Annotated in this window: 42 protein-coding genes (1 of these 42 only partly in view); 20 read left to right on the plus strand and 22 right to left on the minus strand. The window is 70.8% G+C overall.

Features of this window, described 5'->3' with window-relative positions:
- The 3 genes in view from ABZ664_RS15710 to ABZ664_RS15720 are tightly spaced (each overlapping or abutting the next) and all read right to left on the minus strand, a layout consistent with a single transcriptional unit that may run on beyond the window.
- A protein-coding gene (locus ABZ664_RS15710; protein ID WP_362509102.1) for a bifunctional RNase H/acid phosphatase crosses the window boundary here: on the minus strand, positions 1-1,283 show its 5' portion. The gene continues 52 nt to the left of window position 1, outside the view; only the first 1,283 of its 1,335 coding nucleotides appear in the window; the start codon lies at positions 1,281-1,283; the stop codon falls past the left edge of the window.
- Positions 1,280-2,020 (minus strand): C4-type zinc ribbon domain-containing protein, encoded by a 741-nt coding sequence (locus ABZ664_RS15715; protein WP_362509105.1) that lies wholly within the window; start codon positions 2,018-2,020, stop codon positions 1,280-1,282. The genes ABZ664_RS15710 and ABZ664_RS15715 overlap by 4 nt, the downstream gene beginning before the upstream one ends.
- Entirely contained in the window at positions 2,017-2,853 is an 837-nt protein-coding gene (locus ABZ664_RS15720) for a Nif3-like dinuclear metal center hexameric protein (protein ID WP_362509109.1), read from the minus strand. The genes ABZ664_RS15715 and ABZ664_RS15720 overlap by 4 nt, the downstream gene beginning before the upstream one ends.
- A gap of 172 nt (positions 2,854-3,025) precedes the next feature.
- On the opposite strand from ABZ664_RS15720, the gene ABZ664_RS15725 reads away from it, so the two are divergent.
- From ABZ664_RS15725 to ABZ664_RS15735, 3 genes are all read left to right on the plus strand, one after another.
- The gene (locus ABZ664_RS15725) at positions 3,026-4,465 is read left to right on the plus strand and encodes an NAD(P)/FAD-dependent oxidoreductase (protein WP_362509112.1); all 1,440 of its coding nucleotides are present in this window, start codon (positions 3,026-3,028) and stop codon (positions 4,463-4,465) included.
- A gap of 145 nt (positions 4,466-4,610) precedes the next feature.
- Entirely contained in the window at positions 4,611-5,642 is a 1,032-nt protein-coding gene (locus ABZ664_RS15730) for a dipeptidase (RefSeq protein WP_362509115.1), read from the plus strand.
- 198 nt (positions 5,643-5,840) lie between these two features.
- Entirely contained in the window at positions 5,841-6,443 is a 603-nt protein-coding gene (locus tag ABZ664_RS15735; protein ID WP_362509118.1) for a TetR family transcriptional regulator C-terminal domain-containing protein, read from the plus strand.
- Here the strand turns inward: ABZ664_RS15735 and ABZ664_RS15740 are convergent.
- The 6 genes from ABZ664_RS15740 to ABZ664_RS15765 form a co-directional block, all read right to left on the minus strand.
- Complete coding sequence (locus tag ABZ664_RS15740) at positions 6,388-7,317, minus strand: DMT family transporter (protein WP_362509121.1); 930 nt, start codon at positions 7,315-7,317, stop codon at positions 6,388-6,390. The genes ABZ664_RS15735 and ABZ664_RS15740 overlap by 56 nt on opposite strands.
- Before the next feature lie 194 nt (positions 7,318-7,511).
- Positions 7,512-8,783, minus strand: coding sequence for an MFS transporter (locus ABZ664_RS15745; protein ID WP_362509124.1), 1,272 nt, complete (start codon positions 8,781-8,783; stop codon positions 7,512-7,514).
- A gap of 282 nt (positions 8,784-9,065) precedes the next feature.
- Positions 9,066-12,242: an amino acid adenylation domain-containing protein gene (locus tag ABZ664_RS15750; RefSeq protein WP_362509127.1), complete on the minus strand. Its 3,177-nt coding sequence runs from the start codon at positions 12,240-12,242 to the stop codon at positions 9,066-9,068.
- On the minus strand, positions 12,239-14,341 hold the full coding sequence (locus ABZ664_RS15755) for a non-ribosomal peptide synthetase (RefSeq protein WP_362509130.1): 2,103 nt from the start codon (positions 14,339-14,341) through the stop codon (positions 12,239-12,241). The genes ABZ664_RS15750 and ABZ664_RS15755 overlap by 4 nt, the downstream gene beginning before the upstream one ends.
- Positions 14,335-15,783: a condensation domain-containing protein gene (locus tag ABZ664_RS15760; RefSeq protein WP_362509133.1), complete on the minus strand. Its 1,449-nt coding sequence runs from the start codon at positions 15,781-15,783 to the stop codon at positions 14,335-14,337. The genes ABZ664_RS15755 and ABZ664_RS15760 overlap by 7 nt, the downstream gene beginning before the upstream one ends.
- Entirely contained in the window at positions 15,770-17,290 is a 1,521-nt protein-coding gene (locus ABZ664_RS15765; RefSeq protein WP_362509136.1) for a condensation domain-containing protein, read from the minus strand. The genes ABZ664_RS15760 and ABZ664_RS15765 overlap by 14 nt, the downstream gene beginning before the upstream one ends.
- Before the next feature lie 1,022 nt (positions 17,291-18,312).
- Here ABZ664_RS15765 and ABZ664_RS15770 point away from each other — a divergent pair.
- Positions 18,313-18,897: a copper resistance CopC family protein gene (locus tag ABZ664_RS15770; RefSeq protein ID WP_362509139.1), complete on the plus strand. Its 585-nt coding sequence runs from the start codon at positions 18,313-18,315 to the stop codon at positions 18,895-18,897.
- The gene (locus ABZ664_RS15775; protein ID WP_362509142.1) at positions 18,894-19,925 is read left to right on the plus strand and encodes a CopD family protein; all 1,032 of its coding nucleotides are present in this window, start codon (positions 18,894-18,896) and stop codon (positions 19,923-19,925) included. Before ABZ664_RS15770 ends, ABZ664_RS15775 begins: the two co-directional genes overlap by 4 nt.
- Here the strand turns inward: ABZ664_RS15775 and ABZ664_RS15780 are convergent.
- On the minus strand, positions 19,883-21,004 hold the full coding sequence (locus tag ABZ664_RS15780; protein WP_362509145.1) for a hypothetical protein: 1,122 nt from the start codon (positions 21,002-21,004) through the stop codon (positions 19,883-19,885). The two genes, ABZ664_RS15775 and ABZ664_RS15780, sit on opposite strands and share 43 nt — an antisense overlap.
- 247 nt (positions 21,005-21,251) lie before the next feature.
- Between ABZ664_RS15780 and ABZ664_RS15785 the strand changes: the two genes are divergently transcribed.
- Positions 21,252-23,951 carry an alpha/beta fold hydrolase gene (locus ABZ664_RS15785; RefSeq protein ID WP_362509148.1) on the plus strand — a complete coding sequence of 900 codons (2,700 nt, stop codon included), beginning with the start codon at positions 21,252-21,254 and terminating at the stop codon, positions 23,949-23,951.
- Positions 23,948-24,886 carry an ABC transporter permease subunit gene (locus ABZ664_RS15790; protein WP_362509151.1) on the plus strand — a complete coding sequence of 313 codons (939 nt, stop codon included), beginning with the start codon at positions 23,948-23,950 and terminating at the stop codon, positions 24,884-24,886. Before ABZ664_RS15785 ends, ABZ664_RS15790 begins: the two co-directional genes overlap by 4 nt.
- Positions 24,887-25,007: 121 nt before the next feature.
- On the opposite strand, the gene ABZ664_RS15795 is transcribed toward ABZ664_RS15790, so the two are convergent.
- Entirely contained in the window at positions 25,008-25,172 is a 165-nt protein-coding gene (locus tag ABZ664_RS15795) for a hypothetical protein (protein WP_362509264.1), read from the minus strand.
- Between the two features lie 137 nt (positions 25,173-25,309).
- Between ABZ664_RS15795 and ABZ664_RS15800 the strand changes: the two genes are divergently transcribed.
- Positions 25,310-27,424 (plus strand): ATPase, encoded by a 2,115-nt coding sequence (locus ABZ664_RS15800; protein WP_362509154.1) that lies wholly within the window; start codon positions 25,310-25,312, stop codon positions 27,422-27,424.
- A gap of 1 nt (position 27,425) precedes the next feature.
- Here ABZ664_RS15800 and ABZ664_RS15805 read toward each other — a convergent pair whose 3' ends face one another.
- The gene (locus ABZ664_RS15805) at positions 27,426-28,421 is read right to left on the minus strand and encodes a 4-epi-cubebol synthase (protein ID WP_362509157.1); all 996 of its coding nucleotides are present in this window, start codon (positions 28,419-28,421) and stop codon (positions 27,426-27,428) included.
- 331 nt (positions 28,422-28,752) lie between these two features.
- Between ABZ664_RS15805 and ABZ664_RS15810 the strand changes: the two genes are divergently transcribed.
- Positions 28,753-29,661, plus strand: a complete 909-nt coding sequence (locus tag ABZ664_RS15810) for a PAC2 family protein (RefSeq protein WP_362509160.1) — start codon at positions 28,753-28,755, stop codon at positions 29,659-29,661.
- A gap of 69 nt (positions 29,662-29,730) precedes the next feature.
- Positions 29,731-30,807 (plus strand): Gfo/Idh/MocA family oxidoreductase, encoded by a 1,077-nt coding sequence (locus ABZ664_RS15815; protein ID WP_362509163.1) that lies wholly within the window; start codon positions 29,731-29,733, stop codon positions 30,805-30,807.
- A 3-nt stretch (positions 30,808-30,810) separates the two neighbouring features.
- Here ABZ664_RS15815 and ABZ664_RS15820 read toward each other — a convergent pair whose 3' ends face one another.
- Together ABZ664_RS15820 and ABZ664_RS15825 are read right to left on the minus strand one after the other, a co-directional pair.
- Entirely contained in the window at positions 30,811-31,611 is an 801-nt protein-coding gene (locus ABZ664_RS15820; protein WP_362509166.1) for a tyrosine-protein phosphatase, read from the minus strand.
- A 273-nt stretch (positions 31,612-31,884) separates the two neighbouring features.
- Positions 31,885-33,984, minus strand: coding sequence for a M6 family metalloprotease domain-containing protein (locus ABZ664_RS15825; RefSeq protein ID WP_362509169.1), 2,100 nt, complete (start codon positions 33,982-33,984; stop codon positions 31,885-31,887).
- A gap of 141 nt (positions 33,985-34,125) precedes the next feature.
- On the opposite strand from ABZ664_RS15825, the gene ABZ664_RS15830 reads away from it, so the two are divergent.
- Together ABZ664_RS15830 and ABZ664_RS15835 are read left to right on the plus strand one after the other, a co-directional pair.
- The gene (locus ABZ664_RS15830) at positions 34,126-35,199 is read left to right on the plus strand and encodes a hypothetical protein (protein ID WP_362509172.1); all 1,074 of its coding nucleotides are present in this window, start codon (positions 34,126-34,128) and stop codon (positions 35,197-35,199) included.
- A 197-nt stretch (positions 35,200-35,396) separates the two neighbouring features.
- Positions 35,397-35,804: a nitroreductase/quinone reductase family protein gene (locus ABZ664_RS15835; RefSeq protein WP_362509258.1), complete on the plus strand. Its 408-nt coding sequence runs from the start codon at positions 35,397-35,399 to the stop codon at positions 35,802-35,804.
- Between the two features lie 43 nt (positions 35,805-35,847).
- Here ABZ664_RS15835 and ABZ664_RS15840 read toward each other — a convergent pair whose 3' ends face one another.
- The 5 genes from ABZ664_RS15840 to ABZ664_RS15860 all read right to left on the minus strand — a co-directional run bounded on the left by ABZ664_RS15840 (position 35,848) and on the right by ABZ664_RS15860 (position 42,110).
- A complete protein-coding gene (locus tag ABZ664_RS15840; protein WP_362509175.1) occupies positions 35,848-37,569 on the minus strand; it encodes an FAD-binding oxidoreductase in 1,722 nt (573 codons plus the stop codon).
- A 198-nt stretch (positions 37,570-37,767) separates the two neighbouring features.
- Complete coding sequence (locus tag ABZ664_RS15845; RefSeq protein ID WP_362509178.1) at positions 37,768-39,276, minus strand: aromatic amino acid ammonia-lyase; 1,509 nt, start codon at positions 39,274-39,276, stop codon at positions 37,768-37,770.
- Positions 39,273-40,445: a long-chain fatty acid--CoA ligase gene (locus ABZ664_RS15850; RefSeq protein WP_362509181.1), complete on the minus strand. Its 1,173-nt coding sequence runs from the start codon at positions 40,443-40,445 to the stop codon at positions 39,273-39,275. Before ABZ664_RS15850 ends, ABZ664_RS15845 begins: the two co-directional genes overlap by 4 nt.
- A 71-nt stretch (positions 40,446-40,516) precedes the next feature.
- Complete coding sequence (locus tag ABZ664_RS15855; RefSeq protein ID WP_350949577.1) at positions 40,517-40,771, minus strand: acyl carrier protein; 255 nt, start codon at positions 40,769-40,771, stop codon at positions 40,517-40,519.
- Between the two features lie 64 nt (positions 40,772-40,835).
- A complete protein-coding gene (locus ABZ664_RS15860) occupies positions 40,836-42,110 on the minus strand; it encodes a beta-ketoacyl-[acyl-carrier-protein] synthase family protein (RefSeq protein WP_362509184.1) in 1,275 nt (424 codons plus the stop codon).
- Positions 42,111-42,802: 692 nt separating this feature from the next.
- Here ABZ664_RS15860 and ABZ664_RS15865 point away from each other — a divergent pair.
- Complete coding sequence (locus ABZ664_RS15865; RefSeq protein ID WP_362509261.1) at positions 42,803-44,971, plus strand: BTAD domain-containing putative transcriptional regulator; 2,169 nt, start codon at positions 42,803-42,805, stop codon at positions 44,969-44,971.
- Here the strand turns inward: ABZ664_RS15865 and ABZ664_RS15870 are convergent.
- Complete coding sequence (locus ABZ664_RS15870; protein WP_362509187.1) at positions 44,917-45,630, minus strand: class I SAM-dependent methyltransferase; 714 nt, start codon at positions 45,628-45,630, stop codon at positions 44,917-44,919. The two genes, ABZ664_RS15865 and ABZ664_RS15870, sit on opposite strands and share 55 nt — an antisense overlap.
- Before the next feature lie 13 nt (positions 45,631-45,643).
- Positions 45,644-46,954, minus strand: coding sequence for an activator-dependent family glycosyltransferase (locus ABZ664_RS15875; protein WP_362509190.1), 1,311 nt, complete (start codon positions 46,952-46,954; stop codon positions 45,644-45,646).
- Positions 46,955-47,155: 201 nt separating this feature from the next.
- Here ABZ664_RS15875 and rfbA point away from each other — a divergent pair, with 201 nt between their 5' ends.
- The 7 genes from rfbA (at position 47,156) to ABZ664_RS15910 (ending at position 54,237) form a co-directional block, all read left to right on the plus strand.
- On the plus strand, positions 47,156-48,028 hold the full coding sequence (gene rfbA / locus ABZ664_RS15880; RefSeq protein WP_362509193.1) for a glucose-1-phosphate thymidylyltransferase RfbA: 873 nt from the start codon (positions 47,156-47,158) through the stop codon (positions 48,026-48,028).
- A gap of 22 nt (positions 48,029-48,050) precedes the next feature.
- A complete protein-coding gene (gene rfbB, locus ABZ664_RS15885; RefSeq protein WP_362509196.1) occupies positions 48,051-49,082 on the plus strand; it encodes a dTDP-glucose 4,6-dehydratase in 1,032 nt (343 codons plus the stop codon).
- 331 nt (positions 49,083-49,413) lie between these two features.
- On the plus strand, positions 49,414-50,208 hold the full coding sequence (locus ABZ664_RS15890) for an NAD-dependent epimerase/dehydratase family protein (protein ID WP_362509199.1): 795 nt from the start codon (positions 49,414-49,416) through the stop codon (positions 50,206-50,208).
- Positions 50,209-50,236: 28 nt separating this feature from the next.
- Complete coding sequence (locus ABZ664_RS15895) at positions 50,237-51,277, plus strand: ketoacyl-ACP synthase III family protein (RefSeq protein WP_362509202.1); 1,041 nt, start codon at positions 50,237-50,239, stop codon at positions 51,275-51,277.
- 31 nt (positions 51,278-51,308) lie between these two features.
- Positions 51,309-52,475, plus strand: coding sequence for an acyl-CoA dehydrogenase family protein (locus ABZ664_RS15900; protein WP_362509205.1), 1,167 nt, complete (start codon positions 51,309-51,311; stop codon positions 52,473-52,475).
- Positions 52,472-53,959 carry an amino acid adenylation domain-containing protein gene (locus ABZ664_RS15905; RefSeq protein ID WP_362509208.1) on the plus strand — a complete coding sequence of 496 codons (1,488 nt, stop codon included), beginning with the start codon at positions 52,472-52,474 and terminating at the stop codon, positions 53,957-53,959. Before ABZ664_RS15900 ends, ABZ664_RS15905 begins: the two co-directional genes overlap by 4 nt.
- A gap of 14 nt (positions 53,960-53,973) precedes the next feature.
- Positions 53,974-54,237, plus strand: coding sequence for a phosphopantetheine-binding protein (locus tag ABZ664_RS15910; protein ID WP_362509211.1), 264 nt, complete (start codon positions 53,974-53,976; stop codon positions 54,235-54,237).
- Between the two features lie 117 nt (positions 54,238-54,354).
- Here ABZ664_RS15910 and ABZ664_RS15915 read toward each other — a convergent pair.
- The coding region (locus tag ABZ664_RS15915) for a nucleotide disphospho-sugar-binding domain-containing protein (protein ID WP_362509214.1) at positions 54,355-54,797 on the minus strand (443 nt) is incomplete at its 5' end.

Raw genomic sequence — 54,797 nt, forward strand, 5'->3', positions numbered from 1 at the left:
GCGTAATACTCGATCAGGGACAAAGCTGACAGGTCGAGATGCATGCGGTACAGCGCGCCGAGGGGAGCGAGCAGCGCGGACTGCAGCAGCATCTTGATCGGCGTGACGTGGGAGACGGCGAGGACCGTCCTTCCCTCGTAGCGCTCTATCAGCAGGTCCCCGATCGCCTGGACCCGCCGCGCCGCCACCCCGAAACTCTCCCCACCCGGCGGCGCGGCGGACGGGTCCGCCAGCCACGCGGCGAGTTCGTCGGGCCAGCGGCGCTGGATCTCGGTGAACGTGTAGCCTTCCCAGGCGCCGAAGTCGGCCTCCCGCAGCCCTTCCTCGACGACGACCTCAAGTCCCGTCCTCGCCGCGACGATCTCCGCGGTGGCGCGGGCGCGCTTGAGCGGCGAGCTGACGATCACCTGGATGTCGTACGGCTTCCCGGCCAGTTTGACCGCGGCGGCCTCGGCCTGGGCGATGCCGTTGGGTGTGAGCTCGGGGTCTCCGAGCCCGGAGAACCTCCGTTCGATGGAGAGCGGCGTCTCACCGTGCCGGAGCAGGTACAGCGAGGTCGCGGTGGAGGTGGGCGGGCGCCAGCCGGTGCTCGAACCGGGGGGAGCGATCGTCAGAGTCGCCTGCGCCGTACGGTCCGCCTCGGCCGGCTCTCCCGTCCGGGCCGCCCGCGCCGACGCCTCCGACGCCTCCGCCGACCGGTCCCGCGTTCCGGGGAGTCGGCCGCCGGATGCTTCCGTCTCGGAGGCCCGGCCACCGGGAACTCCCGTGCTGGAGACTCCCCTGCCGCCAGGCGCTTCACCGACAGGGGGCCGACCTCCGGGTGCTCCCGCGCCAGAAGAGGCCGAGAGGCGCCAGGGGCGGCCCTTGGCCGCGGCGTCCATCGCCTCGTTGGCGAGGCGGTCGGCGTCCTTGTTCTTCTCGCGGGGGATCCAGCGCCAGGTCACCCTGAGACGTCTGGCGAGGGCCGCGGCCTCCAGGGCGAGGGGACGCAGGCCCTCGTTCTTGATCTTCCACCGGCCGGCCATCTGCTCGATGACCAGCTTGGAGTCCATCCGGACCTCGACCTTCGCGCCGTCGCCGGCGAGGGCGAGGAGGGAGGTCAGGCCCGCGATGAGCCCGCGGTACTCGGCGACGTTGTTGGTCTGGGTGCCGATCGACTCGGCGGTCTCGACCAGCGCCTGGCCGTCGGCGGCGTCCTTGACGACGGCACCGTAGCCGGCCGGGCCCGGGTTGCCCCGCGAGCCGCCGTCCGCCTCGATGACGTACGAGGTCACAGGACTCACAGGCCGGACTCGGCGGTACGGACGAGGATCCGGCGGCACTCCTCGCAGCGGATGACCTCTTCGTGGGAGGCGGCCTTGATGCGGTTGATCTCGGCGATGGACAGGCTCGTACGGCAGCCGAGGCAGCGGGCTCCCTGGAGCATCGCGGCGCCCACCCCGAACTGCTCCCTGAGCTTCTCGTAGAGGGCGAGCAGGTCGGCCGGGATGTCGCCGGCGACCTCGGTGCGCTTGCCCTGGAGCTCGCCCTTCTCCTTGTCGATCTCGGCGAAGGCGGCGTCCCTGCGGTCCTCGGCGGAGCCGCGGGTGCCGGCGAGCTCGTCGCGCTCGGCCACGAGCTTGGTGACCCGCTCGTCGGCCGACTCGCGGCGCTCCATGATCTCCAGCACGACCTCCTCCAGATCGTCCTGCCTGCGCTTCAGGGAGACGATCTCGGACTGGAGGCTGGCCAGGTCCTTGGGCGAGGAGACCTGGCCGGAGTCGAGGCGCTTCTGGTCGCGCTCGGCGCGGGTGCGGACCGAGTCGACGTCGGCCTCGGCCTTGCTCTGCTCGCGGGCGAGGTCGCCGGACTCGGTCTCGGCGGCGATCACCTGGGTCGCGATGCGGGCGATGCGCCCGGAGAGCTCGTCGATCTGGGCCAGCTCGGGAAGGGTGCGGCGGCGATGGGCCAGCCGGTCGAGGGCGGAGTCGAGTTCGGCCAGGTCAAGCAGACGTTTCTGGGCCGCAGGAGCTGCTTTCACGTGAAATCCTCGCACTTTGCTGTTGTGTTCCAGGCGTCCGTGACCGTCTCGGATACGCGCGTCTCAACAGTAATCCCCCTGGCGGCCGACGCGGACGCGAGATGGTGTGCCGCGTCGGCGAGCCAGGGCCATTCGGTGGCCCAGTGGGCCGCGTCGATCAGCGCGGGGCCACCGGAGTTCTCCATGAACTCGCTGGCCGGGTGGTGGCGCAGATCGGCGGTGAGGAAGACGTCCACCCCGGCGGCGCGGGCCGTCCCGAGCAGGGAGTCTCCGGCTCCGCCGCTGACCGCGATCCGCTGGACGGCGCGGTCGGGATCTCCGGCGACCCGCAGGCCGCCCGCCGTGGCGGGGAGCCCGCGGGCGGCCTGCCTGGCGAATTCGGCGAGGGGGACGGGCTCTGGCAGCGAGCCGACGCGGCCCAGTCCGCGCCGGGGGTCGTCGGCGGCGGGGCTGAGGGGGACGAGCGGGCCGGTCAGGCCAACGGCGCGGGCGAGTGCGTCGGAGACTCCGGGGTCGGCGACGTCGGCGTTGGTGTGGGCGGTGAAGAGCCCGATGTCGTTCTTGATCAGCGTGTGGATCAGGCGGCCCTTGGAGGTGGTCGCCGCGACACTCGTGGTGCCGCGCAGGTAGAGCGGATGGTGGGTGACGACGAGGTCGGCGCCCCAGTCGAGGGCCTCCTCGGCGACGGCGGCGACCGGGTCGACCGCGAACAGGATCTTGCGCACCTCGGCGGCGGGATCCCCGCAGACGAGCCCGACCGCATCCCACGACTCGGCCCATCTCGGGTCGTAGCGGGACTCCAGCTCTGTGACGATGTCGGCAAGCGTAGGCACGTGCGCAGAATATCGGCCCTCTCCAACGGTCAGGTCTCCCCCTGGAGCTCCAGGCCCCCGGTGGCCTGCCAACGGCCACCTCGGGATTTCCCCAGTGATTGCCCCGGCGGCTTCCACGGCTTCGGGGGCATCGCCTAGCGTCAGTGAACACTCACACCCGGAGGGCGTGCGCATGGGGCCTAATGTCGCGATCATCGGTGCCGGATTCGGCGGCCTGTGTATGGCCATCCAGTTGGAGAAGGCCGGCATCCGCTCGTACACGATCTTCGAGAAGGGGTCCGACGTCGGGGGGACCTGGCGCGACAACACCTATCCGGGGGCGGGCTGCGACACCCACTCGCATCTCTACTCCTTCTCCTTCGAGAGATACTCCAGCCGGACGCGCCGCTATGCCGGGCAGCCGGAGATCCTGGGTTACCTGCGGGGGTGTGCCGACAAGTACGGCCTGCGTTCCCGTATCCGGCTGAACACCGCGGTCGTCTCCGCCGCCTTCGACGAGTCGCTGGGCAAATGGCGGGTCCGTACGCCGGCCGGGGAGGAGGTGTTCGACGTGGTGGTGTCGGCGATAGGGCAGCTGAACCGGCCCCAGTTGCCCGATATTCCGGGAATATCGACATTCAATGGAGCGGCCTTCCACTCCGCGCGCTGGGACCACTCCGTCGACCTGGCGGGCAGACGAGTCGCCGTGATCGGGAACGGGTCGTCGGCGGCGCAGTTCGTCCCGAAGGTGGCCGAGGTGGCCGGGCACCTGGACCTCTTCCAGCGAACCCCCAACTGGGTGCTTCCCAAGCAGGGCACCGACTTCAGCCCGCGCGTGCGGACGGCCTTCCGCCTCGCGCCGTTCCTGCAGCGTGCCTACCGCGAGTGGGTCTACCGGTACGCGGAGCACATCCTCTACCCGGCCCTGGCCGGGGGCTGGAGCACGGACCTGGTGCGCAAGTATGCCCTCGGGCACCTGCACGAGCAGGTCTCCGACCCGGTGCTACGGGCCAAGCTGACCCCTTCCTACCCGCTCGGCTGCAAGCGGGTCGTCATCGACAGCGACTTCTATCCCGCGCTGACCCGCCCCAACGTGGACGTCGTCACCGACCGGATCACCCGGATCGTCCCCGGCGGCGTGGAGACCGTCGCCGGAGTCCGCGAGGCCGACGCGATCGTCTACGCGACCGGCTTCGAGACCTCGGAGTTTCTGAGCACGATCGAGGTCACCGGACGCGACGGGCGGCGGCTGGCCGAGGAGTGGAAGGAAGGCGCCGAGGCGTACCTGGGCATCGCCGTGCCGCACTTCCCCAACCTGTTCCTGCTGTACGGCCCCAACACCAACCTCGGTCACACCTCGATCGTCTTCATGCTCGAATGCCAGGTCCGGTACATCATGGGCTGCCTGCCGCAGCTGGCCTCACGCGGGCCGATGGAGGTGAGGCCGGAGGCGATGGACACCTGGCGGCAGAACCTCGACCGGGACATGGAGGGCATGGTCTGGCAGGCGGGCTGCACGAGCTGGTACAAGAACGCCTCGGGCAGGGTCACCGGCAACTGGCCGGGCAGTGCGACCGCCTACCGCCGTCTCACCAAAACCCCGCGCCCCGAGGCCTTCCACTTCGCGCGCTGACCCACTCCGCGCACGCGAGTACGCGAAGCCCCCAGATCGTCGTCGCTCTCTCGGTCAACACCCACTCCGCGCGCGAGTACGCGAAGGCCCGGCGGGCCGATAGCGTCGTGTCGAACCAGAGCCGTCCGCGCAGAAGGGCCCGCCCGTGTCCGCCGACCTCCACCGCGACTCCGTGGTCGCCGATACCCACAACGATCTGCTGATGGCGGTCACCGCGCGTCCGCCGCACCGCTGGGCGTCGTTCTTCCGGGAGCGCTGGCTGCCGCAGTTGCGTGAGGGAGGGGTGAACCTCCAGGTGCTGCCGGTCTTCGTCGACGAGCAGCACCGTCCCGAGGGGGCGCTGCGCCAGACCCTGCGCATGATCGAGTGCGCCCACACGCTGGCCGAGGGCAACGCGGAGACCGTCCGCCTGTGCCTGGACGGCGCGCAGATAGACCAGGCCCTCGCCGAGGGCAAGATCGCCCTGGTCCTGGCGATGGAGAGCATGCCGGGCCTGGACGCCTCCGTCGAACTGCTGCCGACCCTGCACCGCCTGGGCGTGCGGATCGCCTCGATCGCGCACTGGGGCCGCACCGCGCTGGCCGACGGCAGCGGCGAGGACGCCACCGGCGGCAGGCTCACCGGCGCCGGAGTCCAGACGCTGCGGGAGATGGAACGCCTCGGCATGATCTTCGACATCTCCCACCTGAGCGTCTCGGGGGTCGAGCACGTGCTGGAGCTGACGAGCAGGCCGGTGATGGCCACCCACTCCTCGGCCCGCGCGCTGCGCGAGCACCACCGCAACCTCACCGACGACCAGATCCGCGCCGTCGCCGCGACCGGCGGCGTCGTCTGCGTCAACTTCCTGGCCGCCTTCCTGGCCGAGGATCCGGCCGAGTACACCGTGGACCGGCTGGTGGACCACATCGAGCACGTCGCGGGCGTCGGCGGTATCGACCACGTCGGCCTGGGCCCCGACTTCGTGCGCGAGGTGCTGCACGACGTGACTCCCCCGTGCTGCGAGACGGACTACGACGTCGATCCCTTCGCGGCCCTGCCGGGACTGTCGGGCCCCGGCGGGCTGCCCCTGGTCACCGACGCCCTGCTCAAGCACGGCTTCGCCGACGAGGAGATCACGAAGATCATCGGCGGCAACGTACACCGGCTGTTCCGCGCCGAGCTGGGCAGGCCCGCTTGAGCGAGCCCGGCCGGTGCCCGGGCGACGGGGCGCGGCGCGGCGGGATCCCCCTCTGAGTCTCGGCTCCTCACCGTCCGTGGCGTTCCTACTCCCAAGTAGGTGACAGCGCGTGGGGTGCCCGATTCGTCCTGTGCATACCTCTGTACCCCGGCTGCACCCCGGCCCGGACGGCGATCCCTGACGCGCTAGTGTTCCCTTGTGGCAAGGGGATTTGGGCGATTACGTCGTGAAGATCTGCTCCGGACCGCCTGTGATGTCATCGCGGCCCGGGGCTTCGGTCACACGCGGACAACCGACATCGCCCAGGCGGCCGGCGTCAGCCAGGCGCTGCTCTTCTACCATTTCGAGACCAAGGAGAAGCTCTTCGCCCAGGCCTTCTCCTACGCCGCCCAGCTCGACCTGGACGCGCTCACCAAGGTGGAGGAGTCCGGTGGCTCCCCCCTCGACCGGCTGCGGGCTCTGCTCAGGTTCTATCCGCCCAGCGGGAAATCCAAGTCGTGGGCCCTGTGGATCGACGCCTGGGCCGAGTCGATACGCAACGCCGAGCTTGAGGAGACGTCCCGCAGGATCGACATGCGCTGGAAGGAGGCGCTCCGCGCGATCATCGACGACGGCGTCACGGCGGAGGTCTTCACCTGTGCGGACCCCGAGGGCACGACCTGGCGGGTCATGTCTCTCATCGACGGCCTTTCCACGCAGGTGACGGTGCACCGGCGGGTGCTCTCGCGGGCGCGGATGACCGAGTTCATCCGGACGGCCGCGGCGGCGGAACTGGGCCTCTCCCCCGCCGAGCTGAGCTGAACAGTCCCCCGGGCGACACGACCAGGAGCATGGCGAGGGCGATCAGCCCGCCGCCGAGGTAGACGCCCGTGGTGAGCGGCTCCCCGTGCAGTGCCACGGCGAGAACGGTCACCCAGAGCGGCTGGGTCGACAGGATCACCGCGGCGGACACCGGCGAGACATGGACCTGGCCCCAGGAGCGGGCCAGGAAACCCAGGGCGCAGGCCACGATCGACAGGTGGCCGAGGATCGCCCAGTCGCCCGGCGTCGAGGGCAGGGTGAGACCGTCCGGCGTGGCGAGGGCACCCGTCATGGCGGCGATGGTGCCGAGCTGGATCACCGTGACCGCGTAGGCGTTCTGCCGCGCCTCGGCGGAGTTGCCGAGCAGCAGCGTGTGGACCGCGTACAGGACCGCCGACAACAAAGTGGCGACCAGCGCGGGCAGGACGATGTCCCCCTCCGCCTCCCTCATCAGGGCGAACGCGGTCATCGCGGCCGTGGCCAGCGCCACCGAGGCCCAGATGCGGGCCGACGTCCTGGCTCCGAGCAGGAACAGCCCGAGAACAGGGGTGATCACCACGTACGAGCCGACCGTGAACCCCGAGACCGACGAGGGCAGATCGTGCAGTGAGACCGCCTGGGCCGTCTGGCCCACGCCGAACAGCAGGCCGAGCAGGATGCCGGTGCGCCAGGCGTTCTCCGAGAGCCCTCGCAGGCTTCTCGGGCGCAGCGCGAGCAGTACGAGGGCGGCGATGCCGTACCGCTCGGCGAGAAGGTCCGCCACCGGCACGCGGACGATGAGATCCTTCATCAGCGGGAAAGCCGACCCCCATGCGGCGCTGACGAAGATCAGAAGCACGATTCCCAGAACGGGCCGGGGGGTTACCACTGCCATACCCGAAGGGTCGCATCACCCTCGGCGACCGAATGGTCACCGAAAGGATCGGGGGTGACATGGATACAACGCTGAGTGAAAGACGCAACACCGGCACGAGAGGCCTCATACCTCCACTTGTCTTTCCGCCAGGGGCCGACGGGGGCCCGGCGCTCAGCGGCCCTTCCGACAGGGAGCCGACGGGGGCCCGGCGCTCAGCGGACCGAGCGGATCTTCCAGACGAGGACGGCCCCGAGGAGGACGAGGGCCGCCGAGGTCATGTAGAGGACGGGATAACCGCCGAGACCTGCCACGATGGGACCGGCGATGGCGGGGCCGAGCACCTGGGGGCCGGAGTTGGCGATGTTGATGACGCCGAGGTCCTTGGCACGCCCCTCGGCGGCGGGCAGGACCTGGGTGACGAGGGCGTTGTCGACCGAGAGGTAGATGCCGAAGCCGACCCCCATGATCGCGGCGCCGACCGTCGCGACCTGCCAGTGCGGCCAGAAGGCGAGCATCACCGCGGGGATGACGCTGATCAGGCCGGAGATCGTGACGAGCGCCCTGCGGCGGCCGAGCCTGTCGGAGACGACTCCCGCGACGACGGTGGTGAGCACGACGGCCACGGTGTAGATCAGGATCAGCACGAGCAGGCCGTCCTCGGCCTTCTCACCGGGGAAGAGCCTCTCGTAGCCGACCGCGTCGGCGAGGAAGTACAGCAGGTAGAGCGTGGCGACCGCGTTGCCCAGCTGCATCAGGAAGCGGGTCAGCCAGGCCCAGAAGAAGTCGGGGTGGGTGCGGGGGCTGATCCAGAACCCCTTCAGGAAGGCTCCGAGGTCGAAGGGCGGCCTGTCCGTCAGGCGGGGGTCGGGGGTGGTGAGGACGAAGGGGAGCACGCAGAGCGGGATCAGCGCCGCTATCAAGAAATATCCGGATTCGGTGGTGGTGGCCACCATGGTGACCAGGACCACGGCGAACACCACCCCGAGCGACTGGGGAATCCCGATCCAGCCGGAGACCTCACCTCGCTGACCGACCGGTACGTGGTCGGGCACCCCCGCGCCGAGCGCGGCCTGCATCGCGTTGAGCCCGGCCTGCGCGAGACACCATCCGGCCATCACACCGAGGATCGAGTCCTGGCCCGCCAACAGGACCAGCGCCCCGGCCCCGGCCAGCGCCCCGCCCAGCGACCACGGATGCCTGCGCCCGAAACGCCCTGCCGTACGGTCCGACAACGCTCCGGCGACGGGGTTGAACAGCATCGCGACGGCGGCCCCCGCCCCGGTCACCAGTGCCAGCGCCCCTTCCTTGCCCGCCGGGTCGATCGACGCCACCTGCGAGGGCAGCAGCACCTGGAGCGGCCCGAAGTAGGCCATCCAGAGCGCGAGGTTGGCGAGCGAGATGCCGGCCACCCACCAGGGCCCCACCCTGCGGGTCGGCTCGGCGAGCGCCGCCCGCGGGTCGGGGACAGGCTGGGCGACGCTCATGAAACCTCGCATCTTCGCGGCTCGGCATCTTCGTGGTTCGACATCCTCACGGCTCGGCGCCTACGCGGTCCAGCGTTTCCCGTCTCGGCATCCTCACAGATCGATATCTCCGCCGAGCGGATCGCCGACCTGAGGGCTCGACGCCTCCCGGCGGCGTCTCCCGGGGGCGTCTCCCGATCACCCCCCGGCGGTCTCCCTGCGGCGGAGAGCCGGAGGGGCCGGGAGGCGCCTTCAGGAGGGGCGGGGAACCGGGGCGAAGAAGCGGAGCACCCGGAAAAGAGTTCAGGAACGGTCGGTGCCCGCGAGCAACTCCAGCGCCTCCTCCTCGGTCAGGGAGTCCAGTTCCTCGATCAGCAGCTCCTCCAGCGCCTCGGCGAGGGAGGCGACGGTACTTTTGGCGAAGATCGTCCGGATCGGGACCTCGACCCCGGTGTCCCGCCTGATCCGCGCCCCCACCCGGGTCGCCAGCAGGGAGTGCCCGCCCAGCGCGAAGAAGTCGTCGAGGACGCCGACCGGCCCCGTGCCGAGCAGTTCCTCCCAGATCTCGGCGACCAGCCTCTCCGCGTCCGTACGCGGCGCGACGCGGCCCGTGGCGGGGACGGCGGCGGCCGGTTCGGGAAGCGCGGCGGCGTCGACCTTGCCGCCCGAGGTGAGGGGCAGCGCGTCCAGCGTCACCCACGCCGTGGGGACGAGTTGGCGCGGGAGCGACCGCTCCAGATGCTCCCTGAGGACGGCCGGGTCCGCGGTGCCCGTGACGTACGCGACGAGTTCCTCTCCCCTGCCGGTCACGAAGGCCTGCCGCACCCCGGGGTGGGTGAGCAGACGGCTCTCCACCTCGCCCGGCTCGATCCGGAACCCCCTGATCTTCAGTTGCGCGTCCAGCCGCCCGAGGAACTCCAGCCGCCCGTCGGAACGCCAGCGCGCCCGGTCGCCGCTCCGGTAGCGGCGCGCTCCCGGGGCGCCGTACGGGTCGGGGACGAAGGCGGCCGCGGTGAGCGCCGGCCTGCCGAGGTAGCCCCGGGCCACTCCGGCTCCACCGATGACCAGTTCCCCGGTCGCGCCGGGCGGAAGGGGGTCTCCCCTGCCGTCGAGCACGTGGACGACGGTCGCGCCGATCGGGCCGCCGATCGGGGGGCGTCCCGCGACGTCCCTCGCCCCGAGGTCGGCGGCGGTGGCGATCACCGTCGCCTCGGTCGGGCCGTAGGTGTTGACCAGCCGGGCACGGTCGCCGAGCAACCCTCGCCAGCGCTCCACCGCCGCCGCCGAGACCTGCTCGCCACCGAGGATCACCAGGCGGAGCGAGGACGGCCACGCGGTCTCCCTCGGGTCCTCGGTCAGCGAGTGCCAGTAGGCGGTCGGCAGGTCGAGTACGGTGACCGTCGCTCCCTCGGGGGAGGCGAGCAGGGCGGGCAGGGACACCGCGCCCTCCGGCAGGAGCACCAGCGTGGCTCCCGCCGCCAGCGTGGGGAAGACCTCCTCGACGTGGGCGTCGAAGCTGAGCGAGGCGAACTGGACGACCCGGTCGGCCGGGGTGAGGCCGTAGTCCTCGCGCATCCAGCGCACCCGCGCGGCCACCGCGCCGTGCTCCACCAGCACCCCCTTGGGCACGCCGGTGGATCCAGAGGTGGTGATGACGTACGCGGCGTCCTGCGGCGCGGGGAGGTCGCCGGGGTCTCCGAAACCTCCATGGCTCCGGGAGGTCGCGGGGGCGACGGCGACGCGGCCCGGTGGCGGTTCACGCAGGGTGATCAGGTGGGTGGCCGAGCTGTCCGCCATCGAGAAGGCCAGCCGCTCGTCGGGGACCTCCGGGTCGAACGGCAGGTAGGCGGCCCCGGCCCACCAGACGGCGAGCAGCGCGGTGATCGCGTCGACCGAACGGGGCAGGCAGACCCCGACGACGTCCCCCCGTCGCACGCCGCCCTCGCGCAGGACCTCGGCGAGCGCGCCCGCACGGGCGAGCAGCTCGCCGTAGGTGACGCTCTGTTTCCCGCAGACCACGGCGACGGCGTCCGGCGCCCGCCGCGCGGCCTCCAGGATCATCCCGGGAACCAGACCGGCCTCCGAGACGGGATCTGAGACGGGATCTGAGACGGGATCTGAGACGGTGTCCGAAGCGGTGTCCGAGGCGGGACCGGCGTTCGCCGCACGGTCGATGTCCGGGACCGGCCCGCCGGACAGGGCGCGGATCTCGGCGTGGTCGGCGTCGGTCCAGATCGGCAGGGCGGAGAGCGGGGTGCCGGGGGCGTCCGCGACGGATTCGAGGAGGAGGGCGAACCTCGCGGCCAGCCGGCCGACCTCCCCGGTCTCGAACAGGCCCGTGTCGTGGCAGAAGGACAGGGCGAGCCCGTCCTCACCGGACCAGGCCTCGACGAGGAGGTCCACCTTGGCCTGGTGGAATCCGGCGTCGAGGTCGGCCACCTTCAGGTCGCCGAACGTTCTGCGCGGGTTGGAGTCCTGGGTGTGCAGGATGAGCATGGAGGGCAGCAGCGACTCCGCGGGATGGCTGAGCTGCTCGAAGGGGACCGCGGGGTTGCCCAGCGCACCGAAGACCTCGCCGCGGGTACGGCCGATCAGTCCGGTGAACGGCGGGTCGCCCGACAGGTCACCGCGGAGGATCACCGTCTGGGAGACGTATCCGACCATCGGCTCCAGCTCGACGCGGTCCCGGCCGGCGACGACGGTGCCGACCAGGAGGTCGGTCTGCCCGGTGTGCCGCAGCAGCAGCGTCTGGTAGGCGGCGACGAGCACCGTGAACAGGGTGGTGCGGTGCTCGGCGGCGAGCCGCTCCAGCCGCCGCGCGGTGGCGGGGGGCAGCAGGACGCGCTGGACCTCCCCCTGCCCGCTCGCCTCCCCCGGGCGGCGGAACGGCAGCTCGGCCGGTGGCGGTTCCGCGAGTTTCTCCCGCCAGTACGGCACGGCCCGCTCGGCCCTGCGCCGATGCCATCGCGCGTAGTCGCCCGCCTGGACGGGCAGCGGGCGCAGCCGGGGCTCCTCCCCCGACAGGCGAGCGGCGTAGCAGTCGGCCAGGTCGTCGAGGATGACGTTGAGCGACCAGCCGTCCGCGATGATGTGGTGCATCGTGAGGCAGAGCACGTGCTCGTCCTCGGCGACCCGGATCACCGCGACGCGCAGCGGCGGCCCCGCCTCCAGGTCGAACGGCGTGTTGGCCCGCTCGGTCACCAGGCGTTCCGCCTCCTCGTGGCCGCCGGAGTCCAGCCATTCGATCCGGGGCGCCGACGCCTCCTCCACCACGGCCCAGGGCACGCCCTCCTCCTCGGCGAACCTGGTGCGCAGGCTCTCGTGGCGGGCCAGAAGGTCGGTGAGCGCCCGGGTCAGCGCGGCCGGGACGAGGGGGCCGCCGAGCAGGCGTACGAGATACACGTTGTAGGAGGCGTTGCCCGGGTCGAGGCGCTGCAGGAGCCAGAGCCGCTCCTGCGCCGGGGACAGGGGTGCCCTCATGCGCCCGGCGCCAGTTCGTCGAAGATCGCCGCGAGTTCCTCGGAGTCGAGGCCGTCGAGCCGCTCGCGCAGCGCGGCGACCTCGGCGAGGTCCAGGTCGTCGTCCAGGCGGTCCAGCTGCCTGGCGAGCCCCGCGACGGTCGGGTCCTCGAAGAGGGCCGGGAGTGGCACGGCGGCACCGAAGCGCGCCTGGACCCTCGCGATGATCTGGGCGGCCATCAGCGAGTGGCCGCCCAGCTCGAAGAAGTCGTCGTCGGCCCCGATCGGCTCGTCGATCCCCAGCACCTCCGCCCAGATGGCGGCGAGCTCGTCCTCCGCCGCCGTCGACGGCGCCCGGTAGGGGACCGTCCTCACCGGCGCGCCGCCGGGTACCGGCAGCGCCGCGCGGTCGAGTTTGCCGTTGGGGGTGAGCGGCAGGGCGTCGAGCGTGACGAGCTGCGCAGGAACCATGTAGTCGGGCAGGCTCGACCTGAGCCTGTCGCGCAGCGCCTCCCACAGCCCCGCCGTCGCCGATCCCGCCGCGGGGACCACGTACGCCACCAGAGCGGGCAGGCCGTCGGGTCCCTCGCAGGCGCCGACGGCGGCCTGACGGACCTGGTCGGCCGAGCGCAGGACGGTCTCGATCTCGTCCAGCTCGATGCGGAACCCCCGGATCTTGACCTGCCTGTCGGCGCGGCCCAGGTATTCGAGGCGACCGTCCGGGGCGCGCCTGACGAGGTCGCCGGTCGCGTACATGCGCGCTCCGGGACGGCTCGTGAAGGGGTCGGGCAGGAAGCGGGCGGCGGTCAGCGCGGGCATGCCCCGGTAGCCGCGGGCCACCCCGTCCCCGCCGATGTGCAGTTCCCCCGCCTCGCCGTCCGCGACCGGCAGGCCACCGTCGTCGAGGACGTACAGGGACGTCTCGGAGATCGGCTCTCCCAGGCCGATCCCCGCGGGGGAGGGTGCGACGGTCCCGGCGGTGGACCACACGGTCGTCTCGGTCGGCCCGTACACGTTCCACAGGCTCGTCCCCGGGGCGAGGAGCGCGTCGGCGAGGTCGCGCGGCAGCGCCTCTCCCCCGCAGAGCCGGGTGCGGATCGTCTCCGGTACGCCGCCCGCCTCCAGCAGAATGCGCCAGGTCGCCGGGGTGGCCTGCAGGACCGTGATCCCCTCCGCGACCGCCAGCGCCCGCAGCGCCGCGCCGTCGGCGGCCTCCCGTGCCGAGGCCACGACGATCCGCGCCCCGCACGCGAGGGGCAGCAGCAGTTCCAGCACGGAGATGTCGAACGACAGGGTGGTGACGGCGAGCCAGCGGTCTTCCGGTGTGAGTCCCAGCCTGCCGGAGAACGCCCCGAGGAGGTTCTCCACCGCGCGGCGCGGCACCTCCACGCCCTTGGGCCGCCCGGTGGAGCCCGAGGTGTAGATCACGTACGCCAGGCCGCCCCCCGGCCCTCCTGGAATGTCGCGGCGGTGGGCCGGGGCGGTGCCGTCTCCGGGGACGAGCGGGAGCGGCTGCGAGTCGCTCCCGTCCGGCCCAGGGAGTGTGGCACCGTCGGGGACGAGCGCGGGGAGCGGTGGGACCGTGCCACCGGGGACGAGCCGGGGCACCGCGGCGACGACGCCGTCGGGAGCGAGCCGGGACGCCGAAGAAACAGCGTCGTCGTGGGTGAACCGGGACGGCGGGGAGACAGCGCCGTCGGAAGTGCCGTCCGGGGTGAACCGGGACGGCGCGGAAACGGCACCGTCGGGGGTGAGGAGAAGCGTCCTGGGGACGTCCGCGAGCAGGCGCCGGTCCACCCCGGCCTGGGTCAGCACCAGCTCGATCCCGGCGTCCTCGCGCATGAGCCGCAGCCTCTCCTCGGGAAAGGCGGGATCGAGCGGGACGTACGCGCCCTGGGCGGCCCAGACCGCCAGGACCGCGACGACCATCCCCGTGGTGCGTTCCATGCACAGGCCGACCGGGACCTCGGGGCCCACCCCCTGCCCGCGCAGTACCGCGGCGAGGTCGTCGACCCGCCGGTACAGCTCCCGGTAGGTCAGCGTGCCTCCGGGTCCGCTCACCGCCACCGCGTCGGACGTCGTCTCCAGCGGTTCACGCGTCGGTTCCAGGGTCGTCACCACGGTTGTACACCTCTCAGGTCGGACAGCCGGAGGTCCGGGTCGGCTCCGGCGCGCTCCACCACGTCGGTGAAGGTCCGGATGAGGCGCCGAGCGGTTCCGGCGGAGAACAGGTCGCTGCTGTAGTCGAGGACGCCGCCGAGTCCGCCGAGGCCGTCGGGGCCCCGCCAGGCGTCCACGGACACCTCGGCCTTGGTGCGTCCCGTCGCGGGGGCGGGATAGACCTCGACCGACAAATCACCCATCGTGGTCCGCAGCAGGTCCCCTTTGGGCAGGTTGTGCAGGTTGAACATGGCCTGGAAGAGCGGCGGCCGACTCAGGTCGCGGGGCAGGCGCAGCGCGCCGAGGATCCGTTCGAACGGTGTGCCGGCGTGCCGCAGTCCCCCGAAGAGCGCGGCGCGGGTGCGTTTGAGCAGTTCGCGGAAGGTGGGGTCGCCGGACAGGTCGGCGCGGAGCACGAGCGTGGTGGCGAAGTAGCCGATCAGCGGCTCGATCTCCGGCCGGTCCCTTCCCGCGACCGGTACCCCGACGCACAGGTCCTCTCGCCCGGAGGCCAGTCCGAGGGTCGCCTGGTAGGCGGCGAGCAGTGCCATGAAGAGCGTGCAGCGCGTCCCCCTGGCGACGTTCTCCAGCCGGGCGATCGCCTCTTCGGGAACGAACAGGCTCTCCTGACCTCCGCGTCCGCTCCAGCGGGCCGGGCGGGGGTGGTCGGCGGGAAGGTCGAGGGCGGGCGCCCCGGCGAGCGTCCTCGTCCAGTGGTCGAGGCTTGAGGCGTCCTCGTCCGACTCGGCGCGGCGCCTCTCCTCCTCGGCGACCTGCGGGTACTGCGCCGGAAGCTCCTGTAGCCCGGGCGGCCTGCCCTCGCGGTGCGCGGCGTAGCACTCGGCCACCTCCCGCATCAGGACGTCGAGCGACCAGCCGTCGACGACGATGTGGTGCAGGACGATGCAGAGCAGGAAGTCCTGCTCGCCCAGCCGCAGCAGCGCCACGCGCAGCGGCGGGCCGTGTTCGAGGTCGAAGGGCCTGTTGATGAGATCCACGACGATCGGAGCCGGATCGCCGGTGACGTCCACCCGCTCCACCGGTACCGGCCGGGCCGGTACGACGACCTGGACGGGACGGTCACCGGCCAGCCGGAACCGGGTGCGCAGCACGTGGTGCCGCTCGGCCACCCGGGTGAAGGCGACGGCGATCGCCTCCGCGTCGACGGGACCGCGCAGGCGCACGCACCAGGGGGTGTGGTAGGTGGTGTCGTCGGGGTCGAACCTGCCGAGGAACCACAGACGCTCCTGCCCGAACGACAGCGGCCACTCCCTGCCGCCTTCCCCGTCCCGCTCCCGCATCCTCCTCAGCAGCGCGGCGCGCTGTGCCTCGGGGAGGCGCGCCAGTCGTTCGAGCAGCGCTGCGCGGCCGTCGGGCCCCGCCCGGTGGTCAGACGTGACCACCGGCCACCTCCCGCACACCCTGCGCGCCGAGCTCCTGGGCGCCCCGCGTCCGGCCGGTGCCCGGTGAACCGGCGGAGGAACCGTTCTGGCCGTGGACGGCGGGTCGCTCGACCGGGACGATGCCGCACAGTCCGGCGACCTCGTCGAGCGGGACGTCCCCGGCCACGGAGGCGACCAGCAGACTCTCCACCCCGCGCAGCAGCGCGTAGGCCGTGGGGCGCGGCAGGTAGGCGGTGTCGGCCGTCAGGTACAGCTCGCAGGTGGTGGTGGCGGTACCGGTGGCGAACAGGGCCGTGGCGTCCACCTCGGGCCAGGATCCGACGTGGAAGGTCCTGGTCCGCTCGGTGAGTGCGGCGATCGCCGCGGGGTCGCCCGGTGGCTCCACCGCGGGCAGGTGAGGCCAGTGGCCGACGGCCCGCGCGTCGTTGAAGTAGGCCGACAGGTCGACGGGTCTGCCGCGCTCGCGGCCGACCTCCTCGCGCAGCGCCATCATCCGGTACGGGTGGTAGTGCGCGTTCCTGTAGGCGGTCAGCGCCTGCCGGTGCCCGGCACGGGCGGCGTCGGCGAACGTCCCCTCCGGCAGGTCGAGGACGAAGATCCCGTCCTGAACGGCGCTGCCCGCCATCGCCGCGACCCGGGGATCGTGCCGGTTGGCCACGATGAGCTGCATGACCACCTCGTCGTGGCCGGTGAGCGTGCCCAGCAGCACGGCGCTCGCCGTGGTCAGCACGCTGGCCGTGCTGATCGACCAGCGCTCCGCCAGCACCTCGGCCGCCGCCGCGGTGGCGTCCGACTCCATGCCGACCTTGACGAACCTCGGTTCCTCCGGCGTCGTGCGGGGGAAGTCGAACATGCTCAGGGGCGCCCTCTCCAGGACCGCGCGCCAGTGGCGCAGCGTCCGCTCGCCTCGGGCGGCTCCAGGACCTTCGCGCTCGAAGGCGGCCTGGTCCATCGGCTGCCAGGCGGGGGCCGGCGGCTCGCCACCGGCGAGCAGGTCCCGCCAGTCGCGCGCCAGCACGTCCAGCGCCCCGCCGTCCACTGCCAGGTGGGACAGGGTGAGAGCCATCGCCCTCGGACGGCCGTCGGCGGTCACGACGGCGCATCGGAACGGCAGCTCGCTCGCGTAGTCGAACGCGGTGGCCGCCAGCCTGGCGGAGAGTTCCCTCGCCGCGGCGGTCGGTTTGGCCTGTCCCGCGTCGTACACCTCGACGGTGAAGCGGCCCTCGCGCGCCACGCGCTGGACCAGCCCGCCGGGAGTCTCCTCATACGTCGTCCTCAGCGTCTCGTGCCGCTCGACGAGCACGCGCAACGCCCGCAGGACGGTGTCGAGGTCACGTCTGCCGTAGACGGGCAGCACCCAGGGCATGTTGAAGTACGGGTCGTCGTCGTCCAGCCACCGGGTGAGCCGCCAGATGGCGAGCTGGCCCCAGCTGAGCGGCGCCTCCCCGCCCCGTACGCCGGTGAACTCCACGGACGTCGCGCTCAGCCGCGCGAGACCGGCCGTCATCGGGTCCGGCCGTTCTCTTCGTCGACGCCCTCGCGGGACGCCCTGTTCCATCCGTTTATCAGCGACATCGACATTTCAGGCGCCTTCCGTCCGGCCTGTCGCGGCGGCCTCGAACAGCCCCCGCGGCTCCCTGTGATGACTTCTCCCCGCCGCTTCGCCGGCGGGGCGCCGACGACGGGCATGCGCTCGGGTGTCTCGCGCCCGGCCGGGGCGTTCCATCGGAAAGGCCCTCGATTCGACACCGGCGCGGGCGGATACCGCCTCCTCGTCCAGTGAGAGGCCGGTGCGCGTCACGACGCCTCCGTACTGTCGGGAGGGGAACCCGGGCGCGTTCCCTTACGGCGGAAAATGGAATCTCCCGATTGGGGGATCCCACGACCGACCGGATCGGCCCGGCCCCGGGGGGACGCGCGGATCCGATGGTGTTGAGGACTTGCGCGGCGCGGAGTACGGCTCCGACACCGAGACGCGCGAACGCCCGGCGTGACGTGTCCCGACCACATGTCACGCCTTCACACCGTGCGAGGGCACGGCGACTTCTTCGCCGTGCACGAGCGCGGCGAATCGACGACGTTGCTTGAAGCGAGGCTAAGGATCACGCGCCGAATTCGTCAAGGTTTCGCGGTTGTTTTACAGTCCAATAAAACCAGCAAAATATCTCTCAAGGGCTTTTACCAGATAAATCGACCTATTCTCCATTTTTTGAATGTTTGTCATCCTCTTAGTCATTGACTCTGTCCCGGCAGGCTCCCACCCGCCGCCGGGAGGTTCCCCGGCCTTCCCCGTCTCCCTCGGCCCCCATCGGCCTCCATCGGTCCTCGTCGGTCCCCATCGGCCCCTGCCGATCCCCTTCGGTGGCCGGAGCACCGGAATCGGCCCGTCCACCGGCGCACACGCCCCCTCACCGGGGCGCGGGCACCGATGGACGGATGAGACGAGACGCGCGAGCGCGATTCCCGGGCGGGAGGCCGGGGTGGGAGCATGTCATTCGTCATGACGACCCCAAAGGAAGGCCACGACCGGTGAGGCGGCTACTCACGGTCCTGCTGCTCGCGTCCGCCGCGCTGCTCGGCGCGGGCGTCCCGGCACAGGCCCACAACGTGCTGATCAGCAGCGACCCCAAGGACGGTACCGAGCTGGCCACCGGTCCCGAGAAGATCACACTCACCTTCGACCAGCCCGTCCGGCAGGGCTTCGCGCAGATCAGCGTGATCGGCCCGGACGGCACACACTGGGAGGAGGGAAAGACGACCGTCGACAGGACGAAGGTGAGCGTCGGCGTGAAACCCCTCGGCTCCGCCGGGGAGTACGCGGTGGGCTACCGGATCCTCTCCTCCGACGGCCACCCGGTCTCCAGCAAGATCACCTTCACCCTCACCGCCCCCGGTCCCGACGCGTCCGCCCAGGCGCCCGCCAGCCCCGCCCCCGCCCCCGTGGCCTCCGCCGCCGCGCCGCAGGAACCCGATCTGGGCGCCCAGGCCGCCGAGGCCGCGCAGAACGGCGGTGCCGGGATGGCCGTGCTGTGGATCGCGGGCTCCATCGTCCTGCTGGGCGGGGCCACCGTCGTGGCGATGCGCCGTACGAAGGAGCAGGGAGGCGTGGGATGACCCTGACCGCCGAGCCTGCCGCCGAGGCCGGCACCGCCAGGAGGCTGGTCGTCGGCGGGCTCGTCTCCGGGGCCCTGGTGGCCGTGCTGACCGCGACGGCGCTCTCCCGCCAGGAGGCGGTGCCGGGGATCGCCATCCCCGGACCGCTGGTGGAGTACGGGCTGCCGGTGCTGCGGGTGCTGCTGGACCTCGCCGCGGTGGCGGTGGTCGGGCTCAGCCTGCTGCCGAAGCTGCTCGGGTTCGACGACCCCGAGCGCACGGAGCCGGTGATGCGCCGGGCCCGGCCGGCGGCCGTGACCTTCGCCTGGGCCTGGGCACTGCTGGCGCTGGTCGTGATCGTGTTCCAGACGGCCGAGCTGAACCCCGGCCTGCTCCCCACCCCCGGCATGATCGCCGACTACGTCGACAGCGTCGGCGCCGGGCAGGGCATGCTCTTCAGCGCCGCCTGCGCGCTGTCCTACGCCGGGATCGGGCTGCTGGCCGTGCGGTACGGCGAGAAGGTCCCCGCCGAGCTGCGGATCGTGATCGCCCTCTTCGGGCTGCTGCCGATCCCGGTCACCGGCCACGCGGTCGACTCGCTCTGGCACGACCCGATCATGATCTCGATGGAGCTGCACGTGATGGGCTCGGCGGCGTGGACCGGCGGCCTGCTCACGATCATCCTGCTGGTCACCGGGGACCGGGAGCTGCTGGCGCGGGTGCTGCCCGCGTTCTCCAGGCTCGCGACCCTCGCGCTCGTCGTGGTCAGCGTCTCCGGCCTGGTGAACGGCCTGGCCACGATGGCCCTCACCCCTGGGGTGGAGCTCCCCGGGGCTCTCCTGACCAGCGAGTACGGCCTGCTGGTGCTGGCCAAGGTCGCGTGCGTGGCACTGCTGATCCCGTTCGCCGCCCACATCCGCTTCCGCCTGCTGCCGCACATCGCCGAAGGGCGGGCGACGGCGGTCGTCGCGTGGGCGGCCGCCGAGATCGCCGTGATGGGGCTCGCCTACGGGGTCGCGGTCGCGCTGACCACTGCCTCCCTGTCCTGAGCCCGCAGCGTGTGGCGGCCGAAGGACCATTCCGCGGCCAGCCACAGGACCGCGAGTCCCGCCCCCCCGATCAACATGGTCGTGGGGGGCACCAGCGGCGGCGCCATGAACGTCGCGTGCTGGAAGCGCAGTGCCTGGTCGATCAGGAGGGTGGCACCGAGGGATCCGACCAGTGCCCTGACCACGGGGATCCTGATCAGGAACGCCAGGTCGACGGCGAGCGCCCCGGCGATGAGGAAGACCGGGATCGCCGAGCGCGGGAAGTCGGCCACGGCGAGGAGCGGCCAGATCAGCGTGCGGAAGACGACGTAGGCACCGATCACGGCGGTGGCCGAGAACATCCGGCCGATCATCGCGCGGGCGTAGACGGCCACCAGGATCGCGGCGATCGCCGCGTAGAGCGGGTAGAGCTGGTCGGGCACGGGCAGCGCGAAGTGGAGCGCCACGGCCCTGTCGGTCACCGGCAGGCCGATCTGGTCTGCGGCGAACTTGATCAGGATCGGCTCGGCCTCGGGCGCCCCCCGGTCCCAGGCCGAGATGGCGTACACGCCGTACTCCTGGTGCTGGGCCGGGAACCAGACGTTCTCGAAGAGGAACACGAAGAGCCCGCCGAGGACCAGTGTGCGCGTCCGCCCTGGGATCGCCCGCACGAACCAGCCCCGAATGACGCCGCAGATCATGAAAAGCGTGCCGACGTAGAGCATGAGGTGGGACGGACTCCACGAGGTGATGTCGAGCCCGTTGACCCGGTGGTTGATCAGGTCCAGCGGGACGGCGACCAGGAAGATGCCCGTGCCCCAGGTGATGAGACGCTGCGCGAGTTTGTCCACGCCGTAGCCGGTGTAGATATGGATGATCGTGAGCGCGAGGGCGAGGGCGGTGCCGACACTGTTGAGCAGGTGCGGCGGGGCCAGGTCGTCGCGAAGCCACTTGAAGTGCCAGGAGACGTCCCAGGACGCCCCGAGCACCTTGAACGAGAAAGCCACCAGCCACCCGAGGTAGAGGATCCTGAACAGATCCTCCGGGGTCTCTCTGCCGGCCTCCCCGCGCGTCCAATACGGCAGAGCCCACTCGATCACGGGAGTGGCTCTTCTTCGAAGGCTCTCTACTGGCTTCACGCGTCGAAATGATGCCGCTCCTTTACCTCGGTCCGCAATCGGGGACAACCCTGAGCATCGGGACGCCTCCCCTGCTCCACGGCGGTGGATCATCCGTGTTCGTCCCCGCCGCGACGACCGGCGACCGAGCCGACCGGTGACTGACCGGCTGGAACGCTCCTGAGAACGGTCTCAGGAGCCCTTCAGCTCCAATCAGTAGGCTCTCGTCATGCAACGTGGGGGAAAACGGACCATCCGGGTCGCGGGGATCGCTGCGATCGTCGTGCTGGTCATCGGTGTCGCGGCCTGGCTGGTGTGGCCGTCCGCTCCCGACGTACGGGCCCAGGACCAGATGATCACAGTGCTGGACGGGCCGGAGGACGACCAGCGGGTCACGCTGGACGCGAGCTTCTTCCCTCCCGCCGGCGGCGGCAGGGCCCCGGCGGTGCTGCTCGCGCACGGGTTCGGCGGCAGCAAGCTGAGCGTGAGGGACGCCGCCGTACGGCTCGCACGGGAGGGTTACGCCGTGCTGACCTGGTCGGCGCGCGGCTTCGGCCGCTCCTCGGGACAGATCGCGCTGAACTCCCCCGACTACGAGGTCAAGGACGTGCGCCAGCTGGTCGACTGGGTCGCCAGACGGCCCGAGGTCCGGCTCGACGCGGCGGGCGACCCTCGGGTGGGCATCGCGGGCGGCTCCTACGGCGGGGCGATCTCCCTGATGGCCGCCGCCCACGATCCCAGGATCGACGCGATCGTCCCGCAGATCACCTGGCACGACCTGGCCGACGCGCTGTTCCCGAACGCCACCGGGCAGGGCCCGGAGAGCGGGGTGTTCAAGCGCATGTGGGCCGGGCTGTTCTTCAGCCGGGGCGGTCCCACCCCGGGCGCGGCCGGTCTGGCCGCCCTCGGCCAAACCGGCGCGGGGGGCGGGGAAGACGGAGAGGGCGCGGGAGCCGGGGACGGGTCGCCGCCCGCCCAGCCGAGGCCGCTCACCGCGGAGGAGGTCCGGTGCGGCCGGTTCCTGCCGGAGATCTGTGACATGTACCAGAAGGTGGCAGAAAGCGGACGGGCGACGGCGGACGCGGTGGAGACACTGCGCAGGTCAAGCCCGATCTCGGTGCCCGGCAAGATCAAGGTCCCGACGCTGCTGCTCCAGGGACAGCGCGACTCGCTGTTCACCCTGGGGCAGGCCGACGCCAACGCCAGGGCGATCGCCGCCACCGGCGCCCCGGTCGAGGTCGCCTGGTTCGACGGCGGCCACGACGGCGGCAACGGCGAGGTCGACTGGCTGCACGAGAAGACGCTCGGCTGGTTCGACCGCCACCTGAAGGAGAGCGAGGCGGCCGGGCAGGAAAGCGCCTTCACCGTCACCCGCGACGGCGGGCGTGACCCGGGCACCCGTCGCCCGGTCCAGCTGCACGCCGTCGCCGACGGCTACCCGGGGTTGAGCGGCACCGGCCAGACCTCCGTGCCGCTCAGCGGGCCCGAGCAGCAGGTCGCGAACCCGCCGGGCGGTTCCCCCTCCTCGATCTCCGCGGTCCCCGGCTTCGGCGGTCTCGGCGGCGCCGCCACCGCGAACCTGTCGATCGACATGGCGGGTCAGAGCGCCGTCTTCGACTCCGCCCCGCTCACCACCCCGCTCCAGGTCACCGGCAGCTCGACCGTACGGGTGCGGGTGACGCCCGAGCGTTCGGGGTCCCCCGCGGCCGGTGACGTCGCGGAGGGCGGCACTCGGAGCGGCCCAGCGAGCGGCACCGGGAGCGGCGAGGCGCGGGCGGCGGACGAGGTGACGCTGTTCGCCAAGCTCTACGACGTCGCGGGCGCGACGCAGGCACCGCTCCTGCCGGAAGGGCTCGTCGCCCCGATCAGGATCACGATCCCCGAGGGCGGCTCGGGGGAGGCCACGGTGACCCTGCCGGCCATCGACCACAGGTTCGACGTCGGGCACCGGCTGCGCGTCGCGTTCACCACCACCGACCTGGGTTACAGCACCCCCGCGGCTCCGGCCGTCCACACGGTCGCCCTCGCCTCACCGGCGGTGACCGTCCCCACCCACGCCACCCTGCGCACCCCCTCGACCGGCCCCGCCTGGTGGATCTGGGCACTGCCGCTGCTCTCCCTCGTCGTCGCGGCCGTCCTGCTGCTCGCCGGACGCCGCCGCGCCGCCGACGAGCACGACCCCGAGCTCGACTCCGTACCGCTGCGGATCCACGGCCTGACCAAGGCGTACCGGAACGGCGAACTCGCGGTGAACGACCTGTCGTTCACCGTCGAGCACGGCCAGGTGCTCGGCCTGCTCGGCCCCAACGGGGCGGGCAAGACCACCACCCTGCGCATGCTGATGGGCCTGATCAAGCCCGACGGCGGCGAGATCCGGATCTTCGGTCACCGGGTGGTGCCCGGCGCCCCGGTCCTGTCCAGGCTCGGCTCGTTCGTCGAGGGGCCGGGTTTCCTGCCGCACCTCAACGGCCGTGACAACCTGGAGCTGTACTGGAAGGCGACCGGCCGCCCCGTCGAGGACGCCGGGTTCGCCGAGGCCCTGGAGATCGCCGGGCTCGGTAACGCCCTGGACCGCGCCGTCCGCACCTACTCCCAGGGCATGCGCCAGCGTCTCGCCATCGCACAGGCCATGCTCGGCCTGCCCGACCTGCTCGTCCTGGACGAACCCACCAACGGTCTCGACCCGCCCCAGATCCGCGAGATGCGCGAGGTCCTGATCCGCTACGCCAGAGGGGGCCGTACGGTCATCGTCTCCAGTCACCTGCTCTCGGAGGTGGAGCAGACCTGCAGTCACGCGGTGGTCATGCACCGCGGGCGTCTCGTCACGGCCGGGACCGTGGCCGAACTGCTGAGCAGCCGCACCCCGGTCAACGGCTCCGGCACCCGGCTGGAAGACGTCTTCCTGGACCTGATCGGAGAGAAGGCGTGAGCGACACCGACGGTGCTCGTGGCACCATGACCGGCCCGGCGGGCGACGGCCCCGCGCGGGCGGGGAGCCCGCAGAACGGCGTCGCGGAGAACGGTTCGGCGCGCGGCTACGCGCCGGGGCGCACCCTGCCGCTCTCCGTGGAGATCGTCAGGCAGTTCAAGCGGCGCCGCACGCTGGTGATGTTCGGCCTGCTGCTCGCGCTGCCGTGGATCCTGGTGATCGCCTTCAAGCTCGGCGCCGGGTCCGGGCAGCCCACCACCACGCTGCGCATCTCCGACCTGGCCACCGAGGGCGGGCTGAACTTCGCGGCGTTCGCCCTGTCGGTGTCGGCGAGCTTCCTGCTGGTCGTCGCGGTGGCGCTGTTCTGCGGGGACACCGTGGCGAGCGAGGCCGGCTGGTCGTCACTGCGCTATCTGCTCGCCGCCCCGATCCCCCGCGACCGCCTGCTGCGCCAGAAGCTGATCGTCGCGATGGGCTACTCGGCTGCGGCGGTGATCTGCCTGCCGGTGATGGCCCTGCTCGCCGGGACCCTCGCCTTCGGGTGGAACGACGTCCGGGTGCCGGGGACCGGTGAGACGATCGCCGCCCTGGACGTGCTGCCCAGGTTCGGGGTGGTGATCGGCTATGCCCTGGTCAGCCAGTTCGTGGTCGCGGCGCTGGCCTTCCTGCTCTCCGTCAGCACCGACTCCCCTCTGGGAGCGGTCGGCGGTGCGGTCGGCCTGGTGATCGTGAGCAACATCCTGCAGGCGGTCGAGGCGCTCGGCTGGCTCAGGGAGTTTCTCCCGACGTTCTGGAGCACCGCGTGGCTGGACGCCCTCGCCCCCCAGCCGGAGTATGACGGCATGCTCAAGGGGGTGGCCGTCTCCGTCACCTACTCGGCCATCCTGATCGCGTTCGCCTTCCGCCGCTTCCGCACCAAGGACGTCGTCTCCTAGCGGGACGTGCGGGGGCGCCTTCCGCGGGACCTCCCGCCGCGCGAAGCCCTGCCGGCCGACCCCCCGCGGCGAGAGGTCCCGCGAAGGGGCTCGGTCGCGGGGGTCCGGCTCGCGGGGGACATCACCAGTGGGGAGGACGGTCCTCGATCAGGCGGGCGTCGTTGTCGGCCTCACGCCACTCGCTCCAGCCGAGATCGGTGTCGTCTGCGGTCTGGTCGGGCAGGATCGGCAACCCGTCGTCGGCGAGGTCGACGGGGCGCAGGTCATCGGGCTCGGGCACTGTCACGAGCCCCATGCTAGCCACCCTCGCGGCTCGTGCTCCCCTTCTCGGGGAAAGCCCGCGCCCCGCGCTGTACGGGGACAGGCCGTGGCCCAGACGGTACGATGCGGTGGCAGGTTCCGGCTATCCCCCCGTGAGGCGCCATGACAACGCCAGCAGGATGGCGGCGAGACGGCAATCTGCCCAACGAGCTGACCAGCTTCGTGGGGCGCACCAGGTTGCTCACCACACTCAGGCAGCGGCTGGGCGAGCACCGCCTGGTCACGGTGACCGGCATCGGGGGCGTCGGCAAGTCCCGCACCGCCCTGCGGATCGCCCACCAGATGCGGGGTGACTTCAAGGACGGCGTCTGGTTCGCCGACCTGGCCCGCCTCCAGGACCCTGGGATGGTCCGTCACACGATCACCTCGGCCCTCGGGATCGCCGACCAGTCCGCCCGCTCGGCGGACGAGACGCTGATCGAGTGGCTGGGCGACCGCGAGATCCTTCTGATCATCGACACGTGCGAGCACCTGGTCGACGCGTGCGGCACCCTCTTCGAGGACCTGCTCGTCAGCGCCCGGGGGCTCACCATCCTGGCGACCAGCCGTCAGTCGCTGAACTGCAGGGGTGAGCACACGGTCACCATCCCACCGCTCACCGTTCCCGGCGACTCCTCGGGCGAGGACGTCTTCACCAACGAGGCGGTGCAGCTCTTCGTCACGCGGGCGAGCGCGGTGGTGCCCAACTTCATGCTGGACGAGAGCAACATCGGCCCGGTGGCCGAGCTCTGCCGCCGGCTCGACGGCATACCGCTCGCCATCGAGCTCGCCGCGGTACGGATGCGCGCCCTGTCGGTGGAGCAGATCCTCGGCCTGCTCGCCGACCGGTTCAGCCTGCTCGCGGGGGCGAGCCGCACGGCGCTGCCCAGGCACCAGACGCTGCGGGCCGCGATCGGCTGGAGCCACGAACTGTGCGAGCCGGCCGAGCGGCTGCTGTGGGCGCGGCTCTCGGTCTTCGCCGGAGACTTCGAGCTCGACGCCGCCCGCTACGTCTGCTCGGGCGACAACCTCCCCTCCGAGGACATCATGGAGCTCATCTCCAGCCTGGTGGAGAAGTCGATCCTGCTGAGCGACGGCACGCCCTCCGGGCACCGCTACCGGCTGATCGACACCCTTCGGCAGTACGGCGAGGAGTGGCTGGACAAGCTCGGCGAGAGCGCCGTGATCAGGGAGAGGCACCGCGATTACTACCTGCAGCTGGCCAAGCGGAGCGAGGACGCCTGGTCGGGTGCCCGTCAGGTCTACTGGTACGTCAGGATGCGCCACGAGCACGACAACATCCGCGTCGCGCTCGACCACTGCCTGCGCACTCCCGGCGAGGTGCAGGCGGGGCTGAAGCTTCTGTCCTCCCTGTGGTTCATGTGGGTGGCCTGCGGGCTGGCCCGCGAGGGCAGGCTATATCTGGAGAAGACCCTGGAGCTGGCGCGCCAGCCGAGCCCCGACCGGTGCAAGGCGCTGTGGGTGCTGTCCTACATCAACAGCGCGCAGGGAAACATCACCGGTGCCATCGAGGCCGCGGAGCAGTGCAGCTCCGACGCCGTCAGGGTCGGAGACTCCGGCGCGGTCATCCTCGCCACCAAGATGCTCGGCACGGCCGCGTTCCTGCAGAACGACCTGCAGAAGGCGAGCGCGCTACTGGGCGTGGCGATCGAGTTCCACAAGAGCGGCCGCGAGCTCAACCCGGGCCTGCTGCCCTCGATCGTCGAGCTGTCCATGGTGCTGCTCATCCAGAACGAGCCGGCCGAGGCCGAGGTGCTGCTGCGCGACTGCATCGCGGTCTGCACCCAGCGCGGCGAGCTGTGGCTGCGCTCGTACGCCATCTACGCGCTCGCCAGCGTGTACCAGGTGATGGGCCGCTCCCCCGAGGCCATGTCGAACGCGCGCGAGGCGCTGCGGCTCAAGCGTTACTTCCACGACGTGCTCGGGATCGGCCTCGCGATCGAGGTGGTGGCCAAGCAGGCGCTGGAAGAGGGGGAGGCGGAGCTCTCGGCCCGGCTGATGGGCGGCGGCCAGGCCAACTGGCGGACCTTCGGGATGCCGCAGCTGGGCTCCCCGTTCTTCAACTCCGAGCACGACCGCTGTGTCAAGGAGTGCAGGCGCATCCTCGGCGAGGAGGCTCACGAGAAGGCCTTCGCCCAGGGCAGGAAGCTGAACCTGGAGGAGTTGATCGTCCTCGCGCTCGGAGACCACGAGGACGGTCGGACCGTTCGGGGGTGAGTCATCGGGCGGAGGGCTTGGGCGTCTCGGCCTGCCAGGCGGACGTGTATCGGGAGCTGGTCAGCGAGTAGTCGACGCTGCCGCTGATCCAGAACTCCAGACCGCGCACGTAGGCGAGCACCGCATCGGAGCCGAGCGCCTCCAGCGAGGGGCGCAGTGCCACCATGTCGGCGATCGCCCGGTTGCGCATGGCGCCGATCGCCTCCATCGCCTGCTGCCGCGAGTAGCCCCGGTGCCTGGCGAGCACGCTCACGAGGTTGTTGCGCGAGTTGGCGCCGTCGCTCTCCTTGGCGTACGAGATGAGGTCGTTGTCCCAGACGACGACGTCGTTGGCACTCTCGGTGATCGCCTTGACATCGGGGTGGCGCCACTCCTCGGGGGTGAGGCTGCATCCGCTGGCGATGTCGATGAGGGCGAAGACGGTGAGCATGGCGCCGGTGCGCCGTCGCATGAAGATGTAGTCGTCCACCTGCGGCACGACGTCGGCCTCGCGGTTGGCGGCCTCCCACACCTGGGCGAAGAGGTAGTCCTTGGTGACGGCGCGCCAGCGGTCGAGCTGGTCGTCGTCGCCGTACCTGGAGATCCTGGTCTTGATCTCCAGGAGCGTCCTGGCGAAGACGTCGTCGACCTCCTGCCCGGCCTCAAGGTCGTCGAGGACGGTGAACAGCCGGGGCAGGGCGCGGCTTATCTCACCGGCGCCGCGGCCCGACTCGCAGAAGGCGTCGTCGAAGGCGAACAGCCACACGCACCAGTCGGTCGCCAGGCGGAGCGTGTGGTGTTCGGCATAGGGATACGTGCGGGCTCCCAGCCAGCCGTACTTGGCCTGGCGGTAGCGCTTGACGGTCTCGGGATCCTCCAGGATGCCCGTTTCCACCAGCCAGTCGAGGGTCTCGGTGTTGACCCGCTCGACATGGGGGTTGACCTCGCTGGGGAAGGGACAGGGTAGCGGAGGGATGCGGAGAGACAGGTCTGACCTACGCGTAGTAGTAGTTCCCACTCCCCAAGGATGACCGAAGGGCGCCCGTTTTCCTATACATCAGGAAACACCCGGATATCGTGGCTTCTGATTTATCACGTGAACCATTTTCAGGTATTCGCCCCCGTTGTCGGTGAGGTCTGCCGCGACCTCGGCTCCTACGCGGGCTCGGAGCCGCCCCGGCTCGCCGGGTCGGACGGACGGGTTGCGAAGAACTCCCCACGCCCAGGGTCAGGCTGCGTGTGACCCACCGCGCCCCGGTAGGGTGCCGTGTGATCGCCGAGAGCAGGCGGAATTCAGCGGCCCCCCAGCGGGTTGAGCTGAAAAGACGACCGACGAAAGGCTGGAAACGGTGTTCGACCCGACGGATCTCTACCGGCTCAGCGGAGACGTCCCTGAGCTGACCGATCCGGTGCTGCTCTACCACTTCGACGGGTTCGTGGACGCGGGCGGCGCCGGAAAACTCGCCATCACCCACCTGCTCGACGAGCTGGAGCACCGGGTCGTGGCGACCTTTGACGTGGACCGTCTGCTGGACTACCGCTCCCGCCGGCCCACCATGACCTTCGACACCGATCGCTGGGTCGCCCTGGAGAGTCCCGAGCTCGTGCTCCACCTGGTCCACGACACCACGGGGACCCCGTTCCTGCTGCTCAGCGGCCCCGAGCCCGACCGCGAGTGGGAGCTGTTCACCGCGGCCGTCGACACGCTGGTCACCCGGCTGAAGGTCGGCAAGCTGGTGACCACCCACGGCATCCCGATGGCCGTCCCGCACACCCGCCCGCTGGGCGTCACGGGCCACGCCAGCCGTCCCGAGCTGGTCACCGGCCAGACCAGCGCCTTCGGCAAGGTCCAGGTGCCCGGCAGCGTGGCCTCGCTGATCGAGTTCCGGCTCGGCGCCAAGGGGCACGACGCCCTCGGCTACGCCGTGCACGTCCCGCACTATCTCGCCCAGGCCGAATACCCGTCGTCCGCGGTGACCGCGCTGGAGGCGGTCACCAAGGGCACCGGGCTGGTGTTCCCGCTGGAGAGCCTGCGCGAGGCCGCGGAGAAGACCGACGCCGAGATCGCCGAGCAGATCCAGGCCTCCCAGGAGCTGTCCACCGCCATCACCGGCCTGGAGCAGCAGTACGACGCGTTCGCGGCGGGCTCCGAGCGCGAGAGCCTGATGGCCGAGTCCTCGGAGATGCCGACCGGCGACGAGCTCGCCGCCCAGTTCGAGGCGTTCCTGGCCGAGCGTGACGAGCGGCGCGGTGACTGACCCTCGCGCCGGCCTCGCCGGGCGCGGGAGCGGGCACCCGTCCCCGGCCGCCGACCCGCCGGCCGCGCCATGACCGACCTGCGCGTCGGCCTTGTCGGGTACGGCGTGGCCGGGGCGTTCTTCCACGCCCCGCTGATCTCCGCGACACCGGGTCTGAGACTGTCCGCGGTGGTCACCGGCGATCCCGGGCGGGCCGCCGAGGTGTCGGAGAAGTACGGCGCGCGGACGACCGGGGACGCCGCCGAGCTGTGGGACTCCGTCGACCTGGTCGTGGTCGCCTCCCCCAACCGTACGCACGTCCCGCTCGCGGAGGCCGCGCTGAGGGCGGGCCTGCCCGTGGTGGTGGACAAGCCGCTGGCCGCGACCGCCGCGCAGGCGCGCGGCCTGGCGGAGCTGGCGGGCGATCTCGGCCTGATGCTGACCGTGTTCCAGAACCGGCGCTGGGACGGCGACTTCCGCACCGTCGAGCGCCTCGTCGCCGAGGGCGCGCTGGGCGAGGTGCGCCGGTTCGAGTCGCGTTTCGAACGCTGGCGGCCGGTGCCGAAGGGCGGCTGGCGCGAGACGGGCGGGACCGAGGAGGTCGCGGGACTGCTGTACGACCTCGGCAGCCACCTGGTCGACCAGGCCCTGCGACTGCTCGGTCCGGCCGTCGAGGTCTACGCCGAGTCCGACGTGCGCCGCCGTGGGGTGAACTCCGACGACGACACCTTCATCGCCGTCTCCCACGCGAGCGGGGCCCGCTCCCACCTGTGGGTGAGCGCGGTCGCTCCTCGGCTGGGCCCCCGTTTCCGGGTGCTGGGCTCGCGGGCCGGCTACCTGAAGTACGGTCTGGACGTGCAGGAGGAGCAGCTGCGCGCCGGGCTGACCCCCGCCTCTCCCGGCTTCGGCGAGGAGCCGTCCGAGCGGTGGGGCACCCTGGGCGCGCACGGCGGAGGTGTCGGCGAAGATTCCCCCGATGCCCGTGCCGTCCCCACCGAGCCCGGCGCCTACGCCGGCTTCTACCGGGACGTGGTGGCGTGCCTCACCGGGGGCGCCCCGCCACCGGTCGCCCCCGAAGAGGTCGTCGAGGCTCTCACCGTACTGGAGGCCGCCCGGCGCTCGGCCGCCGAGCGCAGGGTCGTCACTCTGGAAACCCCTGGTTCCTGACCGTCAGTCACGCAGGCGGGCGCGCAGGAGACGCGAGTCGCCCTCGCTCCAGCCGTGGAAGGCGAGCCACTCCAGCGGTCCGCCGAAACGGTCGTCGAGGACGCTCAGGAACCGCTCGATGTACTCCGACCTCGGACGATGGTCGTCGGCCGGGCGGGTGTCGAGGTCGGCGCGGTAGGTGGTGCTGGAGCGCAGCCGCGCCAGGATGCCCTCAAGGCGGTCACCCGTGGCGACGTAGTCGGCGACGATCGCCTCGCGGGTGGCGCCGGCGACCTCCAGCGCGAGGGCGCAGACGACGCCTGTGCGGTCCTTGCCCGCCGCGCAGTGGACGATGGCGGCCCCCTCGTCGAGGGCGAGGGCGCGCAGGGCCGCCAGGACCGAGTCGGGACGGTCGCGAAGGTAGCCGTAGTAGAACCCGGTCACCCGGAGCTCTGCGAGATCCTCCTCGAGCCGCTCCTCCGTCCAGGGCAGCACCTTGTCGGCCTCGATGGTGTCGGCCTCGACGTCGGTGTACACGCCGCCCTCGGCGAACAGGGTGTGGTGGTGGATGTTCACCTCCGGCACCTTGGTGAGCGGCCCCGGCCCCTCCAGACGCACCTCGGGACCCGAGCGCAGGTCGACGACATTGCGGAGTTTCAGTGCGGTGACGAGTTGCCGGACGTCTCTTCCGGTCAGCCCCTGCAGGTTGTCGGACCGGTAGATCCGGCCGAAGCGTGTGGTCCCGCCGTCCACCGTGGCGAGCCCGCCGAGGTCGCGGACGTTGACGGCACCTTCAAGATCGATCCAACGCGTGAAGTCGTTCATCGCCTTCGAGTCTATACATCGCTTTACCTCCGGACCGTTAACTGTCGACGTCGGCATCCGTAATCATCGATGTCCTCGTTCGACATCGGTAAGTGCGCCTTTTCTCCCTTTATGGGGGACATTCGGGTCCTGACACGCCGTCCCCACCCCCGGCGTGAGCACGGCACGCACGGGGACGGGGACGGACATGAGCACGGACACGGGGATGGGCAGGCACGACGCGTAACCCGCGCCCCGGTCCCCGCACGGGACGGGTGGGACGCGGGTCCGGCGCTAACGTCCCAGCACGAGGCAGGTCGCCTTCGCCTTCTTGGACGGGTCGCTCTCCGAGGTGGCGGTGAGGGTCACCTTCGCGAGGTGGCCACCCTTCGCCGCGCGCAGCGCGTTCACGGTGACCAGGGTGTTTCCGCCGGAGTCGGCGGTCGCGAGCTCGTTGGGCAGCGACGCCGTCCAGCCGCGGCCCTCGACGCTCGCCGACAGCCGGTAGACGTCACCCTTGAGGTAGGCGCTCACGTCCTCGGGGTGTTGCCCCCGCGCCGGGGCGACCCTGCCGGTGTTGAACAGCGGGAAGCGGCAGGACGTCAGGTCCTTCCCCTTCGGGACGCCGACGGACGGTAGCAGCCTCACTCCGCGCCCGTTCGGGCCGGCGCCGTCCAGGGAGCGGATCGCCACCGTGTACGACAGGACGCCCTCGCGGTCGCGCTTGAGGTCGAGGACGTAGAAGTGGAGCCGGTTGGCCTGGTCCACGTACTCGAACTCCGAACCCGAGCCGGTGCCCGCGTGGAACAGCGCGTCCGACAGCTGACGGTAGTCGCCGATCGTGATGGGCACGGCGGCGCCGTCCGGCAGCACGTAGTCGGTCATGCCGATGTCCTGCGGGTTGGCGTCGACCACCCACTCGAAGGGCGCGCGGTCCTCGTTCTTGGTCTTGGCCAGCAGCACGCCGGAGTCCGGGGTGAAGGAGTCCGCGCCCATCCTGTCCACGACCTCGACGGTGTAGTTGTCGTAACCGCCGCCGTCGCAGAACGGGTCGGTGTTCACGTCGCAGGCCGGGCTGCGGTCGCCGTTCCCGAAGGCGATGTTGACGCCCGACAGGCCGCCGGGTCCCGGCTGCGCCACCCGGGCGGTCACCTTGGCCACCACCAGGCCGGAGTCGGCCAGTGCCTCCCTGGACAGGCGCAGCACGTTCGCCTCGTCCACCATCTCCAGCTTGATCTTGTTGCGGAGCATGTGCTGGGCGCCCATCGAGCCGCCCGAGGTGGGCGGGATCAGCCAGCGGCTGTGCGGGCCGCCGGGGCCGTTGAAGCTGCCCCGGCTGAGCATCTCCCAGACTCCGGTGTACGCCCGGCGCGGTGGCACCCCGAACGGGTTGTTGTAGTTGTCGCCGATGCCGAGGATGTGGCTGAGTTCGTGGGCGTAGACGCCCTGCCCGGAACTCTCGGCCTGGGTGGAGGAGCCGCCCCCGGCGTTGGGCCAGATGGACGCGGCCGAGGCCCAGGACGTCCACTCGACGTAGCGGGTCCTGGCCCAGTTGGGCAGGGCCGGGTCCGGCGGGCCGAAGTCGTCGGTCACCGCCTCCTTGGTCGGGAACTTGATCGGGCCGAACTCCTGCCAGGTCGCCGACTCGTCCTGCCCCGCGCTCAGGTAGAAGACGAAGTCGAAGCCCGCGGGGATCTCCTGGCCGACGGAGCCGACCCACGCGGCCCGCGCGTCGGTCCTGATGTTCCTGGTGCAGGTGTCGCCGGACGGGCAGGCCGTGCCTCCCTGGAACTCCATCGCGTACTCGTGCGACTTGCCCGGCATCAGGTACGGGCCGAAGGAGGCGAGTTCCACGCCGTAGCGGCCTCCCGAGTCCTCCATCCAGTATTCGTGGATGGTGTGCCCCCGGTTGAGCTCGTTGGGGGTGTTGAGGAAGTCCTGGTAGAACCGGGCGACCTTCTCGCGGGGAATGTCGTGGGCCTCGGCGCTGGGGTTCTTGAAGACGGTCGAGCCCTTGGGCTGGGTGACCACGAACGGCTGGTTGGGATAGTCGACCAGGACGAGCGCGCCGCGGAAGGTCCGCTTGGACCCTCTGGCCGAGGGGTCGGCCCAGTTGGTGCCGGGTGGTTTGCGGTAGTCCGCCCACGTCATGTGGTCCGGGTTCTTCCAGTTCTGCGGGTCGATCGGTGCCGGGGCGGCGGGGTCGGCCCGCCGCGCGGCCCCTGTCTCGGGGGCGTCCTGCTGCCAGGGCTGTGTCCGGGGCCAGTGGTCCACGCGCCAGGGGTTTTCCGGGTCGGGAGCGGGCTCGGCGGAGGCGGGAACGGAGGTGAGACCGATGGGGATCAGTACGATCGCGGCAAGCAGTACCTTCAGCAACCTGGGGGGTCGTATCACGCTAAAACGGTATAGACCGCTTTCAGATAGATCAACAATCTCCTGTCAAGGAGGTCGGCGCGACGTTTACCCGAGATGCATTTGAGATCTTCGGTTCATCCCCTTAACCTCTCCAAAGGGGACGAACATACAGGAGTGCCTATGTCGACGCGGGCCGGTCGGACCATCGGCACGCGTGCCCGGGCGGTCGTCTCCATCCACTGCGCGCCCCTCGTCCTGCCCGTCGCGAGCCCTCCCGTCAGGGACGGCGCGATCGTCGTCAGGGGCGACCGGATCGTGCGGGTCGGGCCGCGCGCCGAGATCGAGGCCGCCCACCCCCTGCTCTCCCCGGTGCACTGGCCCGGCATGATCGTTCCAGGACTGGTCGACGCGCATCTCCGGCTTGAGAGGACCTCGCCCCCCGCCTCCGTGCACGGCGTCACCGCGGTGGGAGGCATCGCCGCGGATCTCGACGCCGCCTCCACCCTCGGCGAGGCCGGGCTGGACGGCGTGACCTACCTGGAGACCCGCTGCGAGGACGAGGAGCAGTGGGAGGACGAGGGACGCGACCGCCTGATCACCGCGATCCGCGAGGTCGACCACCCCGGTGTCATCGGCATCGCCGCCCACTCCCCCGACCCCCTCGTCATGGAGGACCTCGCCGTCCTGTCACGGACGTTCGGGCTCCGGCTCCACGCCGAGCCCGGCCGCCGGCCGATCGCCTTCCTCGACGAGGTGGGGGTGCTCACCGCGGGCTGTCATATCGCGATCTCCGGCCCGCTCGACGAGGCCGACCGCAAACTCCTCAAGGTCCGCGGCACGGTGATCGCCATCTCGTCGCCTTTCGCCGCGGAAGGTCTCCTCGACGGCGAGAGCGCGATCGCCGTCGGCACCCGTACGGGCGGCGACCCGCTCTCGGTCGCCCGCGCGCTCTCCCACGCCCCGGACCACGACCGCCTCCTGGTCGAGGCGGTGACGCTGGGCGGCGCTCGGGCGCTGGGCATGGACGAGGGACCCGGCCGCCTGGGCTCCCTGGGACGGGGCGGCCGGGCCGACTTCGCCGTCTTCGCCGTGGAGGCCGGCGAGCGGGACGCCTACACCGCCCTGCTCCACGAGGGGCCCGGCCGGTGCGTGGCCACCTTCGTGGGCGGCCGGGCACGCTGGCGCCTCGACGAGAACGCGAGCGCCCCTGGCGCCGTGAACAGCGGTGACGCGAAGAGCAGACGTCCGGCCTGACCCCGCCCGTACCCCGCCCCGCTCGCCGCGCGGTCCGTGCACCGCGCGGTCCGCCGTCCGAAGAATCAGCCGCTCCCCCTCTTTAAATCTCCGCGAAGATGAAACAATGAGTCATGTCGGAAAACACGTCCCACGCGGTCACCATCAAGGAAACGCCCGTCATGATGAAATTCATGATGCGCCTCTTCAACCCTATGATGCGCAAGCAGATACGCAAGGGTAAATCGAGCTCCGTCGCCGGCGTCATACTGCTTCATATCACCGGAAGAAAGACCGGGAAAAAATACGAGATTCCCGTCATGAAGCAGGACGAGAGCGGCAGGTCGTGTGTCTACACCGAGGCCGGATGGAAGGTGAATCTGCGCGGTGGCGCCGATATCGAGGTGACCGACATGGGGGTACGCACCCCCATGCGCGCCGAGCTGATGGACGATCCCGACACCATGGCCGCCGAGATGGAGTCCCTGATCGAGAAGATCGGGCTCAAGGAGGCACGGCAACGACTCGGCATCGTCGTCAACGTCGACCGTCCGCCGACCCGTGAGGAGCTCGCCGAGGCGATCCGGCGGCGCGACCTCGGGGTCATCTACCTGACACCGCGTTAGGGGCGGGGCCCCACCGGGCGGAAGACCCGGTGGGGCCCTTCGCTCACTCGGGCAGGCCGAGCGAACGCAGGTTGTTCGCGTGCCTCGGAGACACCCTCCGGGGGTATTTCTTGGTCTCGGCCTTGCGGGCGTTCTTGGGACGGGTCTGCGGGGGCAGGGTGTCCGAAGCTCCGGGCAACCGGACCGACAACGCGTGGTTGAAGACGTTGCGGGGATCCCATTTCGCCTTGACCTGCTGCAACTTCGGATAGTTGTCCTTGTAGTACAGCTTGTGCCAGGGCACTCCCGAGGTGTTCAGCGCGGGATCGGCGAGGTCGTTGTCGGGGTAGTTGATGTACGCGCCGTCATAGGCCTCGCCGGGGACGGGAACGCCGCCCGTGTCCGCGTGCATCTCCCGATAGGCGTCGCGGATCGACGCCAGCCACCTGTCGTCCTCGGCCGGATCCCACCAGCCGACGTCGAAGAAGCCGATGAGCGGCGCGGTCCTGTGCGGGTTCGCCGTGGCCGCGGGATCCACGGCGTTGATCTTCCCGCCGAGCGACATCAGGTAGACCGAGGCCCCGACGTCACCCTCGCCCTCCGTCAGATACCTGTAGACGACCTTGAGCTGCGCCGGCGTCCAGGGCTTCCTCAGGTAACCGGCCTTCGACTTGAACCTGAGCGCGTAGGCACCGGCTCCCGAGTCGTAGGAGAGGGTGACCCGCAGCCACGGCGCCACGCTGAAGTAGTCGAAGGTGGGCTCGATGCCGACGCCCTCGCCGACGGTCTGCACCAGGGTCCACAGGATGCCGTCCGCGCCGGGCACGTCGCCGTCCATCGCCGTGAACAGCTCGATCCTCCCGCTGGAGCGGTGGTACATGGTCAGCGAGCTGTCGATGCTCTCGAAGGCGGGGTCGGCGTGGTTCTGCTGTTGCCAGCGGGCGTAGTTGTCGGCCAGCCGGGAGAGCGCCTCCTCGGTCATGTTCTCCCAGCTCCAGCTGGCCGAGACCACGAGCTGCTGCGCGGGTGGTTTGGGCAGCAGGGTCGCGGGGTCGTTGCCGCGGGCGTTCGGGGAGCGCATCAGGTAGCGGGTGACGATCCCGAAGTTCCCGCCGCCACCGCCGGCGTGCGCCCACCACAGGTCCCGGTTGGGGTCGCGGGCCTCACGGGTGGCGACGACGATCCGCGCCCGGCCCGAGCGGTCGACGACGACGACCTCCACACCGTGGAGGTGATCGATCACGAGCCCGTGCCTGCGCGACTGGGGACCGTACCCGCCACCGGCGATGTGACCCCCCGCCCCCACGCTCGGGCAGCCACCGGCCGGGATCGTGACGCCCCAGCCGAGGTAGAGCGAGCGGTAGGCCTGCCCGAGCGTGGCACCGGCCTCGATCGCGAACGCCTTGTGAGTGGGGTCGAAGTAGACGTCGTTCATCTCCGAGACGTCGATGATGATCGACGTGGCGGGGTCGTCCACGAAGTTCTCGAAGCAGTGACCGCCACTGCGCACGACGATCTTCTTGCCCGCGCGCACGGCCTCGTTCACCACCTGCACGACCTGCTCCGCGGAGTGGACGACACGGACCGACTCCGGCTGCGCGAGAAACCGGGAGTTGTAGCCCCTGGTGATGAGTTCCGCGTATCTCGGGTCGTCCGGCTTTATCGTCGCCGCGTTCGGCGGCGGTGCGCATTCGGAATGCCCACGCGACGACCCGCCCGGGGTCGTCGCATTCGCCGCCGATTCACCGGTGGCCAGCCCCGCGGCCGCCCCTCCCGCAACGGCCATCGCTCCCAGAAATCCACGGCGTGTTGCTTTGGCCACCGTCGTTACCAGACCTTTCGCATTTCACGTTCTCATGAGCGTTCCTCCCCGGGGAGGAATGATTTTCCTTCGCCGAGGTCGCCCTCGGCGTTCCTTTTACAGCGGGATCTGCGGTTCTTGTCGACTCGCGGTCCCGTGAATTCGCGAACCTCGGGAAAGACCTCAGCCCTCGCGGGAGAGCAGTCCCTCGGCGGCCTCCTGCAGCAGGCCGCTCGCGGCACGCACCTCGGCCGCGAGCGGCCGGTCCGCCCGCAGCGGCGGGGACAGTCTGGCCAGGTCGGCCCAGAGGCCGGAGGCCGTCTCGTTCCGCCCGGCGAGCGCGCCCCGCTGGGCCACGCCGACCGCGAGGGAGCCGACGACGAGCCACGCCAGTTCCACGGCCTCGGCCACGGAGTTGGCCCCGTTGAGCGCCATCGGCACGTGGTCCTGGTTGCCGCCGTTCGTCGGCAACGCGGTGAGGGAGGCGGGATAGGCGAGCTGCCTGATCTTGGAGACGAAGGAGGTGGCGCTCAGCTGCACCCCGGCCAGCCCGCTGCCCGCCCCCGGGCGGGGGGTGAGCATCGGCGGCACCCCGCCGTTGTACGCCGGATCGCACAGCAGGGCGAGCTGCCGCTCGGCGAGGAAGGCCACCTGCTGCACGCAGAGGCCGATCTGGTCCGAGCACAGGCCGACCGGCATGGCGTGGAAGTTGCCGCCGTGCAGCAGCTCACCCTCGTAGAAGATCGGATTGTCCGTGCAGCCCATGGCCTCGCGGACGAGGATCTCCTCGGCACCGTACAGCTGGTCGAGCACCGCGCCGAGGACCTGGGGGGCGCACCGGAGGCTGTAGGGCTCCTGCAACGGCCGGAGCGGGTCGCGTTTCATGCCGACGGGAAGATCCTCGCGGATCCACCGGGCCACGGTCAGCTGCCCCGTCTGCCCCCTGACCCGGCCGATGCCCGCATGGTAGGCCTCCGGGTTGGAGCCGAGGATGTCGGCGATCCTCGCCGTCAGCACCCCCACCGCCCTGACCAACCTCAGCACCGCCTGGTGGTTGAGTATGCACACCGCCAGGCTCACGCTGGTCCCGTTGACGAAGGCCAGCGCCTCGCGGGCCGACCACTCGACCGGTTTGGCGTCCATGTCGGCGAGGGCCCGCGCGGCGGGCACGACCGACCAGCCGCCGTCGCCGCCGCGCACCCACGCCTCCCCGGTGCCCGCGTGGGCCATCGCCGCGTGGGCGAGCGGCTGCAGGTCCCCGCTCGCGCTCACCGTGCCGTCACGCGGGATCGACGGGGTGAAGCCCTCGTTCCACAGGTCGGCCAGGGACTGCCAGAAGTCGGGCGAGACGGCCGAGTGGCCCTTGCGCATGCTGCTGAGGCGGAGCCAGACGATCAGGCGGCACACCTCGGGGTCCAGCGGCCTGCCCTGGGCCGAGCCCAGGTGGGCGATGAGGCCCGCGCCCTGCTCCATGGGGGAGTCGGCCGCGGAGAACGCCACCAGGGGACCGAACCCGTGGGTGACCCCGTACACCGAGTCCGAGCCGGAGAGCCGCTCGGCGAGCAGGTCGACGCTGGCCCGCATGCGTTGGGCGTCCTCGTGTTCGCACGGCTCCACCCGGGCGTCCCAGTGCGCGCTCCTCACGATCGAGGCCAGGCTCTCGGTGGAACGTCCGTCGATCAATGCTGTCACGTGTCTGCTCCCGCGTCGGAAAGGGAAGGTCGCTGTAGTCGCCGGAGCTTGCCCGTGTCGGAGCGGTCGATCCGATCGACCAGGCGCACCTGGCGCGGCCGGGCGTCGAACCGCCCCACCGCCGCGCGCACCTCCGTGACGGACAGCGGTGCGCCGTCCTGCTGCACCACGAGCAGGTCGAAGTTCTCGCCGCTGAAGGCGTCCTCCACCGGGAGAAAGGCCAGATCCGCGCAGTGGAGCACCGATCTCACCGACTCCTCCAGCCTGTCGAGGTCGATCCTGCGGCCGTTGATCTTCACGAGCCGGTCGCGCCTGCCGTCGAAGCGGAACCTGCGCTCGTCGAGCCGCCGCACGTAGTCGTCGGTCCGCCAGACGTCCGTGGGCGCCTCGCCCGGCCGGAAGGCCAGCCGGGGGCTCCGGACCACCAGCGGCGCCTCCTCCTCGTACGGGTCGCCGGGCCGTCCCCCGGGCGGGAGACCGGCCGGACCGCCGGCGGGATCGCCGGGGAAGGCGAACGTGACGTCGTCGAAGAGCTCCCACGGCGGCCCGTCCGGGGTCCAGGTCCGTGAGGCGATCCCGCCCGCCTCCGTCGAGCCGAAGACCTCCACGATGCGCATCCGCCTCGTCCCCGCCTCCTTGACGACGGACTCCGCCATCGCGGGAAGCGTCGCCGTGCTGTGCAGCACGCTCAGGTGCTCCGTTCCCCGCACCCAGGCCACCTGCCTGCGCAGGATGGAGAAGGTCCAGGGAACCGCCACCACGGCCCAGCGCCGGGACGCGGGGGGAGGCATCGCGCCGAAGTACTGCGGGCGGTACCACGCGGGCAGGCGCAGCCTGGCCGGTACGAGCACGCTCGCGAGCGCGCCGTACACATGCCTGGGCGGCGCGAAGGAGAGCAGAGCGCTCGGGCGGTCACGTTCGATCAGGCCGGCCAGCAGTCCCGCCTCCGACCACATCTGCTCGCGGGTCCGCCGCCAGCACCGGCTCGGTCCTGTGCTGCCCGAGGTCTCCAGGTCCACGGTCTCCGCGAGGGCCTCCAGGACGAACCTCTCGATATCGGGGCCGTCGCCGAGCAGGTCCCAGCGGACCAGCCAGGAACTCTCGTTGATCCGCGGCGCCGCGAAACCGGAGCCGAGCAACTCGGCGGGGGTCAGCTCCTCATAGGTCACGTCACGGGGCACTTCATGGAAAACGGCATCGGCGGGCACGACGCCGCCGTGTTCGGGAACTCGTTGCGCGGTCAATTCGACCCCGCGGAGAGTTCGACGAAGTCAAGGAAGTCCTGGACCGTCCTTATGCGCGCCAGATCCTCTTCCGGAATCTCCACCCCGGTCTGCTCCTGCATGGAGAAGGCGACCTCGACGACGGCCAGAGAATCGAGCGCGAGGTCGTCGGTGAACGACTTGTCCGGCAATACCCTCTCAGCGGGCACGCCTGCGACCCTCTCCACGATATCGGCCAAATTCGAGAGCATTTCCTGTTGCTTGGTAGACATTTTCTGAAATCCCTTCACGGTCACACCGGACGGCTTTTCCGACTTTTCACGCCGGTCAGAGTGATCAGTCCCGCCAGCGGCGCAGGACCAGAACCGCGTTGTGGCCGCCGAATCCGAAGGAGTTGCTGACGGCCACGTCGGCCGCGTGCTCCTGAGCCCGGTGCGCGACGAAGTTCATCTCCGGGTCCTCCGGGTCGTCGCAGTTGACGGTGGGCGGGACGATCCCGGTGCGTACGGCCTCCATCGCGATCATCGCCTCGACGGCGCCGGCCGCCCCCAGCATGTGACCCGTCATGCTCTTCGTCGAACTCACCGGCACGGACGTGGCCCGCTCGGCGAACACCCGGCGGATCACCTTGATCTCGGCGGTGTCGTTCATCCGGGTCCCGGTGCCGTGCGCGTTGACGTAGCCGACCTCGGCGGGGGTGACGCCCGCGTCCCGGAGCGCGAGACGCACCGCCCGCTCGACGGCTACCCCCTCCGGATGCGGGCTGGTCAGGTTGTGCGCGTCCGTGGTGGCCGCGTACCCCGCCACCTCGCCGTACACGCGGGCCTGGCGCGCGAGGGCGTGTTCCTCGCTCTCCAGCACCAGGATCCCGGCGCCCGCGCTCATCACGAACCCGTCGCGACCGGTGTCGAACGGCCTGCTGGCGGCGCGCGGGTCTCCGGAGCGACGCGACAGCGCCCTCGCCCTGGCCGCGGCGGCGATGTCGAAGGGGGTGATGGTGTCGTCGGCGCCCCCCGCCAGGACGACGTCCGCCTCACCGAGCCGGATCAGCCGCATCGCCTCGCCGACACAGGTCGCCCCGGTCGCGCAGGCGGTCGCCGTGCAGGCGGCGGGCCCCTGCGCGCCGACGTGCAGGGCCACCTCGGAGGCGACCGTGACGACGCCCGTGGAGGTGAAGGTGTACGGGCTCAGCGCCATGAACCCGCGCTCGGCGAACGCGGCGCCGGCGTCCACGACGGCGGCGCTCGCGCCGCAGGCCGTGCCCACCGTCACCCCGAGCCTCGGCGCGAGCGTGGCGTCGACGTCGAGCTTGGCGTCCCTCAGCGCGAGGGTGGCGGCGACCAGGGCGAGGTGCGCCGGTCTCGTGGTGCGGCGCACCAGCGAGGCCGGGAGCCACACCCCGGGGTCGAAGTCCAGGACCTGGCCGCCGATGCCCACCGGGAGCCCCGAGGTGTCAATTCCAGAAAGCTCGCGAATACCGCTTCCGCCCTGGATCAGATTCGACCACGCGGTTTCCCAGCCCACCCCGAACGGGGAAATGACTCCGTAACCGGTGACGACCACCCTCTTGAGCGGCGCACCTCGCGGAGAACGAATGTCGTCGATGACCACCAGCGCCTCACCGGGAAGTTCGGGAATCCGATGCCGGGCTCGACGGTAACCGAGACCAGTGGATTCGTCACCGCCTCGGATACGCTTTTCACGTACGAGCGGCGAAAAATCTCCTATTACACCGAGGTGCCGTCTCACAAGACCTGGGCGGGTTTTCCCGGGCGGCGGGGGCGGGGCCGTCTGCGGTTTCCCGCCCGCTTCCCGTCTTGTTTTCCCGGATAATTCCCGCCACTCCCCGCATGTTCTCGGCCCGCACCCTCGGCGTCCTCTCGGCGTCCCCCCAGCGCCCCCTCGATCACCCACTTCGCGCCCGCACCCCGGCCGCGCGGCCATGTCCCGGACGCTCCGCGTCCGCACCCGTCCCGCGACGCCGGGATGAGCGAGATCGCTCCCGGGCGGCGTGCCCGTCCTACGGTCCTTCGCCTGGCATGACACGATGTCCCGCCAGCGAGACATCTGTTTACGGGATTGACCTGAGTTCGTCGAGGGACCCCTGTGACGCAGGTAACAATAGTGTCACCCGAGGAACCTCCCTTGCCGACCCTTCGTTTCCACAGATATGGCTATATGCGTAGGTCCAACCGTTTGATCCTGAGCGCACACTCAGGAGGGCCTTTCATCGCGTCTCTAGGCGGGCTGAGACTGGGAGAGCGTTGTTGAACGACCTGGTACAGGTGCACCTTCTCGGGCCGGTGCGTGCAACACGGGGTGATCACGAACTTGACCTGGGGTCTCCGACCCAGCGAGCGCTGTTTGCGGCACTGGCCACGCGTCCCAGAGCCACTCTCAGCCGACAGGAGTTAATCAATGCGGTATGGGGACCAAATCCCCCCACAACTGTCGAAAGCAGCATCTACACCTATATAGCCCGTCTTCGACGTACTTTTGAGCCGAAAAGGCCACGAAGGGCACCCTCCGGGCTCCTGGTCGCCGACGCCAACGGCTATCTGCTCCAGCTCGACGCCCACAAGATAGACGTCCAGGTCTTCGAGAAGCATCTGGAGGACGTACGAGAGCTTCAACGATCGGGCCCCTGGCCCGAGGCGGTGAAGAGGCTGGACGCGGCGCTCGCCCTGTGGCGCGGGCCGGCGTTCGGTGGCGCGGTCGGCCCTCTCGCCGACACCGAGCGGATCCGCCTGGACGAGCTGCGCGTCACCGCCATCGAGGACCGCGCGCAGCTCCTGCTGGAGGCCGACCGCGCCACCGAGATCATCAGTGATCTCTCCAGCCTCGTCAGGACCCATCCCATGCGGGAGCGGCTCCACCACCTGCTCATGGTGGCCCACTACCGCTGCGGGCGCCGGGCGGACGCGCTGAAGCAGTTCCACAGCGTGCGGCGCCTGCTCATCAGGGAGCTGGGCATCGAGCCCGGCGAGGACCTGCGCAGGTGCCACGACCAGATCCTGAACGGCACCCTCCGCTCCCCCGCCCCGGCCCCCGACTCCCCGGTGACGCTCTCCTCCCCCGACAACGCCCTCCCGCCGGCGTTCGCACCGCCCCCCGCCCAGCTGCCCCGCGACATCCCCGGATTCACCGGCCGGTCCAAGGAGCTGGAACGGCTGGAGGGGTTCGTCGCGGCGGCCGACCGCCTGGACGAGGCCGGACTCATCCTGATCAGCGGCGCTCCCGGGGTGGGCAAGTCGGCGCTCGCCCTGCGCTTCGCCCGCGGTCTGACCGAGCGTTTCGACGGAGGCCAGCTCCACCTGGACCTGCGGGGCTTCTCCAACACGGCCCAGCCGATGATGCCGGCCGAAGCCCTCGACCACCTGCTGGCCGGGCTGGGAAGCACTCCCAAACCCTCCGAAGGCCTCCAGGTCCGCTCCAGCCGCTACCGGAGCCTGGTGGCGGGAAAGCGGATCCTCATCGTGCTGGACAACGCCAGGTCGGCCGAGCAGGTGCGTCCGCTGCTCCCCGGCGACCCGTCGTGCCTGGTGCTGGTCACGAGCAGGAACAGGCTGTCGGGACTCACCACCCGCGACGGCGCCCTCAGGATGACGCTCGACCTCATGCCGAAGGAGGACGCGGCCACCTTGGTGAGGCACGTCATCAGGCAGGCGAACGGGTACGCGGAGCATCCCCTCGTCCACGGGCTCTGCCAGGTCGGCGACCACCTGCCGATCGCCCTGCGGATCGCGGCGGAGCGGATGACGAGCCGTTTTCACGGCGGGCTCACCAGCGTCGGCCAGACGCCGCCGGGACGCGAGGACCTGCTGGAGAGCCAGGACATCGAGTGCGACGAGCAGTCGTCCATGCGTTCGGTGTTCTCCTCCTCCTACCTGGCGCTGCCCAACGACGCCGCGGAGATGTTCCGCCTCATGAGCCTGCACGAAGGCCCGACGTTCGACCTGACGACGGCCGCCGTCATGGCGGACGTCGACGTCCACCGGGCGAGGCAGAGCGTCGACTACCTACTGAGCGGGCACCTGCTGAGGATCACGCCGGACAACCGGCTCCGGTTCCACGACGGCATGCTGCGCGCGTACGCCAAGGACCGCGCCGTGGCCGAGATGCCCTACCAGACGAGGCGGGCCGCCGTCTCGCGGCTCCTCGGCCACTACGTGCGGACCGCGGACACCGCGCTGCGCCTGCTGTATCCGGGGCGCTGTCCCGTCATCCCACCCCTCCCCGCGCCCGAGGGGGTGCCGCGCCTGCGCTTCGAATGCCCCGAGCAGGCGAGGAACTGGATGGAGACGGAACTTCCCAACCTCACCGTCGCCGCGCGGCAGGCGCAGGTCTACGGCGTGTCCCACGCCAAGGAACGGCTCCCGCCCCTCATCCAGAACTTCCTGCACGCCCGGCCGGAAAGTCATACGAGCGTTCCGGCGAACAGCCCGCGTCCAGAGGGGCCGCCCTCGATGTAGTCCACCCGCAGTTTCGCCCTGGTGAAGGCGTCCTCGTACTGCTCCCGGGTGAACAGGGTGTTCACGTGGGTGACGGTGAAGTGCCGGACGGGGGTGGCCGCGTCGGCCACCACGTAGTGGACCTCCATCACGCTCGCGTCGCCCTCGCGCACCGTACGCGAGACCCTGGCGAGAGTGCGCCCCTCCACGGTGACCACGTCCCCGGCCACGTAGCCGGGAAGGAACCGCTCGGGAAACCACCACGGCTCGACGACGAGAACCCCGCCGGGTACCAGATGGGCCGCCATCCGCCCGATCGCCGCCGCGAGCTCCCGCTCGTCTCGCATGTAGGCGATGGAGCTGAACATGCAGGTGACCGCGTCGAAGGCACGGCCGAGCGCGAAGTCGCGCATGTCGCCCTCGTGCGCGACGACCCCGGGGATCCTCGTCCTCGCCACGGCCAGCATGTCCGCCGACAGCTCCAGCCCCTCGACGTGGTCGAAGAGTTCGGCGAAGAACCTCAGGTGCGACCCGGTCCCGCACGCCACGTCCAGCAGTGAGGCGGCCGCGGGGAGCCGTTCGCGGATCAGCTCCGCGACGGTCGCCGCCTCGGCCTCGTAGTCCTTGCCCCGCCCCGCGTAGATCGCGTCGTAGACGTCCGCCAGCTCGGCCTCGTACATGATCCTCCCCTTTTCAGCGGCCGGCGGCCGGGACCGCGGCACGGTAGGTCTCGACGAGGGCCTCGATGCCGGCCGCCACCTCCGCGGGGGCCGGCATCGCGTTCATCTCGTCGCGGATCCTGCGCGACTCCTCGGCGAAGGACGGCTCTTCGAGCAGCCGCAGGAGCGCCTGCCGCACGCCGGCGCCGGTCGCCTCACTGCTGTGCATCGTCAGGCCCGCCCCCTGCTCGGCGAGGTAGCGCGCCCGCAGCGGCTCGTCGAACAGGTTGGGCAGGACGAGCTGGGGGACCCCGCTCGCCAGTGTCGTGAAGAACGTGCCGCTCCCGCCGTGGTCGATCACCGCCGTACAGGTCGGCAGCAGCGCGTGCAGGGGGACGAAGCTCACCAGCCTCACGTTGTCCGGCACCCGTTCCAACTGTGCCTGGTGGTGCTCCGGCAGGGTGGCGACGATCTCCACGTCGAGGTCGGCGAGCCCGTCGAGGATCTCCTGGACCGGCACCAGATACCCGTCCAGGTTCTCCGCCGAGGTGGTCCCCAGCGTCAGGCAGACACGCGGCCGCTCGGGCGCGACACGCAGCCAGGGCGGAATCACCGCGCGGTCGTTGTACGGGATGAACCGGACCGGGACACGGTGCGGCTCCGGCCCCGCGGCCGGGTCGGGCGGCAACTCCAGGGAGGGCGGCGTGTAGTCGATGGTGAAATGACCGGTGGTCATCTCCTCGGAGAACTCCACGCCGAACCTGCGGCCGTGCGCGGCGATCCACGCCTGCAGCATGTCCTCCCGCTCCTGCGGCGGCTGCTCCGCCTTCGCCCGCAGGTAGTGGCCGCGCATCCGGCCGAACAGGTCCAGGCTCCACATGAACCGCGCGTGGACCGCTCCGCACGCCTTCGCCGCGATCGGCCCGGCGTAGGTCACCGGCTCCCAGATGACCAGGTCGGGCTCCCACTTCCGGCAGTACTCGGTGAGCCCGTCGATCATGGGTTCGTTGACCAGGCGGCACCACCAGGGGACGAACTGGGCGTATCCCCGCTTGAAGTGCTCCCAGGTGAGCTGCTCGGGGTGGTCGTCCGCCATGTCGAAGAAGGGCACCGCCCTCTTGTGCTTCTTACGGGGGTCGAAGAAGCCGAACGCCCGGTTGGCCCGCCACAGGCTGTGGTCCCTGCCCACCGGCACCGCGGTCAGCCCCGACCGGGTGATCACGTCGGTCAGGTCCGGTTGGCTCGCGACCCGCACCTCGTGCCCCTCGGCCTGCAGCGCCCACGCCAGCGGAACCATGACCAGGAAATGCGACTTCTCAGCGTAGGTTGCGAACAGAATACGCATACTCGTCCTTCCGGGCGCGCGAACGCGGAGTGGCGAAGGCCGTGCCCGTCTCGACAGGTTTCCGAGGGGACACACTCCAACCCCTATCACATTTGTTCCGCCAAAAGGCAATACCATTTTGCGGGACGGCGGGGGTTGATTTCCTGAGGAGCTCGAACAGTAGTCTCAGGCACCGCCGCAGACAAAAACGCAGGAGCTCCGATGAAAGGCATAGTCCTTGCCGGAGGAAACGGGACGCGTTTGCATCCGCTGACCCTCGCGACCTCCAAGCAGTTGCTTCCCATCTACGACAAGCCGATGATTTACTATCCCATCGCGGTGCTGATGCTGGCACAGATACGCGACATCCTCATTATTTCCACGCCGGACACCCTTCCGTCACTGCACGCACTTCTGGGTGACGGGTCGCACGTGGGGGTGAACTTCACCTACGTGCCGCAACAGGAACCGCGGGGCATCGCGGAGGCGTTTCTGCTGGGCGACTCGCACATCGACGGGGATCCCTGCGCGCTCGTGCTGGGAGACAATCTCTTTCACGGCGCGGGCTTTCCCGACCTGCTGCGCAGGGCCCGGGAGGAGCTGGACGGCTGCGTCATGTTCGGCTACCCGGTGAGCGATCCCGAGCGGTACGGCATCGGGGAGCTCGACGCCGAGGGCAGGCTGGTCTCCATCGAGGAGAAGCCGAGCGTCCCCCGTTCCGACCAGGCCATCACCGGCCTGTACTTCTACGACAAGCAGGTCGTGGACATCGCCAGGGAGCAGCGCCCCTCGGGCCGCGGCGAGCTGGAGATCACCGACGTCAACCGGGTCTACCTGGAGCAGGGCAAGGCGAGACTGCTGCCCCTGGGACGGGGCTTCACCTGGCTGGACGCCGGGACGCACCAGTCCCTGCTCGAGGCGAGCCAGTACGTGCAGATCCTCGAACGCCGCCAGGGGGTGCGGGTCGCCTGCCTGGAGGAGATCGCCCTGCGCATGGGATTCATCGACGCCGAGGCGTGCTACCACCGGGGCACCGAGATGAGGCAGTCGGCATACGGCCAGTACGTCATGGACATCGCTCGATCACTCGCGTGACTGACAGCAAAGGTGCAGGCAAATGCGGATCTTGGTCACTGGCGGTGCCGGATTCATCGGCTCGAACTTCGTCCGGCGCACGCTCTCCGGCGCCTACGAGGGGTTCGAGGACGTCCGGGTCGTCATCGTGGACAAGCTGACCTACGCGGGAACCATGGAGAGCCTGTCCACCGTCGTCGACGACCCCCGGCTGGAGTTCGTCGAAGGGGACATCTGCGACGCCTCGCTGATGTCCCGGGTGATGAAGGGCGTCTCCCTCGTCGTGCACTTCGCCGCCGAGACCCATGTCGACCGGTCGATCGACAGCGGCGCCGACTTCGTCGCGACCAACGTGGTGGGCACCCAGACGCTGCTTGAGGCCTCCCTGCGCGCCGGGGTGGGGAAGTTCGTGCTCGTCTCCACGGACGAGGTCTACGGGTCCATCGAGTCGGGCTCGTGGGTGGAGAGCCATCCGCTGGAGCCCAACTCCCCCTACTCCGCCTCGAAGGCGGCGGCCGACCTGCTGGCGCGGGCGTTCTCCCGGACCTACCGCTTCCCCGTCTCGATCACCCGCTGCCCCAACAACTACGGCCCCTACCAGTTCCCCGAGAAGGTGATCCCGCTGTTCGTCACCAACCTCCTGGACGGGGAGCACGTGCCGTTGTACGGCGACGGCCTGCACGTGCGCGAGTGGACGCACGTCGACGACCACTGCCGGGGGATCGCCCTGGTCGCCTGGAAGGGCAGGCCCGGCGAGATCTACAACATCGGGGGCAACGCCGAGCTGACGAACCGGGAGCTGACGCGGGCGCTGCTGGACATCGCCGGAGCGGACTGGTCCATGGTCAGGCAGGTGGAGGACCGCCCGGGGCACGACCGCCGCTACTCGGTCGACAGCTCGAAGATCACTGCCGAGCTGGGCTACCGGCCGCTCACCCCCTTCGCGGAGGGTCTGGCGGCGACGGCTCGCTGGTACGCGGACAATCGCAGCTGGTGGGAGCCGTTGAAGAAGGAGAGGGCCGTCTCGGTCGCCGCGGCCCCCGGGCCCGGCGCGGGCGTGCCGGCCGGCCCGTGACCCGGCGCGAAGGCGCACGACCGCGCCATCCGAGTCCCGGTGCGAGGCCGCACCACCGCGCACCCCCGGCACCCGGTGCGAAGACCCACCGGGGCGCGCACTCCGGGACCCCGCGGGAACCACTTCAGGTAACGCCCCCGGCACGCGATCCGAAGCGCGGCGAAGGCCGCGGAATTCCCATTGAGCGCCCCGGAACCCGTACCTGTCTCGCTGGCGGGACAAACCGCCCTCCGACCGGGGGGAGCGGGGAGCTTTCTTATTACACGCGTCGCTATATGGTGACGAACGGAACCGATACGTTAACCTCCAGAGCTGGAAAGCGGTGCTGGGAATGGAGATCATCGGAAATGGCTTTCTCGCGAGACATCTGCGGCCGATCAGCGACGCACACCCGGAGATGACGATTCTCGCCGCCGGTGTGTCTCTGTGGAAGAATTCCGATTCCGACTACGAACGGGAAACCGCTCTGGTCGAGGAGACGATCGTAAAGAGCCTTCGCCAGGACCGGATACTCGTCTTTTTCTCGACCGCCTCGATGAGCATGTACGGCGGTCCCGGCTGCCGCGGCCGCGAGGACGAACCCGTGGAACCCGTGACCCCGTACGGATGGCACAAGCTCGCGCTGGAGCGGCGGATCCAGGACTCCGGGGTACGCCACCTCATCCTGCGGCTCGGCTATGTCGTCGGCCCCCACGTCCCGGCGAACCGGTTGATCCCTTCTCTCATCGAGCAGATCCGCTCCGACAACCTCACGATGTACCGCAGCGCGCGCAGGGATCTGATCGACATCACCGACTGGGTGCGGGTCATCGACATGCTGCTGGCCGAACGGATCACCCAGGAGGTGGTCAACATCGCCACCGGTGAGTCCGTGCCGATCAAGCTGATCGTCGACCATCTCGAGTCGCGCCTGGGCGTCACGGCCCGCAGGCAGATCATCGACGAGGGCACGTCACATCACATATCCGTGGAGAAGCTGCGGAGGCTGGTGCCCGCGGTGAAGGAGATGGACTTCGGTCCCGATTACCACAGGACCGTGATCGACCGCTATCTGGAGGCGACCTCCCAGCTGCGGGACGGGTCACCGGAGTTGCGGCCCACCGGCCCCTCGCGCCGGTCGGCGTGAGGAGGCGGGCGAGCAGAAAGGTACGCCATTGCGCACACCGGAGGTCTTCGTCAGGGGGATCGGCGCGTTCGTCCCCCCGACGGTAAGCGTGGAGTCGGCGGTCGCCGACGGGTTGTGCTCCGTCGAGCACGCCAAGGTCCACGACATGCTGGGGGCGGCGGTCGCCGGTGACATCCCCGCTCCCGAGATGGCGCTGCGGGCGGCGCGGCAGGCGATCGGACGCGGCGGGGCCGACGCCGGCGACCTCGGGCTGCTGCTGTACGCCGATGTCTGGCACCAGGGCCCCGACGGCTGGTCACCGCAGTACTACCTGCAGCGCCATCTCGTCGGCGGCGACCTGCTCGCCCTTGAGGTGCGTCAGGGGTGCAACGGCGTGCTCAGTGCCCTGGAGCTGGCCGGGGGGTTCATGGCGGGCGATCCGCGCGGGCGCGACGCGCTGATCGTCACGGCCGACAACTTCGGCACCGCCCGGATGGACCGGTGGTGCTCGGGCCCCGACTTCGTACTCGGCGACGCGGGAAGCGCCGTGGTCCTCAGCCGCGAGACCGGCTTCGCCCGGCTGCTCTCGGTGAGCTCGATCTCCGTCCCCGAGGCCGAGGAACTGCACCGCGCGGGCACTCCCCTCTTCCCTCCGAGCGCCACCACCGGTGAGGCCGTCGACTTCAGCGCGCGTGCCGAGGAGTTCGGCCGCATGTGCTCCGTCGACGGCGACCTGGCGCTCGCCTGGGTCATCGTGCAGCAGCGGATGATGCGGGTCCTCGGCCGCACCCTGTCCGAGGCCGGCATCACGGCGAACGATCTCACCCGCACCGTGTTCACCAGCCTCTCCCCCGAGGCCGTCGAGCACCGCTGGATGTCGGTCCTCCGCATGCCCATGTCGAAGTCCAGCTGGGACTACGCCAGGACCGTCGGCCATCTCGGCGCGAGCGACCACCTCGTCTCCCTGGACCACCTGCTGTCGACCGGGCAGCTCGGCCCCGGCGACCACGTGCTCCTGGGGGGCATCGGTCCCGGCGTCACCATCTCGTGCGCGGTCCTGGAGATCCTCAGCACTCCCCCGTGGATCTAGGGGGAGCCGTCTCTGAAGGGAAGGACGGTTCATGGAGTTCGGTCTCACCGGCGCGCGCGGCGAGCGGCGCGACGCGATGTTCGACGGCGCGCGCAAGCGCCTCCACGACGCGTCGGAGTCATCATTCGAGTCACCGTCTGAGTCACCGTCGCGGCCGTTCACCCGCGAGCGCTGGCGCGCCGCCGCCGGACTGGGCGCCACCGGCCTGTGCCTGCCCGAGCAACACGGCGGCGGCGGCCTCGGAGCCCTGGACACCGCGCTGTGCCTGGAGGCCCTGTCCGAGGGGTGCGGCGACACCGGCCTCGCCTTCGCGGTCTCGGCGCACCTGCTGGCCTGCTGCGTCGCGATCCGCGACAACGCCGGCGAGGACGTGCTCGCGGAGCTGCTCCCCGGCCTCGCCTCGGGGGAGCTGATCGCGGCCAACGCGATGACCGAGGACGAGGCCGGATCCGACGTGAGCAGGCTCGCCACCACCGCCCGGCGCGACGGCGACTGCTACGTGCTCGACGGCGTGAAGTCCTTCGCCAGCAACGCCCCGATGGCCGACGTCCTCGTCACGTACGCCGTCACCGACCCCACCCTCGGCTTCCTCGGCATCAGCGCCTTCGCGGTGCCCCGCGACCTCCCGGGAGTCCGGGTGGGCGAGCCGATGGCGAAGATGGGCCTCGACAGCTGCCCGGCGGGGCGGGTGGAGTTCTCCGGGTGCCGGGTCCCCGCCAGGTTCAGGCTCGGCCCCGAGGGCGGGGGAAGCACCGTCTTCCAGGGCTCGATGGCGTGGGAGCGGGCGTGCCTGCCCGCCGTCTACCTCGGGATGATGGAGGAGCAGCTGCGGCGGGCGGTGGAACACGCCCGTGCGCGACGCCAGTTCGGCCGCGCGCTGGGCGACTTCCAGGCGGTCTCGCACCGGCTGGTCACGATGAAGCAGCGGCTGGAGGGAGCCAGGCTCCTGCTTTACCGGGCGTGCTGGGCGCTGGACGAGCAGGAACCCGGCGCCGCCACCGCAGCGGCGCTGTCGAAGATCGCCGTCTCGGAGGCGGCCGTGGCGAGCAGCCTCGACGCGATCCAGATATTCGGCGCCACCGGCTATCTCGGCGCCGCGGGCGTCGAACGCCAGCTGCGCGACGCGGTGCCGAGCACGATCTTCTCCGGTACGACGGAGATACAGCGGGAACTCGTCGCGAGAGGGCTCGGACTGTGAGCCTGCACCGGCTTCTCATCGACAGCGCCTCCCGCTTCCCCGACAACCTGGCCGTCGCGGGCCCGGCAGGCGAGATGCGCTACGCCGAGCTCGACCACCGGGCCGACGCCCTGGCGCACACGCTGTCCCGCGAGGGCGTGCGGCCCGGCGACCGCGTCGTGGTCTGGGCGGAGAAGTCACCGCTCGCCGTCGTGGCGATGCAGGCCGTACTGCGCCTGGGCGCCGCCTACGTGCCGGCCGGCGAGACGACGCCGGTGGCCCGGGTCGCCACCATGGTCCGCGACTGCCGCCCCCGGGCCGTCTGCGGCTCCGGCGACCGGCTGCGGCGACTCGTCAAGGACCTGGAGGCGGACGTGCGCGCCGTGGACCTCGACGAGCACCGGGACGTGCCCGGCGACCGGGTGCGGCCCGTCGACCATCCGGTCGACCCCGACGACCTGGCGTACGTGCTCTACACCTCCGGCTCGACCGGAACTCCCAAGGGGGTGTGCGTCAGCCACCGCGCCGCCCGCGCCTTCGTGGACTGGGCGGCGGCCGAGCTGGACGCGCGGCCGGACGACCGGTTCGCCAACCACGCGCCCTTCACCTTCGACCTGTCGGTGCTCGACCTGTACGCGGCGTTCTCCGCGGGGGCGGCGGTCTGCCCCGTCCCGTCCGAGCTCGCCTACGCCCCCGCCAGGATGGTGGACTTCCTGCACCGCGAGCGCGTCAGCGTCTGGTACTCGGTGCCGTCCGCGCTCACCCTGATGATGCGTGACGGCGGCCTGCTCGACAGGCCCGCGCCCGGCGCGCTGCGGGCACTGCTCTTCGCGGGCGAGCCCTTCCCGATCGCGGGGGTCCGCGACCTGGCGGGCTGGACCCGCGCGCGGCTGCTCAACCTCTACGGCCCGACCGAGACCAACGTCTGCACCTTCCACGAGGTCGTCTCCGGCGACCTGACCCGCGACCGCTCGGTGCCCATCGGCCGCGCTGCCTGCGGCGACACGGTTCGGGTGATGCGGCCCGACGGGAGGGAGGCGCGCCCCGGCGAGGAGGGCGAGCTGGTCGTGGAGGGGCCCACCGTGATGCGGGGCTACTGGGGTGCCGCGCCGCAGCGCGGCCCGTACCGCACCGGCGACACGGTGCGGGTGCTCGCCGACGGATCGCTCGACTACCTCGGCCGCCGCGACCACATGGTGAAGGTACGCGGCCACCGGGTGGAGCTCGGCGAGGTCGAGGCCGTCCTCGGCGGTCACCCCGAGGTGGCCGACGTCGCCGTGATCGTCGGCGGCGAGGGCCCCGACGCGCGGCTCCACGCGTTCGTGGTACCCGTGCGCGACAGAACGCCGGGCGTGCTGAGCCTCAAGCGGCACAGCGCGGAACGACTCCCGCCCTACATGATCGCCGACGAGTTCCACTTCGTGGGCGAGCTGCCCAGAACCCGCAACGGGAAGATCGACCGGGCCGCACTGGGCTCGGAGACCACGCCGTACGGCCGACTGTGAAGGAGACGACCACCTTGACCACCACCGACCTGTCCGAGCGGGAGATATCGGAACGCCTGATCGCCTTCATCAGGGAGCGGTTCCTGTCGGGGGATCCGCAGGGAGAGCTGGACGAGGACACCCCGCTGCTGGAGTGGGGGATCCTCAACTCGCTCAACACCGCCATCCTGGTGAGTCACATCCGTGACGAGATGGGGATCGACGTGGCGTTCGAGATGATGGACCCCCGGGCCTTCAAGAGCATCCGCGGCATCGCCTCCGCGCTGCGCCCGCTCTGAACTCCTCTCCGGCCTGCGGGCCCGGGGGTTCTCCCTTCGCGGTCGAGCGGGGGCCGGCTCCTCACGGACCTGCCCCCGGATCCCCACGTCGTGGCCCCGGCCCCGAGGCACGCCGTCTCAGCCGGTCCCTGTGCTGCCGCGGTGCCGGGCGGTGAGCCTTTCCAGCTCGGGGACGAGGTCGTTGGGGGTGGGCATGGCGTGCATCTCCTCGCGGAGCCGTGCGGCGGCGTGGGTGTAGGAGGGGTCGCCGAGCAGGCGCAGCAGGTCCTCGCGCACGCGGGCTCCGGCGGCCTCGCCACCGCGCACCACCAGCCCCGCCCCCAACCCGGCCAGCCGCTCGGCCCGGAGCCCGTCGTCGAACATGAACGGCTCGATCAACTGCGGCACCCCCTGCCCCGCCACGGTGAGGAACGTGCCGCTCCCCCCGTGACTGATCACGGCGGAGCAGGTGGGGGCGAGGGCGTCCAGGGGGACGAAGGAGACGAGGCGGGTGTTGGCGGGGACGTGGTGGAGTTCGGCCTGTTGTTTTTCTGGGAGGGTGGCGATGATCTCGAGGTCGA

The organism is Streptosporangium sp. NPDC006930, from assembly GCF_040635605.1.
Taxonomy (GTDB): Bacteria; Actinomycetota; Actinomycetes; order Streptosporangiales; family Streptosporangiaceae; genus Streptosporangium.

Coding starts and splice junctions, on each gene's coding strand:
- ABZ664_RS15725 (WP_362509112.1), top strand. CDS start 3,026: ATGGGGCCTAATGTCGCGATCATCGGTGCCGGATTCGGCGGCCTGTGT.
- ABZ664_RS15740 (WP_362509121.1), bottom strand. CDS start 7,317: ATGGCAGTGGTAACCCCCCGGCCCGTTCTGGGAATCGTGCTTCTGATC.
- ABZ664_RS15745 (WP_362509124.1), bottom strand. CDS start 8,783: ATGAGCGTCGCCCAGCCTGTCCCCGACCCGCGGGCGGCGCTCGCCGAG.
- ABZ664_RS15750 (WP_362509127.1), bottom strand. CDS start 12,242: ATGAGGGCACCCCTGTCCCCGGCGCAGGAGCGGCTCTGGCTCCTGCAG.
- ABZ664_RS15765 (WP_362509136.1), bottom strand. CDS start 17,290: ATGACGGCCGGTCTCGCGCGGCTGAGCGCGACGTCCGTGGAGTTCACC.
- ABZ664_RS15775 (WP_362509142.1), top strand. CDS start 18,894: ATGACCCTGACCGCCGAGCCTGCCGCCGAGGCCGGCACCGCCAGGAGG.
- ABZ664_RS15785 (WP_362509148.1), top strand. CDS start 21,252: ATGCAACGTGGGGGAAAACGGACCATCCGGGTCGCGGGGATCGCTGCG.
- ABZ664_RS15800 (WP_362509154.1), top strand. CDS start 25,310: ATGACAACGCCAGCAGGATGGCGGCGAGACGGCAATCTGCCCAACGAG.
- ABZ664_RS15815 (WP_362509163.1), top strand. CDS start 29,731: ATGACCGACCTGCGCGTCGGCCTTGTCGGGTACGGCGTGGCCGGGGCG.
- ABZ664_RS15820 (WP_362509166.1), bottom strand. CDS start 31,611: ATGAACGACTTCACGCGTTGGATCGATCTTGAAGGTGCCGTCAACGTC.
- ABZ664_RS15830 (WP_362509172.1), top strand. CDS start 34,126: ATGTCGACGCGGGCCGGTCGGACCATCGGCACGCGTGCCCGGGCGGTC.
- ABZ664_RS15835 (WP_362509258.1), top strand. CDS start 35,397: ATGCGCAAGCAGATACGCAAGGGTAAATCGAGCTCCGTCGCCGGCGTC.
- ABZ664_RS15840 (WP_362509175.1), bottom strand. CDS start 37,569: ATGGCCGTTGCGGGAGGGGCGGCCGCGGGGCTGGCCACCGGTGAATCG.
- ABZ664_RS15855 (WP_350949577.1), bottom strand. CDS start 40,771: ATGTCTACCAAGCAACAGGAAATGCTCTCGAATTTGGCCGATATCGTG.
- ABZ664_RS15870 (WP_362509187.1), bottom strand. CDS start 45,630: ATGTACGAGGCCGAGCTGGCGGACGTCTACGACGCGATCTACGCGGGG.
- ABZ664_RS15875 (WP_362509190.1), bottom strand. CDS start 46,954: ATGCGTATTCTGTTCGCAACCTACGCTGAGAAGTCGCATTTCCTGGTC.
- rfbA (WP_362509193.1), top strand. CDS start 47,156: ATGAAAGGCATAGTCCTTGCCGGAGGAAACGGGACGCGTTTGCATCCG.
- rfbB (WP_362509196.1), top strand. CDS start 48,051: ATGCGGATCTTGGTCACTGGCGGTGCCGGATTCATCGGCTCGAACTTC.
- ABZ664_RS15890 (WP_362509199.1), top strand. CDS start 49,414: ATGGAGATCATCGGAAATGGCTTTCTCGCGAGACATCTGCGGCCGATC.
- ABZ664_RS15900 (WP_362509205.1), top strand. CDS start 51,309: ATGGAGTTCGGTCTCACCGGCGCGCGCGGCGAGCGGCGCGACGCGATG.